The sequence below is a fragment of the Alkalibacterium sp. MB6 genome, from assembly GCF_009935905.1.
Taxonomy (GTDB): domain Bacteria; phylum Bacillota; class Bacilli; order Lactobacillales; family Carnobacteriaceae_A; genus Alkalibacterium.
Genome location: NZ_PREX01000022.1, coordinates 1 through 47,153 on the forward strand (window position 1 = coordinate 1; position 47,153 = coordinate 47,153).

A 47,153-nucleotide genomic window follows, 5' to 3' on the forward strand; every position below is an offset into this window, starting at 1 on the left:
ATGAGGGAGGCAAAAAAGAAAACGGTCTTGAACGATTATACACCTTATAAAATTTGTTTAAAAAAGTGTTGACAGACCAAGAAAGACACTGCAGAAAATACAAGAAGAATATACTCCAGTTCCCTTGTTTCACCCCATTGAATCTCCATAACCATACCGAGAAACAGATTAAGGGCAAACAATCCCAACAAAATATTAAAAGAATAAAAGCCATACTTATAGCGCAAGAATCTCTGGTACTCATCAAAGTGTGTCATGTTCATGCTCCTCCCAGAATAAATCATTAAGTGTGACATTCAATGCCTGACAAATCCGAATGCACAATTTTATGGATGGATTGTAATCTCCCCGCTCAATGGCACTTATCGTTTGGCGGGTGACATCCACCGCGTCAGCGAGTGCTTGCTGGGACATGTCCAATTGTGCTCTTGCGGCTTTAAGTCGTAGGTTTTTAGCCATTGCATTCCTCCGTTCATAAAGTATAACCGACTTTATGTAAACTATATCATACATAATGAGTAAAATAAAGGGCTATCATTAAGATAGCCTTTCAGTCCATGTTAATTAATAAAATATGTATGACGAACTTTCCAATCTTCAAGCTTTATATTTACCCAAAAGCCGTAAATCCCTAAAGTAATGATAGTCAATAACCACCATTTAATCCAATGCCCAAAAAGGCTTAAAGCGGAACCTGAAAAGTGAAGACGTCTGCCTTCAATAACGGTGTGATTAATTCTCCAACCATACACTTGGCAAAGGGCCCAAGGATAGAGTAGCCCCAAAGTAAAGATTGTAGCGATAGCTCCCAAAATCGTCCACCCAATTAACCCTAAAAGACCTCCGTCAAAGAAAGATTGTCTGCCTTTTCTATTTTCATCATGCATTGTTTCCATTTGATTCCTCCCAAAATGTGTTTTTTGATTTTATTTAAACTCATTAATCTTGTCTCTTTCTCGTCGCTTCCTTCTATTATACATACTTTGTTTGATAGAAAGGCTTATGAATCTATAAATCAACCCAAGAATACCGAAAGCCAAAGCAAAGTAACTGACAGTGATTAAGAACTGTCCTAAAGCGGTCGGAAAAACATAATGTAAAAGAAAGGTTATTAATGAATAAGAAATAGCTATTATCCAAAACGTTTTCTGCTTATTCTGATTGCTATCCCTCCTTTTCTATGTATAGGAGTTGTGTTATCTTTTAATTGCTTAATGTATAGAGGTTACCTTATTTTATCATAAGTACAATTAATAGTAAGGACTATTTTAAATATATGAAGTGGAACTAAAGCTTATCATTTGGTCTCTTCCAACAAAGGCTATATACTCAAAGTGTAGAAGTGAAAATTAAGGAGGATGGTTTTTATGTCAGATGGCAAATGGGATCAAGCTAAAGGTAAAGCGAGAGAAGGTCTTGGGAAGTTAACAAATGATAAGAAACAAGAATCCAAAGGTAAAGCAGAACAAGGATCAGGAAAAGTGAAAGAAAAAGTAAGCGACACAAGAGATTCAGTCGAAGGCGCAACAGAAGGCATTAGAGAATCTTTCAGCGAAGACAAAGATAAAAACAGAAGATAACTAAACCGAAACAGCTCCCTTTATATTAGCTACTCGTAAAAGGGTAACTGGATAAAGGGAGTTTTCATTATGAGCTCTTATTCGATTTATCTTAGGATATGTTGCGGAGTTGATTTTGTAAAAGATTTAGAGCTTGCAACCTCCCCTCGTTTGTATTACAATGTATGCACAAAAGGGAGAGGAGTTGGTTCTAATGGCTGTTATAACACTAAGAATTGATTCTCAAGAAGATAAATTAATTAGAGAATATGCTAAAGCAAACAACATGTCAGTCTCGGCTCTAATTAGAAGCTCTGTCTTGGAAAAAATTGAGGATGAAATTGATTTAGATCTGTATAACCAAGCTATGAAGGAACACAAAGAGCATCCACAAAGTATTACTTTTGAAGACATGCTAAAGGAGCTATCTGATTAAATGAGCTCAGGTTATCAAGTAGAGTTTGAAAAAGGAGCTCAAAAAGTGTTAAAAAAAATGGATAAAAATCAGGCTCTTTTAATTATGGCGTGGATTCAAAAGAATCTAGTGAATTGTACAAATCCTAGGCAGCATGGAAAAGGATTAACCGCCAACCGATCAGGTGAATGGCGATACAGGATCGGTGAGTATCGCTTAATAGCCGATATTAATGACGAGACGATAACCATTTTAGTACTAGAAATTGGCCATAGAAAAGATGTTTATAAATAAACCTTTAACATGGAGAGCCAACATATTTGAAAAAAAGATTCTACCGCTTAAAAAAGCAGTAGAATCTTTTTTTGATAGGATTTCATCAATACCCACACTAAGATCTGTCGAAAGTCTACTGCATACATAGTACAAATGAATTCAGCAATAAGATCCAATTCTTGACCTCCATCAATTTTTAAACGGCTAAAACTTTCTATACTGTAGTCAGCCATCAAGAGAAACCTAAACAGTTCAATAAACTAAATAAATTCCAAATTCTTGATGGCGGTCAATTTCAAAATGTTTTAACCGGGATATACTGTGTTTAAGATAAAAATAAAAACGGAGGAAAATGTCATGCAGAGAACACTATTAAGCAAGAAAAATCAAATCACAGTTGTCAGTGGGATATTAATTATTTTTGGATTCTTTAGTCGGTTTGCCCTAAATAATATAGTAGGATTCGAAATCGCCTTAATCATTGCTTCAATTATAGGGGTCACACCGATTGCCATTCAGGCATATCAGGCAATGAAAGTAAAAGTAATTAGTATTGATGTGTTGGTGACCATTGCAGTTATCGGCGCATTTCTGATTCAAAACTTTGAGGAATCAGCAATCGTTACCTTCTTATTTTTATTTGGAGCTTACCTGGAACAACGAACGCTAAACCAAACGCGTTCAGCGATTAAAGAGCTGACAGATATGGCCCCGGAAATTGCCTTAAGACAAAATGCAGAAGGTGGTTTTGAAGAAGTCGACGTGGATGATGTCGATGAAGACGATATCTTACTTGTTAAAACAGGAGCGAAAGTACCAGTTGATGGCACTGTATTAACGGGAGAAGGCTACATTAATGAATCGAGTATCACTGGTGAATCAGTGCCCGTTACCAAATCAATCGACTCACAAGTCTTCGCTGGAACAATATTAGATAATGGAACCATTCAGATTCGTGCGGACAGAGTAGGGGAAGACACCACATTCGGCCGCATTATCGAGTTAGTTGAAGAAGCCCAAGATTCCAAATCAGAAGCGGAACGTTTCATTGACCGTTTCTCCAAATATTACACACCAGCTGTTTTACTATTAGCTTTTATTGTCTGGCTAGTCAGCCAAAACATTGAATTGGCCATTACTATTTTAGTACTAGGTTGCCCAGGTGCACTAGTTATCGGCGTTCCTGTATCAAACGTTGCCGGCATTGGAAATGGTGCAAGAAATGGTGTCTTGCTAAAAGGGAGTGAAGTGATTCATGATTTCAGTAAAGTAGATACAATCTTCTTTGATAAAACAGGAACATTAACCGTTGGTAACCCTGAAGTAGGAGAAACCGTTTATTATGGACAGAATACGGATAAGGCATTGGCTTACTTGGCTAGTGTCGAGCGCGAGTCGGATCATCCCTTGGCTAAAGCAGTCCTTGCGGAAATTGGGAGTACCCCTTATTTCCCTGTTGAAGAAACAGAAGTTGTCAAAGGTGGCGGTGTTGTCGCTAACATTGACGGCCACAGAGTCGTAGTAGGGAACGTGGCTCTGATGGAAAAAGAACTGGTTGATTTAAGCCCGCAAGCTCAAGAGGATGCCAAACGCTTTGAAGAAAATGGAAATTCACTCGTCATGACTGCGGTTGACGGAGAGTTGATGATTCTAATGGGTATACGTGACCAAATTCGTCCAGGCGTGAAGCACAATCTTGAAGAACTTAAAAAGCTAGGCGTCAAAAATTTAGTCGTTCTTTCGGGAGACAACCAAGGAACCGTTGACTTAGTAGCCAGCGAACTGGGCTTGACTGAAGCACATGGTCACATGCTACCGGAAGACAAGTCTGCTCATATTGCAAAATTACAAAAGAAGGTCAGATCGTAGCCTTTGTTGGAGACGGTGTGAACGACAGCCCGTCATTAGCCTTGGCTGATATTGGGATTGCAATGGGTAGCGGAACAGATGTGGCTATTGAAACATCCGACGTCGTCTTAATGAACTCAAATTTCAGCCATTTGCCGCATGCTTTAGGATTAACTAAAGCGACTGCCAATAATATGAAACAAAACATTATTATCGCAGTGGGTGTCGTGTTGGTTCTTTTATTCAGCGTCTTTTACAGCGACTGGATGAACATGTCAATCGGTATGTTGGTGCACGAAGCCAGTATACTGGTCGTTATCTTTAACGGTATGAGATTACTCAAGTATCGATTAAAAGGTAACAGCTCCCCGGTGCAAAGAGTAGAAGAAAAACCAGCAGAAGTTATTTAAATGAGAAAAGTTGATCCACGTCAATTTTAAACCAACTAATCTGATCTATACTAACTATACAAGGAAGAAACTCAAAAGGAGAATGCGAAATGTCAAAAGCAGTTATATCATTAGAACCATTAGGATGCCCATCATGTATGCAAAAAATAGAGAATGCCGTGAAGGGATTAAACGGAGTAGAAAAAGAGACAGTAAAAGTCTTATTCAACTCAAGTAAAGTTAAAACAGAATTCGATGAAAACATGGTTAACATTACTGAGATTGAAAAAGCCATTGAAGATCTAGGCTACCCTGTTATTAAATCCAAAGTAAGAGCTTAAAAAATAGGAAAGAAGGCACAGAATATGACACCTTTATATAAGTATATGGAAGAAAACCGATCACAGCTGGAACTCTTTACTACAGCCATCACTCGAGCTCACGGAAAAAATCATCCAGAAACCTTTGATGTAAGGGAGCTTTACACGACAATCGATGACAAAGTAAAAGCATCCAGTTCTGATAAACCAGAATTAACAAAAGAGTTCGAGCAACTCCGTAACATAACCAACAATTATACGATTCCTGAAGACGTCTGCGAAACCTATGCAGCAACTTACAAGATGTTGGAGGAAGCAGACAATTTAAATTAAATTGAAAAACAAGGCGACTTTCAGCCTTGTTTTTTCCGTCATAGACAATTGACTAGATAAAGGATACTATACAGGTAAAAGAGGTGGAAATATGTTAATTTCTGGAACACTCTGGTTAATATTCTCATTAATTGCCACTTACACTTATAATTATCATTATATGCATCAATTTGCTGCATTCTGTGCTATTTTATCCATGATCTTAGGTCTTTCATTTTACTTCGTAGTATTTGATACCTATCTAAAACAACGAAAGTTAAACGAGAAAGACGATTGATAATAAGAGTTGTTTAAAAAAATCCCCTTTTTCCATTACCCTAAATAGAGTAATAGAAAAAGGGGACTCTCTTTAACCTAACAATAAAGCATCTTCGCTAACAACTTGCCCACTATTACGCTTGAACAGATCCAGCAAATCGGGAACGGTTAAGTCTCGTTTTTCGTCACCCGATACATCGACTACAATGTGACCATCACTCATCATAATGAGACGGTTACCATAAGTGATGGCTTGTTCCATGTTGTGGGTAATCATTAAGGTCGTCAGTTGTTTTTCAGAAATTAATTGGTCGGTTAAATTCAGCACCATTTGACTGGTTTTTGGATCCAGTGCAGCGGTGTGTTCATCTAAAAGCAAGAGTTTTGGTGTGACAAGGGCCGCCATCAGAAGGGTTAGTGCCTGCCTTTGTCCTCCAGAGAGTAAACCAGCTTCCATTTTTAACCGATCTTCCAATCCTAAGCCGAGTTGCTTCAACTCTTCTTTAAATAAATGCTGTTGCTTTTTAGTAAAGCCTCTAGCCAGCGTCCGCTTCTTTCCTCGGTTCCAAGCAATGGCCATGTTTTCTTCAATCGTTAAGCGGGTCGCCGTGCCCATCTTTGCATCTTGAAAGACACGACTGATATCTTTCGCTCGCTCATAAGCGGGAGCAGAAGTGATGTCCATTCCGTCAAGCATGATTTGACCACTGTCTACTGGGAAACTGCCAGCAATACTGTTTAGTAAGGTTGATTTCCCCGCTCCGTTTCCACCAATAACGGTTATAAAGTCACCTTTTTCAATCCTTAAATCAATCCCTTTAAGAACATGGTTTTCATTGACTGTACCCATTTCAAAGAATTTGTGTATGCCTCTTAATTCTAACGCTGCATCCATGACAATTTCCCTCCTTTTTGCTTAGCCGTACGGTCTTTCGGTCGTCTTTTTGGTAACTTCTCTTGAATGGCCGGCAAACGGAGAGCCAAAGCTAATAAGATAGCCGAGAATAACCTTAAGTCTTGAGGATCCACATTTAATTGCAAGACCACTAGAATGAGCATGCGGTAGATGACTGAACCAAGGACGATAGTTAATAGCCGTTTAGCCAGCGTTAAATGACGGAAGAACACTTCCCCAATGATAATGGATGCTAGACCGATAACAATGGTACCAATGCCCATACTAATATCTGCATAACCATTATTTTGAGCGAGAAGGGCACCAGATAAGGCAATCAGTCCGTTACTAATCATGTAACCAATGACTTTCATGGCATTGGTTCGGATGCCGTTCGCCTCACTCATGGCGTTGTTATCGCCCGTTGAACGAATGGCTAAGCCCATCTCTGTTTGGAAAAATAAGTAAAGCATTAAAATAACTAAACCAACAATACTGCCTCCAACTAATAAGACCGCATTGGTTTTGTTTAAGCCCCAACTTTCAACTGTTCGAATCAGTGTCCCTTGTCCGAGTAACGTTAAGTTTGCCTGACCCATGATTCTTAGATTAACGGAATACAGACCCGTCATGGTGATGATGCCTGAAAGAAGGGCGGGAATATTCCACTTTGTATGCATGAAACCGGAAATAAAACCAGCAGCCATCCCTCCAAAGAGAGTCAGTAGCGTTGCCAACCAAGGTTGCATGCCATTAACAATTAAGCTGGAGCAGATAGCAGCGCCCAATGGGAAGCTGCCTTCTGCAGTTAAATCGGCAACATTTAATATGCGAAAAGTGAGGTAAACCCCAATGGCCATCACGGCCCAAAGTAACCCTTGCGACAAACTGGATAATAATAAATTCACTGAAAGTCCTCCTTTAATCTGTAAGCGAAATGCTGTCCGGATCGATACCCAACTCTACAGCCATGTCTTCGTTAACCACTAATTCCAGAAATTCCGATGTTTCAACAGCCATACTGTCTGGTGATGCGTCGTTATTTAAAATGTCGATTGCCATTCTTGCTGTTTGTCGTCCGAGTTCGTTGTAGTTAATACCGTATGTTGCCAAACCGCCTTCTTCTATTTGTTCCATTGAACCGGCAACCACCGGTATTTGGTTCTCAATGGCTAACTCACCAACTGTAGCAGAGGTGCTTGCCATCGTGTTGTCAGTTGGAATATATAAAGCATCAATACGTTGCATCAAGCTCTCTGTGACTTGTTGAACGTCATTTGTGCTAGTGACTGTGGCGACTTCTGCCGTAACTCCTTCAGCTTCTAAGGCTTCAATGGCCAAGTTTGCTTGGATTTCTGAATTAGGCTCGCTTGAATTGTAAATAATACCAACAGTTTGAGCATCAGGAACGATGGACAATAATAAGCGGATTTGTTCGTCAATAGGAACCATGTCACTTGTTCCTGTTAGATTTCTACCCGGTTGGTCACTGTTGTCAACAAGGCCCGCATCGACAGGGTCCGTCACTGCAGTAAACAGAACAGGCTTTTCTTCTTCAGCTGTTGCCAGGGACTGGGCAGCAGGTGTAGCAATGGCTAGCATCAAATCGGTGTTACTCGACAACTGCTCGCTCATGCTTTGAAGGTTAGACTGATCGCCTTGAGCATTCATGATTTCCAAGGTCATCGTGTCCCCATCAATAAAGCCGCCTTCTTCTAACTCGCTAACGAAACCTTCACGTGCAGCGTTTAAGGAATTGTGTTCCATGAACTGTAATATACCGACTGACACATTATCTTGTTCTGTGTCTGCGGCTTCACCTGAATCATCTGCACAACCCATCAACGCTAATCCTGCTAAACCAATGACTGCTGCACTCATCATTTTTCTTAATCCTGTTTTCTTCATCTTTTTCTCCCCCTATTTATCTTTCCCTCTTTTTATAAAACAAAAACACCCATTTAGATAAACAAATCTAAATGGGTGCCCCAAAAATCGAGATATAAAAGCCACTTAGATTAATTTAATCTATGCGGCCATTTTAACAACTCAAAATGCTTTAGCCATCACAGATACAAACCAGACATTACGCTGAAGTTTGCATCCACAATGTGTTGTGACTACAAACTGTACCTAAAATAGCTAAAGTAGAAGTGATTCAATTGTGCGGTATGACGTTTATTCGTCGACATGTTGGTCACTCCTGTAAAAGTTGATGTTCTAAGAATAATAGACTAATGAGAAGAAGTCAAGCTTAAATTAAAATTTTTTAATATTAGCTGGTTTTAAAGGATAATCTCCACCATTTATTCCTTTTCTAACTTTTTAATGTACTCATCCAATTTCTCTTGTTCTTCTTTAGAAGGTTTCGGTTTTTGTGGATCCAAATCCTTAAGGTGTTCAATCATAATAAGAGAGACTAAATAGCGTGTCAACCATTCGTCGTCCGCTGGCAGAACATACCAAGGCGCAACATCCGTCGAGGTATTTACGAGTAAATCTTTGAATGCCTCCTGAAAATCATCCCATTTATCACGGTCTTCCACATCACTGAATGAGAAATCCCAATTTTTTTCAGGGTCTTTCATTCGTTCTAAGAGTCTTTCTTTTTGAACATCTTTACTGACATTCATGAAAAACTTAACCACTAAAAAGCCGTTTTCAGATAAATACTGTTCAAAGTCATTGATTTGACGGTAACGCACTTGCCAAATGTCTTCGTTTACCAATTCGTCAGGCATTTGTTCTTCATCTAGCTGACCTTGAACTCTTGTGCCAATGACTTCTTCATAATAAGAGCGATTAAAGATGGCAATCTCGCCCCTTTCAGGAAGCGCAGACTGAAACCGCCAGAGATAATCATGTTTAACATCTAAAGCTGTCGGTTTCTTAAAAGAGGTACTTCTTAAGCCTTGAGAGGGTAATTGTGAAAAGATAAAAGTAATGGCTTCATCTTTTCCTCCGGCATCCATTGCCTGTAAATCAACGAGAATGCCCCACTTTTCTTCTGCAAACAACTTTTCTTGTAGTTCTCTCAATTGTTCAATCGCTTTTGGAATCCATTCATCGCGAATCACATCTTCTGTAACGGATAAATCATTTATCATACTTGTCCGACTGAGATCGACTTCCTTAACGGAAGTCACTTTAAAGTCTTTAGTATTCAATCTCATGTTTCCCCAATCCTTTCTGGTCGTAAAAAAATGACTCATGTTCATCTGTATTCTCTACTATTTTGATTATTTTTGAAACTATTTTAACTCGGATAGTGGATTAATTTTCAAACAAAAAGAGCAGGCCGGTAAAGGCCTGCTCTTAAACGAGTTAATGGATTAATGTTGGTGTTTACAGGCACAACTGTTGTCTAACTTTTCCAATGGTTTAACCGCTGGGCCATCAATCACTTCACCGGCATAAGTGAAACGAGACCCGTGGCATGGGCAATCCCAAGACCGCTCAGCGTCATTCCAATTTAAACCGCATCCCATATGAGTACAGGTTGTTTTAACCAGATGGACATGGCCGCTCGCATCACGGTAACCACCGACTTTTTTGCCGTCGACAGAAACAAGTCCACCTTGATCGGGCTCTAAATCATCTGGTGTCATTGTTGGACGTTTGGCTTTTGTAACGACTAAATCTTTTCCGACTGATGTGTTTTTCCAAGTGAACTGCTGTACATCTTTTGCTTTCAGTTTATTTCGTAATGGATCAAACAAATCAGCATACGCATTTGATTTGTTTAGCACGTTATCCGTTAACACTTTCGCAGCCGTAGCGCCCATAGCCATGCCCCATTTGTTAAAGCCGGTCGCAAGCAATATGTTTGGTGTTGAGCGGATCATCTGTCCGACATAAGGCACTTTGTCCAAGGTTGTCATGTCTTGGGCTGACCAATGATAAGGAATGTCTTTAATAGCAAAATATCTCTTGCCAAAATCTTCTAAATTCTGATAGTGCTCTTGGTTCGGCTCGCTGCTCTTACCCGTTTGATGACTGTCGCCACCAATCAGAAGGAAGTCTTCGCCCTTATCATTTCTCACCGAACGCAAGGAACGAGAAGGGGATTCAGCGCTGATATACATGCCGTTAACAAGAGGAGCATCTGTTGTTGCGACGAGAGAATAAGACCGTTCAATGGATAATTTTGAGAAGTAAAGCCCTTGAAAGTCATTAAAAGGGTAATGAGTAGCAACGACTACTTTATCACAATCTAAAGAAAAGCCGTTTTCCAAATGGACTCGCATCTTGCCTTTACACACTTTAATTGCACGGGTTCGCTCATATATACTTCCACCGAGGCGCTCAATTTCGTTGAGTAGGGGAGCTAGAAATTTAACCGGATGGAATTGAGCTTGATCTGGCATGGTTAAAGCACCAGTTGTTTTAAAAGGTAATTCGTTAACTTGGCCATTGGTCAACACGCCATCGATTGCTAATGTCTCGTAGGCACGAGATTCTTTTTCAAGTTGCTTAAAGCCTTTAGCAGTAGATGCATAAATACTCGCATCTTTCGTTTCCCAATCACAATCAATACTCAACTCTTTAGCAATCTGTTCGATTGAATGCATACCTTCAGTGTTCGCCTCATAATACAACCGAGCTTTTTCTTCACCAAAGGTACTAATCAATTCATTGTAAATCATACTCGTTTGAGCAGTGACTTTCGCTGTCGTGTTACCAGTCACACCTGAAAGAAGTTCTCTCGCCTCAATCAACGTCACTTGTTTACCTGCTTTTGCTAATAAGTAAGCCGTCAGTATACCAATAATCCCACCACCGATAACGCCCACTTCCGTTTTCATATCTTCCGTCAACGTAGGATAACGCGGAACGTCATGTTCGAGCCAGTAAGAGTGCGGAAACTGAGGTAGCAGTGAATTTGTCTTGTAATCAGTCATATAAATCCTCCTTTTTCACATGAAAACCAATCCGATAATTCTTTTCTTGAGTATAGCACTCTTCTTTTTGAAAAGGAAAAGATAGCCTGTGGGAGCCAGCGTGGATACGTATGAGTTATTAGTTCTTACAAGAATATATAAATGGAAGCAAGTATAGGAATGGACTAATCATTATATAATAGCTACAGAGTATGAGTCGCTATTTCTATGAATGTTTGATAGGATACAAGTGAAATGAGCAGAGGGGATGTGATGGGTTTGTGTGGAAGATATGCGTTGACTGTTTCAAAGGAAGAACTAACAGGACGGTATAATATAAAAACATCTGATTTCGACTTTGAAGAGAAAGAAGAGATATTTCCTACAACAGAGAATACGGTGTTGCTTCCCAATCAAAAGCTTTACCGCTTAAAATGGGGATTTACGCCAGGCTTTGCCAAACGTCCGTTAATCAATGCCCGATCAGAAAGTATTTTAGAGAAGAAAACCTTTAAGGAACCATTTGAACAGAAACGCTGTATCGTTCCAGCCACTTATTTTTTCGAATGGCAGAAGGTAGAGGGGCAAGAGAAAAAGGCAAAGAAAAAAATCGAAGTGAACGGTTTACCCATTTTCTCCATGGCAGGAATTTGTGAACGGTATACAGATGACAAAGGGAGTAACTTTTTAACCTATGCTATCCTAACGACAGATGCAAATGATCAGATGGCTATTATTCACGACCGAATGCCTGTTATACTGGAACCAGAAGAAGAAAGTGACTATTTAAATTTAGAGAAAGACCCTAAAGTTATTCAGTCCACATTAATACCTACAAAACGCGAGCTGATTATAACGGATATACAATAGATAGTAGAAATAGCTTGTAAAAAAAGTCATTTATTATTACGATTGAAGTAAGAAATAGGAAGTATTTATTAAGTGGAGGCGGCCATGAATCAAGAAAAAACTGATAAACAGTTGAAGTTGTTTTCATTAAATTCCAATCGTCCTTTAGCTGAAGAAATTGCTGAAGAGTTGGGAATGGAATTAGGAAAGTCTGATATTACACGTTTTGAAGATGGTGAAATTCGCATTAATATTGAAGAAAGTGTCCGAGGGGATGATGTTTACCTCGTTCAATCAACAAATGATCCAGGGAATGACCATTTCATGGAAATTGTTATCATGGTCGATGCATTAAGACGAGCCAGTGCACGAAAAATTAACGTCGTGATTCCTTATTACGGCTATGCCCGTCAAGATCGGAAACCTCGCCCAAGAGAGGCTATTACAGCAAAAGTTATTGCAAATATGCTAACCGTTGCTGGAGCCGATCGAGTCGTCACAATGGAGCTACACTCACCACAAATACAAGGCTTTTTTGATATTCCGGTGGATCATTTATCTGCAACAGCTTTACTGGCAAATTATTTTATCGATAAAGGACTTGTTGGTAAGGACACCGTTGTAGTCTCGCCTGACCATCAAGGCGTGAGTCGTGCGCGTGAAATGGCTGAATTGTTGAATGCCCCACTAGCGATTATTGATAAACGGTCAGCTGAAGAGGCTGTTCAAGATAGCTATAACGTCGTTGGTGAAGTGAACGGCCGGACTTGTATTTTATTTGACGACCTCATCGACTCTGCCAAAACCGTCGTTAACGCAACGGAAACATTGAAACGAGCTGGCGCAATGGATGTGTATGCTTGTGCCACCCATGCGGTCTTTTCCAATCAAGCGATTGATCGCATTAAGGAATCCGCAATTAAAAAGGTCGTTATTACTAATACAATAAATAATGAGAATAAACCGTCTTGCGACCTCATTGAATATATAAGTGTCGCTCACATACTGGGCGATGCGATCAGACGTATTCATCAGCACAAGTCCATTAAAGCATTATTCGACAAACGATACGTTGATGAATTGGAACACCATGAGTTAGAGTTTAAATAACTATAGTGAAACCGTCCTTTGAGAATTATTCCTCACTTAAATAATGGGCACATTTTCAGAAGGACGGTTTTGTAGACTGATTAAATAAACGAAAAACCCATTATACAAACAGTCCTGTCTTGCTTTATCTCTTAAAAACCTATACACTTAAAGTAAGTAAATAGTCAAAAAAAGGAGAGTAAATTAATGAGAAAAGTAAATTCTGTTACTGAGTTAGTCGGCCAAACACCGATTCTTAAATTAAACAATGTGGTTCCTGAAGGCGCTGCCGACGTTTATGTCAAACTGGAATCTTTTAACGTAGGTGGAAGTGTAAAAGATCGTATCGCTTTAAACATGATTGAACAAGCTGAAAAAGAAGGGCTTATCAAACCTGGTGATACGATTGTTGAAGGAACCAGTGGGAACACAGGAGTTGGACTGGCAATGGTCGCAGCGGCTAAAGGCTATAAAGCAATCTTTGTGATGCCAGATACGATGAGTAAAGAAAGACGAGCATTAATGAAAGCGTATGGTGCTGAGTTGATTTTAACACCAGGCGCTGAAGGAATGCCCACTGCAAATAAACGTGCAGAAGAGTTAGCTTCAAAACCAGGCCATTTCATGCCTTCACAATTTACAAACCCGGCCAACCCAGCTGTTCATGAAAGAACAACTGGACCGGAAATTTTAGAAGCCTTTAACGGCACAGCTCCTGATGCATTTGTCGTTGGAGTAGGAACAGGCGGTACGATTACTGGTGCGGGTAAAGTTTTGAAAGAAAACCGTTCAGATGTCTTACTAGTAGCTGTTGAGCCAACGGAGTCAGCTGTATTAAGTGGGAAAGAAAAAGGCCCTCACAAAATTCAAGGGCTGGGCGCAGGATTCATCCCAGAAGTCTTGGATACAGATATGTACGATAAAGTAATGGCTGTTTCAAGCGAAGAATCAATGGACATGACTCGTAGACTTGCTAAAGAAGAAGGACTACTGGTTGGTGTCTCTTCAGGGGCCAACGTTTTAGCAGCGATTCGTATTGCTGAACGCTTAGGCAATGGAAAACAAGTATTAACCGTAGCACCTGACACAGGTGAACGTTACCTGACTGCACCAGTATTTGCAGAAGAATAAATGAGTGATAGAGGAAACGATCAAGCCTTCGCTTGATCGTTTTTATTATCCTTGATAACAGAGTTGAGTTGCTTAGATAGCTTCTCTCTAAGCAACTCAGAGGTCATAATTTATATGAACTGCTTAGATAAGCAGTCTCTGGGCAACTCAACATGAGAATTAAAGTCCAACTGCGTAGAGGAGCACTCTCTACGCAGTTCCGTCTATTCTCAAACATAAAAAGACCATCCCATTCTCTCAATCATTTGAGAAACAGGATGGCCTGTACTATTCGTTAAATTTATTCTGAATCAGACTACTCGTCATTAGCAGAGTCATCCGAAGAAGATAAGCCCATTTCTTGTTTCAAACGACTTAACTCATCTTCAACTGCAGCTGAGCCGGACTGTGAAGAGTATTTTTCTTCCAGTGTTTTCGCAGGGTCTTCTGGTTGGCGATTCAATTCTGCCATAGCATCGGCTTCGTCCAAGCGGCGTGACGCTTTTTCTTCCATACGTTGGAAGTTGCCCATCGCACCTTTGGATTTACCAATAGAGTCGCTAACTTCATTTAATTTGTCTTGAGTGTCTGCCACAGACATTTGAGCTTTAATCATGGCACGACGGGTACGTAATTTCTCGATATCCGTAGCCAATTTATCATGCATTTGACGCATTTTGCTAGCATTCTCATGTGCTTTGGCGTAAGAGTTAGCCAAACCAGTTCCTACATCTTCTAACTCTTGTTTTTTAGATAGGAATACACGAGCGTCATCCTCATTACCGGCTTCCAATGCACGTTTCGCAAAGTTTGTGTACTTGGAAACTTCTGCTTCGTTTTCATCGACTAATCGTTTGGCACGTGTTTCTTCAGCCATTACGCTTGCGGTATTTTTTTTCACTTCAGCTAAGTCATCCATCATATCACGCAAGTACTGGTCGATCATTTTTTCCGGATCTTCCATACGATCAATAATCGAGTTGACATTTGCACTAATGATATCTGAAAAGCGGTTTAAAATTGACATCTTGTTTCCTCCTAATTTTAATTTGTATCGTTTTTATGGTTTGATACCTTTAATAATCGTCCCAATCTTTATTTTCATACTTTTTAGATAATTCGTCTGCTTCAGAACTTCCAAACGTATCGATTGGTCGGCTTAGCATTTCTTCCGTTCGTTTCGCTTCGCGTTCTTTACTTTCCTGCTTAGATTTCCACCAGCGGTAAAGCAAGTAAAGAGCGATGACGATACCAAATATGATTAAAACAGGAATCCAAGGAGATGTGGTGACTTCCATAATTCGGTCAGCTGCATCTCTAAATGATTGGCTGAAATATTCCTCATCAGAAATATTTTGGTTGGTATAATTTCTATCCAAGTAGTCCATTAAAATATCTCCAGCCTCACTATCAATGACGCTTCTTGCCTGGGACCCTGTCACATAATAAGTGATGTAGTCATTTGGTCTAGGTTCGAAGAAGACCAGCAACAGGTGTGCTTCGTCTGTAAATAATTCATCGTACAAATTATTGGCATAAGCTGAAACGTCCTCCATTGACGGGTTTGTCGACCCATTGATGTCACCAGTGATATGGACATGTGGCTGGACGCCTGTTTCATTGTAGAAATACCTTAAGCCTTCAGTCATTTGAGTATCGTTTTGAATCCAACCTAATTCATCCGTGTAATAGGCTGTTTCGTTTACGGCGCCTGACGGTAAAGGCTCGCGTTCAACGGTAGAGGCTGTAATGGATCCACTTCCGCCACCACCACCGGTCCCTCCACCAAATAGTCCACCTACTCCGCTAAACAATGAAGATAATATAAAGAAGAATATAAGAATGGTGAAGATCCCACCACATCCTAATCCACCACAGCCGCCACCACCACCGGGGTAAAAGCCGCCGCGACGTCTTCCGTATCGTGGACCAAATAAGCCTCCACCAAAGCCTCCGTATACGCGTGGTCGACGGTTATAGCCGCCACCGCCTCCAAAACTTCCACCGCCACGGTTACCTCCACCGAAGCTTCCGCCACCGCGACCACCACCAAAGCTTCCGCCACTACGGCCACCGCCACCGCGACCTCCGCCAAAACCTCCGCCGCGGGAACCGCCTCCACCGAAGCCGCCACCGCCACGTCCGCCTCCTCGACCCATATGTATCCTCTCCTTTTCTCAAACGAATCTAGTATACAAAATTTAGCATAACAGGGATAGTAATGCAATTTATAGCTATTTTAACTAAACTGAAGGCAAGAGGTAATTCGTATACGATTTGAAAGAATAACCCTTCTAACTAATGGTTATCCAGTAAATTTGTTATACTTAAATTGTTAAAGTAGGGGTAGATAGTAACGGAGGGAGACCATGGAAACAAATCATAAGGGGACAATTATAAAAGTCGTTCTTGGCATCCTTCTGCTTTTAGGTGCCCTTTATTATGCCAGAATACTCTTCAGTCAAGAAACGACATTAGCCATATTCATTTTATCCGGGTTAGGACTGGGTTACATCGTCACCCGATCTGAAGTAGGGATGGCTACAGGCTTTATGGATTTTTTTATTAATGGCAACCGCAAACGTTTATATGGCTTACTCATGCTATTTGGAATAGGCGCCTGCGTAGTGGCAATCATTCATTTCCAAACAGCCCTTTCGGGAGCTGTACCCCAGTATGTATCCGATGGTTCACAACAAACCATACCCGGTACTAGTGCAGTTAGTCCAATAAATTTTGGATTAATTCTAGGGACCTTCCTATTCGGTGTTGGCTTATCTTTAAATAAGGGGTGCGGTTTGGGAACCCTTCGAAACATAGGTTATGGAAAAATGAGACATATGTGGACGCTTGTGTTTATTTTAATAGGGACCTTGCTAGGGCAACGTTTAACCTATCAACTCGATTACTCTGCTATTCATCAGTACGAGGTTCAGCTTTACTTGCCCCTTGAATTGGGTTATATCGGTACCGTTCTGCTTATTTTAGTAGTCTTGTCAGTTATCGCTTTTTTTGCTAGGCGATATGAAAAGAAACACGGTCCCAAAGATAAGATTAATGACATAACATTCCCTAAATTGACACCTACAAAAGACAATGTTTCACAACCTTTACTGTCATCTTCCCTGTTAACCACTTTATTTGTCCGACGCTGGTCAAGATTGGTAAGTGTGATTTTAATTACTATTTTACTCACTTTATTTCTCCTCTCGACAGGAGAACCGTTTGAAGTGACGAGTCCGTTAGTGTATCCAGCAGTCTGGTTAAGTGAGCTTATTGGAGTGAACCAAGTGCATCCGGCATTTGGAGACGTTCGAGAGGCTTTGTCCAGTGGCTTATTTAATCATCCAAACACCTTATTTAATCTCGGCATTATACTAGGTGCAGCTATTTACGGTTTAACCTCGGGACGCTTTAACTTTGTTTGGGAAATGAAATGGAAAGAATCGGGGTACTTTGCTTTAAGTGGCTTACTTATGGGAAGCGGAGCTGTACTGGCAAGTGGGTGTATTGTGGGAGCACTTTACTCAGGCATCGTTAATTTGTCATTATCCGGATGGGTTGTTTTCGCATCGATGAGCTTAGGTATGTATGTGACAGTCAAAATCATGAAAGGTCGAATCAGTACCATTACAAAAATGGCCGAAGAAGAGTAAACAAAAAAACGAACCAGATCAACTCTAATTAATAGTTGGTCTGGCTCAATTTAGTTTAGACGGTCTTATCCTTTAACGTGCTTGTAGAAACTGTTCGGTACTTTTGCAGTGTAACGAACTAATTTGCCAGTTGTTGGATGAGTAAAGGCTAGGGTGCTGGCGTGTAAACCAAGTCGCTTGATTGGGTTGGTTTCCGCACCATATTTTTTATCTCTTGCGATAGGGTGGCCAATATCTTGCATATGGACACGAATTTGATTTTTACGCCCGCTATCTAGCTCAACTTCAAGTAGAGAATAGTTCTTGTTTCCTGCAATTTTTTTATAGTGAGTTACGGCAAATTTCCCACCGTTGTCATAGGGACTGGAATACATCTTCATAGCCGCATTTTCAGTTAACCAAGAAGAGATCGAACCTTCATCTTTCTCCACTTCGCCTTCGACTAAAGCAGTATAGGTTCGTTCTTTCACCATTTTATGCCAATTCTTTTGTAAAGTGAGCTTGGCTTCTTCGGTTTTGGCATAGACCATCACACCAGACGTGTCACGGTCCAGACGGTGCACGATATAAATACGATTATTAGGATTATCTTTTTTCACGTAATCCATTAATTGCTGGTAAGCGGTGACTTCATTTGGTCCGTCAGCTGACATAGACAAGACACCGATGTCTTTATTGATCACGATAATGGCGTCATCTTCATGCAGGATGTTGATGCCAGAGAAGGCAGATAGTTTAAGTGATGTCTGGTTACTTATGATGCTCACGACTTGTCCCGGGTTTAGTGGGTGATTGTGTTGAGTAATGGTTTGTCCGTCAACCGCCACTTGTCCTCGTGTTAAAATAGATTTCACAGCGTTTCGACTTTTATTAGTTAGCGTCTGTAATAAAAAAGGCAACAATTGAGTCGCTTCTTCGATTGTATAGTTTGTAGTATCGTTATGTTTAATGGGTCTCACTCGCTTTCTAAAAAGGTTCTTTTAGCATTATAACACGAACGGGTAAGAGTCTCCTTGATAAATTAACTATCTTTTTTAAAAGACTAGCTAGGTAATAGACAGTTTTAAAAAATCATTGGAGCAATAGAGGAAATGATGACAACTCAAGGTTAATAAGTTTCATGAGTCGTCATCAAATGAGTGAATGGTTACAACTCAATACGGAAAACTCTTTTGAATTGTAACCAAGGACTGTAAACTCTATGACTCAATACTTGACAGGGTTATTAAAGATAGCTAATATATCTAGTGGGCACCCTTCACGAATGTGAGGGGTCAAAAGAACAGAATGTAACTAGTTGCTCCCTATTCTACCGGCTAAATAGAATAGGGAGCTTTTTCTATTTACAAGCTATCTTTATACCTCTGTCACATTAAACAGGAGGTAATACACATGACAAACTATATCTTTGTAACAGGCGGCGTGGTGTCATCTATTGGAAAAGGGATTGCAGCAGCTTCCTTAGGGCGTTTGCTAAAAAATAGAGGGTTAAAAGTAACGATTCAAAAGTTCGATCCTTACATCAATGTTGACCCTGGCACCATGAGTCCCTATCAGCACGGAGAGGTCTTTGTCACTGATGATGGAGCTGAAACTGATTTGGACTTAGGCCATTACGAGCGCTTTATCGATATTAATTTGAACACATACGCTAACGTTACCACGGGGAAAGTATACGCTGAGGTATTAAATAAAGAGCGTCGTGGAGATTATTTAGGGGCAACCGTTCAAGTCATTCCGCACATCACCAATGAAATCAAAGAAAAGATGATGCGAGTAGCGCAAACGACCGATGCGGATATTGTCATTACAGAAGTAGGTGGAACGGTTGGGGATATCGAATCGCTTCCTTTTTTAGAAGCCTTACGTCAAATGAAGCGAGACGTGGGTGCGGATCGTGTGATGTATATCCATACAACATTACTACCTTATTTAAAAGCGGCTGGCGAAATGAAAACGAAACCGACGCAGCACAGTGTGAAGGAGTTGCGCAGTCTAGGGATTCAGCCAAATATCTTAATCGTCCGAACAGAATACCCTTTGGAACAGGCGACTAAAGAGAAATTGGCATTGTTTACCGATGTCGAACCTGAGGCGGTTATAGAGTCACTAGACGTTAAAACCCTTTATACCATTCCGTTGGCTTTGCAGAAACAAGGATTAGATCAATTAGTCGTGGATCATTTTAAATTAGACGCTCCAAAAGCTGATATGACAGAATGGCAAGCATTAGAAGAAAAAGTGTTGAATCTAAAAGAACGGACACGTATTGCTATTGTTGGGAAATATGTTGCATTGCCGGATGCTTATTTGTCAGTGGTTGAATCACTGAAACATGCAGGCTATGCGGTCAATTCCGATATAACGATTAAATGGGTCAACGCTGAAAGCTTAACACTAGAGAGCATCGAAAAAGAGCTAGAGGATGTGGACGGTATTTTGGTTCCTGGAGGATTTGGCGAACGCGGTTTAGAAGGGAAAATGCTGGCTATTCGATACGCAAGAGAAAAAAAGATTCCCTTTTTAGGTATTTGCTTGGGCATGCAATTGGCCGCAATCGAGTTCGCAAGGAACGTGGTCAAGTTAGAAGGAGCCGGTTCAGCTGAAGTGAATCCTCATATTGAACACACTATTATCGACTTAATGCCGGATCAGAAAAGCATGGTGAATATGGGCGGAACCTTACGTCTAGGACTCTTCCCGTGCAAATTAAAACCGGGTACAGTCACAGCAAAAGCTTATGGGAATCAAGAAGTGGTTCAAGAAAGACACCGTCACCGCTATGAATTCAATAATGAATATAGAGAACTATTGGCGGAGCACGGAATGGTCTTTTCAGGCGTTTCTCCAGATAACCGTTTAGTTGAAATGATTGAACTAAGCGATCATCCTTTTTTCGTCGGTTGTCAATTCCACCCAGAGTTCATCTCTAGACCAAATCGGCCACATGCACTGATTGCCACGTTTGTAGAGAAATCATTAAAAAAAACAAGCCCTTATCATAAGTAGTTGGATGTAGCCCTAACTTCTACTGATAAAGTCTTGTACTTTTTATAAGTATCACTGAGAAAACAGTTGATTAAACCCTTTAATCAAATCAACTTCTGAATCGGTTACTTCATGACCGCCATCTAGCAATTTAAATGCAGTGGAAGAGTAATGTTCTTTAAGTTGATTGGCCAACTTTAATACGTCGCTCGGAGTGGACAGGGTGTCCGTTGAACCAGCAGTGATTAAGATGTGGGTGTCTGAACCAGAGGCAAAGGTATAGTTTAAATTTGAAGGATGCATAAGGATAACTGCTTCGGCTATGTTAGGCCGTTTTTCAAGCAGGCCTAGAATAAAATTAGCTCCGTTGGAATAGCCCATGAGAGTAACTGGTTTATCAGAATAAGGTAGGGTATCCCACAAATCTAAAAAGGCATCTGTTTTCTCATCAAAGTCATCTCTGTTGAGCATGCCGTTAATGAGTGGTTTAAAGTATCGTCTTTCTTGTCCACTTCCTTCATTGCCTAAAAAGCTGACAATGGATGCACGGGGATTCACTTCTCCAGTGATGGACAGCAGACTGTATTCATTTCCTCCTGTTCCGTGAAAAAGAGCAAAAGTCTCTTTCGATGAGCCAGGTATGGTAAGATAATCCATATACGTATCACTCCTAAAATTTTTAAAAGGATGTGCCAACTGACATGAATCACAGTCCACTCATTCACCACATTTCCGTTATAAACGATAATGTACAGAAAGCCTTCACCTTCTATAATAAGGTACTTGGATTGGATTTACTAATGAAAACGGTCAATCAAGATGATTTAAGTATGTATCATTTGTTTTTCAGCGATACAAAAGGACGGCCAGGGACAGAGTTTACAGTCTTCGCTATGGCAGATGGAGACAGAAAGGTCTTTGGGACGGATGATGTGGAGAGAACGATTTTCGCTGTACCAAGTAATGAGTCCTTATTTTTTTGGGAAGAGCGTCTGAATGAGTATGGACTATTTAACTGTGAAATTGAAGACTACAATGACTCATCTATTTTACGGTTCGAAGACTATGATGGGGTTCAGCTTGGACTTGTACCGGTTAAAAAGGATTCTGGGGAATATTTTGGAAGAGAAACAGACGACATTTCTTCAGAGCATATGATTTTAGGCATCGATTCTGTTCATTTAAGGGTTCGCTACCCTCAAGCCACAGCAAACATATTAGAGGAACTATACGGATTATCGATGATAAAAGAGATCGAGCAAAGCGGACTACCGACAATCATTCTGTCAAAGCCAAATACCTTGTTTAATCAGGAGATTCATATTATAGAAGACAAAGAGAACCCTGTTGCAAAGGAGGGAGTCGGAAGCGTGCATCATATTGCTTTTTCGGTGAAATCAAAAGCAGATTTAGAGAGACTGGAAGAACAGATTGCCGAGCGAAACTTCATCAATTCCGGTATCAAAAATAGAGAATTCTTTTATTCCTTCTATTTCAGAGAACCGAATAAATTGTTAATTGAAACGGCAACAGAAGAAACAGAGTTGATTAAAGAATCTTACGATGGACTCGCTTTTGACGAGGTGCCGCTTTATTTACCGTCTTTCTTGGAGCGTAAGCGCCGCATCATTGAACAACAGTTATAATAGAACTACTGAAAGGAGGTTTAGACATGTCACTAGCAGAAAATTTATCTGGAACGACTTGGGAATTGGTCTCTTTTCAATCAGAAGACAAAAAGGGGAACATGATTTATCCTATGGGAGAAGATGCTACAGGATTCATCTATATTCATCCTGGAAACAGGCTATCCGTTCATATAATGGTAGCGGATAGGGAAAAAAGCCGTAAAAGGGTTGGAGAAGTGGACTTTAATACGGAAGCAGAAAAAGAAATGGCTGAATTGGGCTACCACGCCTATACCGGACCGTTTACCTTAAATGAAGATGCTGTAACGCTAACAACCCATGTAGAAGTCAGTTTAATCACGTCTTATATCGGTGTTGATCAAACGCGTACAGTGAAATTAGAAGGGGACACAATGCAATTATCTAATGTGAAGCACCCTGAACGCAAATTAGTCTGGAAAAAAGTCGAGAACTAAATAAAAAACAGGCTTGTTTCATTTTGAAAATGAGACAAGCCTGTTTTTATGAAAGTTGGTATACATTACGTTGTTATTAAGCTTTTTCGTAGAGTGCTTTAATTTGATCTTGAGCTGTTTTGTTGTTTAAGAAATCCTCATAAGTGGTTTCAGCACGATCAACAACCCCGTTAGGTGTAATTTCGATGATACGGTTCGCAACTGTTTGGATAAACTCACGGTCATGTGAACTAAACAATACAGAGCCTTTGAATTCAATCATACCGTTATTCAACGATTGGATGGACTCCAAGTCTAAGTGGTTCGTTGGGTCGTCCATAACTAAAACGTTCGCTTTGCTTAGCATCATTTTAGATAACATACAACGCACTTTTTCTCCACCAGATAAAACAGACACTTCTTTTAATACATCTTCTCCGGAAAACAGCATACGTCCTAAGAAACTTCTCAAGAACGTGTTGTCATTCTCTTCTTTAGAAGCGTATTGTCTTAACCAGTCTAGAATCGTTTGAGAATTGTTTTCAAATTCATCAGACGTATCTTTTGGCAAGTAAGAACGTGATGTGGTAACACCCCACTGAACAGTACCTGTATCTGGTTCCATTTCACCCATAATAATTTTGAATAAAGTCGTTAAAGCAACGTCACTCAAGCTGGTGAAAGCAACTTTATCTTCTCTTGATAAAGTAAACGTAATGTTACCTAACACTTGTTTGCCGTCGATTGATTTAGAAACATTTTCTAAACGAAGCAAGTCATTTCCGATTTCACGTTCGGGTTGGAAACCAACGAACGGGTAACGGCGTGAAGAGGGCTGAATATCATCTAATGTAATTTTATCCAACATTTTCTTACGAGATGTCGCTTGTTTTGATTTAGACGCATTCGCACTAAAGCGAGCAATAAAGGCTTCTAATTCTTTAATTTTCTCTTCTTTTTTAGCGTTTTGGTTTGATTGAAGTCTTGAAGCCAATTGGCTGGACTCTAACCAGAAGTCGTAGTTTCCTACAAACAGTCTGATTTTACCAAAGTCAACGTCGACCATGTGCGTACACACTTTATTTAAAAAGTGTCTGTCATGGGAGACAACGATAACGGTGTTTTCAAAGTTAATTAAAAATTCTTCTAACCAAGCGATTGAATGAACGTCCAAGCCGTTTGTAGGCTCGTCTAGTAGTAAGACGTCTGGTTTACCAAACAAAGCTTGTGCTAACAAGACTTTAACGTGCTCGCCACCAGTTAATTCGCTCATTTTTTGGTGATGCAACTGGTCAGGAATACCCAAACCTTCTAATAAAGTCGCTGCTTCAGGCTCAGCTTCCCAACCGTCTAACTCAGCGAATTCGCCTTCTAATTCAGCAGCCTTAATGCCGTCAGCATCGGAAAAGTCAGCTTTAGAATAAATCGCATCTTTTTCCTGCATGATTTCAAACAGGCGTTTGTGGCCCATAATAACGGTATCGATAACCAATTGATCTTCATAATCGTAATGGTTCTGTTTTAAAACAGCCATACGCTTGTTTGATGGAATGGATACGTCACCGGATGTTGGAGAGATTTCTCCAGATAAAATCTTTAAAAAGGTAGATTTTCCGGCACCGTTCGCACCGATAACACCGTAGCAATTGTCGTTGGTAAATTTCATGTTTACTTCTTCAAATAATTTTTTGTCTGAAAAACGCAGACCTAAATCTGTTACTGTAATCATATATTATATTCCTCAATTCTATAGACTGTTCTTATTATTTATCAAAAGACTCACAAAAAAGAGGTGCTGAGTACCAGCCCTCTAAGTCCATTACTCCCATTATACGCAAGTTTTCATCATTTGCATGCCTTTTTTACTTTTTCTTCTAAATAAATGATAAAAAAGTCAAAAGTCAGTCAAAATTAAGTAGAAAAGCACGTTTAAAGTTGCTACACTGATTTAGAACGTCTTAAAACTACCAAAAAGAGGTGTATGTATGGAAACAACAGTAGCGCAACAATTAGTAGGGGAATTTTTTGGAACGGCTATTTTAATTTACATAGGAAGTGGAGTCGGAGCTAGTAACTCATTAAAGGACTCAAAAGCATATGATTCAGGATGGTTACACATTACCATAGGTTGGGGTTTAGCCGTGACGATGGCCATTTACTCTATCGGTTGGCTGTCACCTGCTCATTTAAATCCAGCCGTTACATTAGGTATGGCTGTTGCTAACCAAATAGAATGGCGCATGGTGCTACCTTATATTACGGTTCAAATAGTGGGAGCAATGCTGGGCTCGTTACTAGTATGGCTGCATTATTTCCCACATTTCAAAGAAACGAAAGATTCAGATGCAATATTGAGTGTGTTTTCAACGACACCAGCTATAAAAGCACCCCTTTGGAATGTCATCAGTGAAATCTTAGCCACAGGTGTCTTGGTTTATGCTTTATTAGCTTTTACTCAAGGTGATTTTACGGAAGGATTAAATCCCGTTGTAGTCGGCTTATTGATTCTCACCATCGGGTTATCGCTAGGCGGAACGACGGGTTATGCTATTAATCCAGCTAGAGACTTGGGTCCACGAATCGCCCATCAACTGTTGCCTATTGCTAATAAGGGTAGCTCCCAATGGGATTATGCTTGGATTCCTATCATTGGTCCCTTCGTCGGTGCAACAATCGGTGGGTTACTTTTCATAGCAGTCACCACATGGATATAATAAAAAAAGGATGATCAGCCCATGAGGGATTGGTCATCCTTTTTTCATGAAAATTACTCTCCGAATCGTAAATAAGCCTATTGGAGTAGACTTTTTATGAAAACCACCCGCTTTTTTTAAAAATGTATGATACACTAGAAAAGGATTGATTATAAAGAAAGAAGGAATGGAAATGGAATTGGTCATTATCGTCTTAAATAAGACGGATGTGCTTGACGAATTGCTGACGGCCTTTGTGGAATATAAAGTCACGGGCGCCACGGTTCTGGACAGTAGCGGGATGGGACACATTATTTCAAATCGCTTCCCCATGTTCTCCATGTTTGCTGAGCTTAAAGATGAGCGTAAAGCAAACAGTAAAACGATTTTTACCGTTGTGGAGAATGAATCAGAGCGGGAAGATGTTCTCCATGCAGTGGAAAGTGTATTAGGAGACATTACAGAACCGGATACGGCTATTTTCTTTAGCCTACCCGTAAACTTTACCAAAGGAATCGATGACGAAACTATATTAGAAGAAGGTTTTTAACATGTCGTACACGCTTTATGTTGCTATATTGATGCTTGCTGGAATGGCGGGAGGTAAATTAGCAAGCAAAGTAGGATTGCCGACAGTATCAGGTTATATATTAATTGGCCTTCTATTAGGACCGAGTGCCCTCAATTTAATCACAGGTGAAGTCTATACTAATCTGGGATTCATCAATGAGTTGGCCTTAGGCATGCTTGCCATTTCAGTCGGAACAGAATTACACTACACAATGTTTAAGAAATTCGGGAAAAACTTAATTACTATATCTGTCGGAAATGCAGTTCTGACAGTGATATTAGGAACGTTATTCACATGGTGGATGGGTACGGAACTCCAATATGCTCTCATTCTCGGGACACTCGCTTTAACGGTATCACCAGCTGGAGTAGTCGAAGTCGTGAAAGATACTCGAGCAAAAGGTGAAATGACACAAAACCTTTTGGGACTGGTTGCCTTTGACAATTTATTGGCTATTATCGTACTTGGTATGATGGTATCATTTGTCCAGTCCTTGGGTGATCAAGGGGCATCTGGCCTCATGTTAGTGGGGACCGTTTTATTGGATATTTTCCTTGGTGTTCTTTTAGGTGCACTGACTGGCTTATTTGTTTCGTTTTTCATTCGCAAAGACACCGCCAACGATAAATTGTTAGTCATTATGTTGGCTGCCATCTTACTCAATACCGGCGTATCGACCATGTTTGGCTTGTCGCCAGTACTGACAAATATTGTATCAGGTATTGCAATAACTAACTTAACCTATAAAAAAGCATTAATGGCATCCGTATTGTCACGTATTGAATTACCAATATTTGTGATTTTCCTGACACTTGCAGGTGCTCATATCGATATTGCGATTGTTGGTCGAGTGGGTCTTGCTGGACTGGGCTATATTTTAGCACGAGCAATTGGAAAATACGTTGGGACACTAGTCTTTTCACAATTTACAACCATTAGTAAACCGGTTAGACCGTACCTTGGATGGGGGCTCTTTCCTCAAGCAGGTATTGCTATCGGGTTAGCTACTATCGCCGAACGAAGTTTACCGAATGTTTCAGGTACCATTACCGGAGTCGTTTTGGCAGGCGCAGTCTTCTTTGAAATCTTTGGACCGATGATTGCAGGAAGAGCACTGAAAGCGGCCGGCGAAACACAAGAAAGATAAGAGGATACCAAAATAAGACGCAAGCGATGAGTCAGAAGAAACTGACTTGTTCGCAGCGTCTTTTTTGTTTGTATTTGTCTCTTTAAATTATGGAAAGTTAACAAGATTGTCATTGTATTTATAGGCTTTTTAGTATAAAGTGAAGAGAGGGATTCTGTGAAACAAATGATTGTTTCACGACTCGTTATAGAAAGGGTTTTGTCGAATGACTCCAGAAAAATTTCAACGTGAACTATTAAAAAGAGACATTCCCATAACAGACGACAAGATGAAGCAGTTTGAGCGCTACTTGGAGCTGTTGCAAGAATGGAATGAAAAGATTAATTTAACTGCTATTACTGAAAAAGAAGAAGTTTATTTAAAACATTTTTATGACTCGCTGACAGCCGGACTTTATGTAGATTTTAAACAAGGGGTCCACAGCCTATGCGACGTAGGCTCAGGTGCTGGTTTCCCCAGTATCCCCCTAAAAATTATTTACCCTAACTTAACGATTACCATAGTCGATTCGTTGAACAAACGAATTGGCTTTTTAGAGACAGTCGTTAATGAGTTGGGCTTAACCGGCGTGAACCTGTATCATGACCGAGCAGAAACATTTGGGCAAAACAAACAATTTAGAGCATCATTTGATTTTGTGACAGCTCGAGCGGTTGCTCGAATGAGTGTGTTGGCTGAATTGTGTCTCCCTCTTGTTAAGAAAGATGGGACCTTTATCGCTATGAAAGCAGCTCAAGGTCAAGAAGAGTTACAAGAAGGCAAGCGAGCGATCGGCATACTAGGTGGTAAAGTGAGAGAGGATATTTCCTTTGAACTGCCTGAAGGAGCCGGCGAACGCCATATTATTTTAATTGATAAGAAAAAAGAAACACCGAATAAGTACCCGAGAAAACCAGGGACGCCTAACAAGAGGCCATTGGTTTAAAGAGAAATAAGATAAAGAAAAGTTTGGAGGATGAGTATGGCACGAATTATAGCCGTCGCAAATCAAAAAGGCGGAGTGGGTAAAACCACGACGACCGTCAATCTTGGCGCATCACTGGCTTATGTAGGCAAACGTGTGCTTTTGATTGACATGGATGCCCAGGGAAATGCGACCAGCGGGTTGGGCGTGCGAAAAGGAGAAGTGGATAGAGACATTTATGATGTTTTAATCAACGAGGTTCCTTTGGAAGACGTGATCCAATCATCAAGTCGTGAAAATTTATATATCGCCCCTGCGACCATTCAATTGGCTGGTGCCGAAGTGGAACTGACCAGCTTAATGGCGAGAGAAACGCGCTTAAAACGAGCGGTTGAATCAGTTGAAGACCAGTATGATTTTATTTTAATTGACTGCCCGCCGTCCCTTGGGCATTTAACGATTAATGCCTTCACGGCCAGTCATTCTGTCTTAATTCCTGTTCAATGTGAGTATTATGCATTGGAAGGGCTGAGTCAGTTGTTAAACACCATTCGACTAGTACAAAAGCATTTCAATAAGGACTTACGTGTCGAAGGCGTTTTATTAACGATGCTTGATGCGCGAACAAACTTAGGTTTTGAAGTCGTCAATGAAGTGAAAAAATACTTCCGAGAAAAAGTATACGGCACTATTATTCCTAGAAATGTCCGCTTATCTGAAGCACCAAGTTACGGGCTGTCAATTATCGATTATGATTTGAGATCCAAAGGTGCAGAAGTGTACCAGGAGTTAGCAAAGGAAGTGATGGGTAATGGCAAATAAGAAAAAAGGCTTAGGCCGAGGCATTGATGCATTATTTGATGTGCCTGATTTTGAAAAAGAAGTCAATGAAAATGATGAGCAAGTTGAACAGCTTGCATTGGACGAGATTCGCCCGAACCCATACCAGCCGAGACGTTATTTTAATGAAGAAGCTTTAGAGGAACTGGCATCGTCTATCAAAGAATCAGGTGTGCTGCAACCAATTATCGTTCGCAAGTCCTCCGTTAAAGGGTACGAGATTGTAGCTGGAGAGAGACGGTTTAGAGCATCGAAGTTAGCTGAAAAAGAAACGATTCCAGCTATCGTTAGAGAATTGAACGAAGAAATCATGATGCAAGTCGCCATTTTAGAAAACTTGCAACGTGAAGACTTGACGTCACTTGAAGAAGCAGAAGCTTACAACATGATGATGGATAAGTTAGAGATGACACAAGAGATGGTTGCTGAAAAGTTAGGCAAGAGCCGTTCTTATATTGCCAACCATTTGCGCTTATTGGCATTGCCTGAAGAGGTTAAAATGATGGTACAAGAAGGCCGCTTATCAAATGGTCAGGCCCGTACCTTGTTAGGATTGAAAGATAAGGCTAAAATTGCTAAGTTAGCTAGACGAGCTGTTAAGGAAAAGTTAACGGTGAGACAGCTGGAACATTTGGTAGCAGAAGCAAATGCACAACCTAAAAAAGACCAGCCAGTTGACCCAACACCTAAAAAATCACTTTATATTCGCAAATCCGAAGAATTGTTGACTGATAAATTCGGCACAAGCGTTGTGATTCGTGAAAAAGGTGAAAAGGGCAAAATCGAAATCGAGTATGTGTCTCCAGATGATTTGAACCGCATTTTGGAAGAATTGGATGTCGACTTAAATTAAATGAAATAGAGTTTAGGGAGAGAGCCAAATGAATAAAACCTATGATTTGCATGATGTGATAGAGATGAAAAAACCTCATCCATGCGGAACCAACAGTTGGGAAATTATTCGTATGGGCGCAGATATACGACTCAAATGTACAGGATGCAACCATTTGGTCATGATGCCCCGAAGAGAATTCGAACGTAAAATGAAAAAAGTAATCCAATCTGCTGAGTAAACTCAGACAGAGATAGGGACACGGATTAGACCATCCTTGGGATCAAAAAGGATGGCGAAAGAGAAAGGGATTAATTAAATGGCTTTAACCGCAGGAATCGTTGGCTTGCCCAACGTAGGAAAATCAACTTTATTTAATGCAATAACAAAAGCTGGAGTAGAAGCAGCAAACTACCCATTTGCCACAATCGATCCGAACGTCGGCGTTGTTGAAGTGCCGGATAAACGTTTAGACCGACTAAAAGAATTAGTCAATCCCCAGCGTGTCGTTCCAACGACCTTTGAATTCACTGACATTGCCGGTATTGTGAAAGGTGCCAGCAAAGGGGAAGGCCTTGGGAATAAATTCTTGGCCAACATTCGCGAAGTGGATGCGATTTGTCACGTCGTTCGTTGTTTTGAAGATGACAATGTGACCCATGTCTCAGGCCAGGTGAATCCTGCAGAAGATATTGAAACGATCAATATGGAGTTGGCACTAGCTGACTTGGAGTCTGTAGACAAACGTATTGAACGCGTGCGCAAACAAGCGAAATCAAAAGACCAAGAAGCAGTCGCTATGCTGAGTGTTCTAGAGAAAATTAAGCCAGTTTTAGAAGAGGGTAAACCTGTTCGTGTACTGGAATTTTCAGACGACGAGTTACCTATTTTAAAGTCACTATTTCTATTGACTAGTAAACCCGTTTTATATGTGGCAAATGTTGCAGAAGACGACGTCGCTGATCCTGAAAGCAACCAACATTTGCAGACTGTTAAGCAAATTGCTGCAGAAGAAGGTGCTGAAGTCGTTGCTATTTCAGCTGCTATTGAAGAAGAGATAGCTGAACTGGATGATGAAGAAAAAGCAGAATTCTTAGAAGACTTAGGCATAGCTGAACCAGGAATGGATAAATTAATCCGTTCGTCTTATGATTTGCTTGGACTTGCTACCTTCTTTACAGCTGGAGAAAAAGAAGTGCGTGCATGGACATTCAAAAAAGGAATGAAAGCTCCTCAAACAGCAGGGGTCATTCATACTGACTTTGAACGAGGATTCATTCGTGCAGAAACCATTTCATATGCAGATTACGACGCACTTGGAAGCGAAAAAGCTGCTCGAGAAGCAGGTAAATTAAGAGCAGAAGGAAAAGAGTATATCGTTCAAGACGGCGATGTTATCTTATTCCGTTTCAACGTGTAAAGAGAGGATATTGAGTTATGCGAAAAAAGAACGAACCAGTTGAACAGGATATCACTCAAACCATTGAGCACAAACGCGAGGAAAACGAGAGATTGTTTGATCAACTGACCAGCAAAAATAAAGAGTATATGGTCAAGTTGAACCGTCAGCTTGACGAGGGTGGCATGACTGAAGAACGAAAAACGGCCATCTACAACGACATGTTGAAAACAATCGTTGAACAACAAGCGAATCATTTAACGGCTCGCAAAATATACGGCACAACCACCGACCAAGCCATTTATTTGTTGGAAGGAAAAGGCAAGGGAATCGGGCAAGAAGAACAAGTTGTTCAGTCTGAACCATGGAAAATTTACTTGGACGGCTCCCTCTTACTAGGCGGAATGTTCGCCTTGATTACGGGTGTGTCGTACCTATTTGGTAATGAAACTGCTGGATTAGGCTTAATTACCTTGATTCTAAACTTCTTATTAAGTGGATTAGCCATTATGGTGATTACGAAGTATGCACCTCAACCAGGTGTCAAAGGTGGCTTTTTGAAATATGTGTTAGCGACGACTTTGACGATGATTGCTTGGATTATCGTGATGTCCTTCGGTACAGCACTGTTCCCAGCGTCACTCAATATATTCATACCAGGACTCTATACGTTAATTATCGGTATAGCAGCCTTTGGTTTGAGATGGTACCTGAAGAAAAAACTAAATATTCAAGGCACGCTTCTGTAAGCAAACGTGTCAAGGAATCCCCAACGGAAAATGTTACACTATTCCGTTGGGGATTTTTTGACTCGATTTCCTAAACGAACTTCGGTAAAAATCGATAGCCGACGTGAACTCCGTAGAGAAGCCTTCTCTAAGCAAGTCGAGGAATAATTCAGCGTTGAGTTGCCTAGAGAACGGTTTTCTAAGCAACTCGAGAGAGTAGCCGGTGTCTGAGTTGCGAATAGAAGGCTTCTCTATGCAACTCGATTAAGATCTTGCAGATGTAGATTCTGGCCATCGCCAGAATCACCCTTTTATAAGCCCAAAGGCATTGGTTTTTTTCAATTCCACTAAGTGTGGAGTCGCATCGTTGCCTTTTTATATGATACAATAGTGAAGAGTATTTGAGAGAACTCTCATAATAAAGGATAAGACAATACACAGATGGAGGGGTTTAGATGACAGAGAATACAACAACACGCCTGATTCAATCGGTAGTGGATCATTTAGTTGAAACCGACACGGATGCGTTGAATGGGTGGGGTGAAAACCGCAATCAACTGATTCAAGTTGGAGGAGATATGCTTAAAGGAGTCGACAAAGTTATCTCAGGGGACTTGCGTATTATTAAAGATGATGGCACGGTAGGCACTTACCCGGCTTTTCGAGTGCAACACAATAACGCATGCGGCTATTATAAAGGTGGCATTCGCTTTAGTACCGGTGTGAACCAGGCTGAAGTCACAACTTTGTCAATGCTGATGACGTTAAAAAATGCCCTTCACCATTTACCATATGGTGGCGGAAAAGGTGGCGTACACATTGACGTCAGAAAACACTCCAAACGTGAACTCAGAGACGTGAGTCAAGCGTACGTTAGACTGTTGAAAAACGATATCGGTCCTTATTTAGATATTCCCGCTCCGGATGTCGGTTCTGGTGAAGAAGTGATGGACTGGATGACCAATGAATACAAAGCCCTTCATCCAAATGAACCCTTTATCAACACATTTACCGGTAAAAGTATTGCGAACGGAGGAGCTAAAGGCCGTTCAGAATCAACGGGTATAGGCACGTTTACCAGTTACCTTTACTTACTTGATATCTTAACCAATGATAAAATTGAAGTGAATGAGGCGCATCAATCGGTCAAAGAATCGGTTAAAGCGATTGGTAAAAAAGATGAACCGGTTAAATTAGCTATACAAGGATTCGGAAATTTAAGCCAAGCGTCAGCTCTAGCAGCCTACAACTGCGAGGTGCCACATAAGATTGTGGCTATTTCTGACAGTCGTTCAACTCTGTATTCAGAAAACGGTTTGGATCCAGAAGTGTTAGTCCCTTTTAAACAAAAACATGACCGTTTACCAAACGAAAGTGAACTAAAAGAGTTAGGGATAGAGGCAACCGTAGAGGATCCAAAAGCTGTTCTAACCGTCGACTGCGACGTGTTACTATTAGGAGCGATTGAGAATCAAATTACCAAAGACAATCAAGCAGACATTAAAGCCACTATTTTGGTAGAAGGTGCCAATGGTCCTATCGATCGCGATGCCGATGACTACTTAGAGTCTCAAGGGAAAGTCATTATCCCAGACGTTTTGGCAAATGCTGGCGGAGTCACTGTTTCTTACTTTGAGTGGAGACAAGGCAATACGAATGAAGATAAATCAAAAGAAGAAATTTTAAACGACATGAATCAACGAATGAAAGACGTGAGCCACGAAGTCTTCTCCGCTTACTTCACTTCTGAACATGGTGAGTCTATGCGATTCTTATGTTTCAAACTCGCTTTTATTAGAATCATTGACGTAATGAAGCGTACCGGTAAATTAATTTAAGTTAGGGTTCAAAATAAGTAACTAAGGAGACTTAGGATGAGAGACAAAGTATTGATAACAGGTGCAGCCGGACGAATCGGCTCACGATTAATTGCTTATCTCAAAGATGATTATGACTTGGTATTGACAGAAAAAGAGGTATCTTCATTATCTGATTGGCAGAGTGACAGCATAACGGTTCAAACATTGGATATTCTGAATAAAGAAGAATGTTTGAACTGTTGTTCGGGTGTAGACATGGTGGTTCACTTGGCGGGGAACCCCTCTCCGCTCGCTAGTTATGAAGAAGTTAAAACCATCAATATGGACGGCACATTTACTATCATGTCAGCTGCAAGTGAAAAAGGCTGCCGGCGATTAATTTACGCCAGCAGCATCCATGCAGTCAAAGGTTATGAAGAGGATGTTCAAGTTAAGACGGACAGCGTCGTTCGCCCACCAGATTTTTACGGTGTGACTAAAGTTTTTGGAGAAGCCCTTGGGAGTTATTTTGCCTACCAAGAAAGCCTGGAAGTCATTGCCATTCGCATAGGCGGTTACCGCTCGTTGGAAATGCTAGTTGAAAAGGGTGAGGAATTGACGATGGATCAGCGAGACTCTTATTTGAGCGAGCGCGACATGGGACATTTGATTGATCGTTGTTTGAAAGCCGACTTAGATGAGCCATTCTTAATTGTGCATGGCTTGTCAGATAATCATTTCAAGTTTCTCGACTTATCTGATACGAAACGAAAACTGGCTTATAACCCACAAGATGATGGGTTTGAATTTAAGGAAAGTTAAATCATAAAGACGTCTGTTCTAATTCGAGCAGGCGTCTTTTCATCTCTAAACCGCCTCTAAAGCCACGAGGGGCACCTGACTTTGGAATGACTCGGTGACACGGGAAGATAATCAGCAAAGGATTCTTTCCAATGGCGGTTCCAACAGATCGAGCGGCCATAGGCGAACGCCCCAACCGACTAGCCAACTCTCCGTAAGTCACTGTCTCACCATAAGGAATCATACGCAAAGCTTGCCAAACCTCCAGCTGAAAAGGAGTGCCTTTGATATCTGAAGGGAGATTTAACTCTCGGGATTTTCCAGACAAGTAATCGATGAAAGCTGTAAGGTAAGGCGCCATTTTTTCATCATCCAAAAGAAGGTCGGCTTGTGGCATGTGTTTGGCAGCCCATTCCGCCATTTCTTCAAAGGAAGCAGGGGAGGAGCCAACGAAACAAAGCCCTTTCGAAGTAGCAGCCAGATACATAGTCCACTCATCATAGTGGAGTAAGGTGTAATAAATGGGTGACATGGTGAATCCTCCTTTAAGCGTACTAAGTTGACGGTTTAGTAACAAGTTAAAACGAGAAACGAAAATTAAGTGGTACCGAAATGGGTTTAGTAACAAGTTAAAACGAGAATCGTAAACTAAGTGGTCACAATCCGCTAAATAGTCTCTCAACGGTTCTCAGATGACTAAAAACACGAGCTATCCTACAAAATTAAACGATTGTGTAGGGCAGCTCGTGTATTTAACTCATGACTCTTACAGACCAGCGTCTACAGTTTTTGACAACGCCTGTTTAATTTCTGACAAAACGAATAAACGATCTTCTGGGTTTTCCAAGTTAACCTTGTCAATATCGATAATTAAAGTATCGCTCTTATCATAAGAAGCAAACCAGTCATCATAGCGGCTGTGCAACTTCGTATAATAGTCCAGTAAGCCTGGGTTGTCTTCAATCTGCTCATAAGGGCGGCCACGTTTTTTAATGCGTTCTAAGTGAGTATCCAATGATCCTCTTAAATAAATTAATAAATCTGGACCTTTTTTCGGCATACCCTCTATTTCTTCCATCATGTTATCCAACAAATCAGTATACAAATCCATCTCGACAGAACTCATATTTCCTTGTTCATAGTTAATACGAGTGAAAAGCGCATCTTCATAAATAGAGCGGTCCAGCACATTGTGTCTATGTACTAAAGCTTGCTTGATGCTTCTAAAACGCGTATTTAAGAAGAAGATTTGAAGAGAAAATGCCCAACGTTGTGGGTCCTCATAAAATTTTTCTAAAAGAGCATTATCTTTTACATGCTCATAAAAGGCGGTACTATTTAATTCTTTTGATATTAGAGTGGTGTACGTACTTTTTCCAGCTCCAATCATCCCTGCTAAAACTATCACAGACATTGCGGCTCCTTCCATTTCTAAAAGTATTTTTATCTGTTCTATCATACCATAGAAGATACAGGGAGACACATGACATTTTTATTAGGTAACAGCTGAAAAGGGTCAAATCAGATTTAAAAAATGAAATCCATTATAATGAGAAGAGGCGTTTGCATTTGAAATAACGGCAGAATCAGCTTTTAAACACCACAAAAAGGAGAGAAATTATATGTTGTATCCTATCGCTACAGAGACACGTCATACGATTGATTTAAATGGGATATGGACATTCTTACTGGATGATGGGTCGGAATTGATTGACACATCAAAATCGATTCAGACGGAAGAGGTCATTGCCGTTCCTGGTTCCTTTAATGATCAAGCAATTGCTTCACGCGTCAGAAATCGCGACGGATCAGTCTGGTATGAACGGGAATTCGTTGTCCCAACAAGCCTGTTAAAGGATAGACTCGTTTTAAGGTTTGGTTCTGTGACGCACCGGGCAGTGGTTTACCTTAATGGAGAGAAAATAACCGAGCACAAAGGTGGCTTCACTCCTTTTGAAGTGGAGATTAATGATAGCATCAAGCCAGGAAAAAACCGTCTACTGGTAGAAGTGAGTACGCTCCTGGATTACACCTCTTTACCTGTTGGTAACTACAGTAAGGAGACCGATGAAAATGGTCAAGTCACTCACAAGGTTGACGAAAACTTTGACTTTTTCAATTACGGGGGCTTGCATCGTCCGGTCAAGATCTACTCTACTCCAAAAACCTACATTGAAGATATCACAGTGGTACCAGAAGTATCAGGAGATGATGCGACGGTTCACTTAGATGTAACTGTTAAAGGTGACTATGACCACGTTAGAACGATTATTATAGACGAAGATGGTCAATAAGTGGCTACTGCAGAGTCGAATTCAACATCAATCACTATTGAACAAGTGAATCTTTGGAAACCAATGAATGCTTACCTTTATACGGCACGAGTAGAAGTGAGTACCAATGGTGAGTTGATAGATGTGTATGAAGAACCCTTTGGCATCCGCACGGTTGAGGTAAAAGATGGTCAGTTTTATATTAACGGTCAACCATTTTATTTCAAAGGTTTCGGTAAACACGAGGATGCTTACTACAATGGACGTGGGCTCAATGAAAGTTTGAACGTTATGGACTTGAATCTGTTCAAATGGATTGGAGCGAACTCATTCCGGACGTCACATTACCCTTATTCAGAAGAAATGATGCGTTTGGCTGACCGAATGGGCATTGTCGTCATTGATGAAACACCGGCAGTTGGACTATTATCTGGTTTTTCAGCCATGTTATCTGGTGGGGCAGAGCAAGTCAATACGTGGGAAGAAATGGAAACAAAAGAAGCTCACGAGCAAGTCTTTCGCGAGCTAATCGCCCGAGATAAAAACCATGCTTGCGTTGTGATGTGGTCTATTGCAAATGAAGCGGCCACTTATCAAGAAGGGGCGAGGGAGTACTTTGAACCGCTTGTAAAGTTAACAAAAGAGTTGGACCCGCAAAACCGCCCGACAACGATTGTCTTAATTATGTATGCCACTCCAGATACAGATTTGATAACGGATTTGATTGATGTCGTTTCTCTTAACCGCTACTATGGTTGGTACGTTGACACAGGTGATTTCAAAGCAAGTGAAAAAGCTCTGCGTGACGAGCTTGCTGCTTGGGAAGAAGCGTATCCGGGCAAACCGATTCTCTTTACAGAATATGGAGCAGACACAATAGCAGGCTTCCACGCCTTTGATGATATCCCGTTTACTGAAGAATTCCAGGTCAATTATTATGACATGTACCATAAAGTGTTTGACGAGTTCCAACATGTGATTGGAGAGCAAGTGTGGAATTTTGCAGACTTTGAAACAAAAATTGGAATTAACAGAGTGAAAGGGAATAAAAAAGGAATCTTTACGAGAAGCCGAGAGCCCAAAATGATTGCTCATGAGTTGAAAAAACGGTGGACCAATATTCCTGATTTCAACTATAAGCCTAAATAAAAGCTGAAAAAGCCCGCTTGTTTTCTATCTAAATAGAAGATAAACGGGCTTTTTTAAAAAAATAATCACTTACTTTTTGACAGTGGACAGATTTTCTGATATAGTTCTGTAGTACAATTGCAAATTAAACGATGGTGAAAAGAAAAGTACAAGCGCTGTTGACAGTAAAGAGAGTCCGGTATAGTGGGAACGGATATGTCAGGTGTTTGGAAGTGCATCTTGGAATCGTATCACTGAGACTCTTAAATTCAGGTGATACCGGGTCTGCCCGTTACAGCAAGCTGATATGATTGGTAGTTAACTACTGACATGTCAGATTGAGTGTGCAATAAAAACTATTTTGCACAAATCAAGGTGGAACCGCGAAGATTTCCTTTGCCCTTAGATGATAGCATAAGCTACGTTCAAGGGCTTTTTGTATTGTATGGACCAATGAAAGGAGTAGAATAGCAAGAAAGGGTAAAATAAGGTAGGTATAATAATTATAATAAAAAAGATTTTAGAATGGAAAGGTGAAGATAAATGACTAATAAATGGATGAAATTCCTTCGAACGACTGGCTTATTAGCAGTGATCATGATTGTTTTAGCCGCATGTGCGTCTAACGACGAAGGCGAAAATGGAGATGCTGCAACAGGCGAAGACTCTCAAACGGTAAGAATTGCAACCGTTGGCACGGGACCTCCATACAGCATGGTAGACGAAGAAGGGAACTGGACAGGATCAGATGCAGATATCTGGGCTGAAATCAGTGAACGAACAGGCTGGGAAATTGAGGTTCAACGAATTGGTTCAAGTGCAACCTTTGGACAGTTGGATACCGGTCGTAGTGATGTAGCAGCAAATAACTATGCCTTAACAGAAGAAAGAGCTGAAAATTACATTCACACGATTCCTCTTTATGCAGATTCCAACACCATTGCCGTATCAACTGATAACGAAGAGATTTACACGTTAGCCGATCTTGAAGGGAAAACAGTGGGTGTACAAGCTGGTCAAGCAGCCGATATCCCATTAACTGAATTAGCTGAAGAAATGGGCTTTGAAGTGATTCGCTTCGAAACGACTGCAGATACATTCCAACAATTACAAATTGATCGCTTGGATGCTGTCGCTGGACCCCGTTCACTATTAAATGTATACAATGAAACAAGAGATGCTGGCTTTAGAATTATTGATGAAAACTTAACAGCGACTCCTGTTGTTTACTTTTTACCAGATACAGAAGAACATGCTCAATTAAGAGACGAATTAGACGTTGTGATTGAAGAAATGATTAACGACGGCACAATCGGTGCGATTACTGAAGAATGGTTATACAGCGACATGACACAAAATCTAGAAGACGTTGATTCAGATCTTGTAGATTAACGAGAGGATGAGTGCACTTGGGATTTGATTTTAATTACATGCTGGAAGTACTTCCAACCCTCTTTTACGCATCTCGGTTTACCTTTTATTTAACCTTGGTGTCGACCTTTTTTGGGCTGATTCTAGGCCTCATTTTAGCAGTAATTAATTACTATGAAATAAGAATTCTGAATCCACTGACAAAACTCTATTTATTTGTCATTAGAAGTGCCCCGCTGATTGCTTTGCTGTATTTCTTTTACTATGGTGTAGCGATGTATAGCGAGTTTGTCAGAAACATGAATCCACTTAATGCTGTTGCGATTGTCATCAGTTTAACGGCTGGTGGATTTATGGCTGAAAGTATTCGTGGGGCCTTGCTTTCAGTGGACGAAGGGCAAAAGGATGCGGCCTATTCTTTGGGGATGACAGATGGCCAGTTGATGAAACGAGTCATTATTCCTCAAGCGACACGAATTGCCGTACCAAGTTTGTTCAATAATGTGATCAGTATTACGAAAATGACTTCCCTCTCCTTTGTATTAGGTGTGGTTGATGTGATGGGAGCGGCAAGAGTACAGGGTTCGCGAACCTTTAGCTACTTTGAAATTTACGGCGCTGTTATCATTGTCTACTTGGTCATCATTGGTGTATTGAGTGTCATTCAACGATACGTTGCCAAAAAATCCTCTGAAGCTTATTAATAAAACCCCATCTAGCGAGTCGTTATTATGAAGAGAGGAGAAGAACATGACAAAAAATGTGATTGAAATAGAAAATTTGTCTAAAAACTTTGGTGATCAGAAAGTTCTGGAAGACATTAATTTAACCATAAAAGACAATGAAATCGTCGCGATTATTGGCCCTTCAGGTACCGGAAAATCAACATTTTTACGTACATTGAATCACCTTAATGAACCGACGACAGGAAAGATTACTGTTGGCGATGTCACCGTTGATGCGGCATCTTACACTAAAAAACAAGTTCAGCAGTTGCGCATGCAGTCCTCTATGGTGTTTCAAAACTATAACTTGTTCAAAAACATGACAGCTCTGGAAAACGTTATGGAATCTCTAGTGACTGTGAGAAACGTCAACAAAAAAGAAGCGCGAGAGATTGCTTTAGAGCAATTGGAAAGAGTAGGCTTATTAGATAAAAAAGACGCCTATCCGTCTCGATTATCTGGAGGTCAGCAGCAACGTGTGGGGATTGCCCGAGCGCTTGCAGTCGATCCGAAAGTTCTCTTGTTTGATGAACCGACCTCTGCACTGGACCCAATGCTCGTTTCCGAAGTGCTTCAGACGATTAAAAAGTTAGTTGAAACGGATCATACGACGATGCTATTAGTTACACACGAGATTTCCTTTGCGAGAGACGTGGCTTCTCGAGTGATTTTTATGAACGAAGGACGAATCGCTGCAGACGGTACACCTGATGAGATCCTCTCGAATCCAACGGACAAAAACTTGCAACAATTTTTGAACATTAATCAATACTAATCAAAAGAACCTATCATTATCGGGCCGCTAGGCGTTCCAAAATGATTAGGTTCTTTTTTGTTATGATTAAAAGAGTAGACATCGCTCCGTTCGCTAAACCATTCTTAATCGTATTGAAGTGTGTTAACCTTAAGATGTAATAAGTATGTGATTGGTATTAACGGACGGTTAAAAGAAATCAAACAAAGAAATAACTCCCAGTAAAAAAATCAAATAGAAGATCATAGTTTTAAATTTATCTACTTTTATTTTGCCATAAATCACATTGCCTAAATAAATAGCGAGTAACACACCCGGTATTGAAAAAATGAAATACACGCCAACCTCTTTAGTCCAAAAACCGCTTAAGAAGTGACTGACTAAAATAAAGCTACTGGATAAAATAAAGTGAGATTGCACATTTCCTTTAAATGACTTCGGATCCCAGTCTCTGATAGTTGCGTAAATAACGATCGGAGTGCCGTTCATGTTATAAGCACTGCCAAGCATACCTGAAACGAAGCCAAAAGGTAGGGCATAGCGGGTGTTTCTAAACCGATGCTTGAGCTGTTCGTGATGAGTTTTCGGACCATAAAGCGAGTACATAGCGTAGACCATCAATAATAATCCCAATATAAGACTAACCCATTCGGCACGTGCAAAACGGACGAGAAGTAAGCCAAATGGAATACCCACAACGGTCGCACCTGTTAGCTTTTTCAAGATAACCGGATCTTTATCCTTCCAACCGGAAACGGCAAAAAATAGAGCAACCGTAAAGCCGACCAATCCGACTAAGGCAGCAGCTGTGGAAAAAGGAATAGGCAATAAAGCCAACAAAGGCATGCTGACGACTGCGTCTCCAAAACCGAATGTCGACCGCATTAATGCACCGAGGAAGACGCAACCTGCTACGAGTAAAATAAGTGAATAATCCATGTGTTCCTCCTACATTCTTTCTAAAGACTAATTATCTATTAGATAGTGATGCAAAACAAGAGTGGCTCGCCCAAGATATGATATGATAATGATATGAAAAAAGACTCAACAGTTCAACGATAAGGAGACTCAAAATGGCACATCAAAGTGGTTTATCGCATAGAGGTTGCGTCCGTCTTGTTCCTATATTTAATCATTTAACGGATAATCAAATGGATGACATTATGAAAGTCGTTCAATCAGAAACCTTTGACAAAGGCGAACTGGTCTATAAAGCAGGAGACACGTCGGATGTGTTGACCATTGTAAATAAAGGGAGTCTGCGCATATATAGGCTCTCAGAATCAGGTAAGGAACAGCTTGTTCGTATGCTAAAGCCGGGTGAATTCACAGGTGAGTTGGCTTTATTTAACGAAACCGTTCATGAGCATTACGCAGAAGCGATGGTTAAGACAACTGTCTGCCAGATTAAACGATCTGATTTACAGGATTTACTCATGAGTTACCCCAGTATTTCGTTGAAAGTTTTGCAGGCTTTATCGTCTCGTATTGATGAGACAGAGCAGCAGGCTACGCGTTTTTCAACGGAATCAACGGAGCAGAGACTCGCGTCTTATCTGGTTGACCTACTCCCTCCAGGGAAAGAAACCGATGTAGTCGAACTGCCGATGAATCAGAAAAACCTGGCTTCTTACATTGGCACTACGCCGGAAACAGTCAGCCGTAAATTAAAAGAGTTAGAAGACATGAATTACATTAAACGATTGAGTTCAAAGAAGATTAGAATTTTAGACGAAATACGTTTGCTATTTTTAGATTAGTTAAGTAGAAGGAGCAAAGACGATGAAGACAGAAATCATATCAATAGGAACAGAATTGTTGATGGGTTATGTAGTGGATACCAATTCGGCTGATATTGCCAAGGCACTTTTAGGGATGGGTATCGGTACCTACTACAGGCAAATCGTTGGAGATAACCCGAAACGGCTGGAAGAAGCTATAGAGATTGCCGCTAATCGATCAGACTTGATTATCATGTCTGGTGGATTGGGACCTACAAAAGATGATATTACAAAAGAAGTCGTGGCTACATTCGTTGGTGATGAGGTCATTGAAGATGAGAAACAGCTGGAAAAAATTCTAGGCTACTCAAGCTACAAAGGTGAAGACATGCCCGCTAATATGCACCGACAAGCGTATACCTTAAAAAACGGGACAACCTTTTTTAACGAAGTAGGTCTCGCTTGTGGAACAGCCTACAAACGTCAACGTGAAGATGGCAGTATGCAATTTTTCCTTATGCTTCCTGGGCCTCCTTTTGAGATGAAACACATGTTGGCTAATAGTACCGTCCCTTATATACAAGAACATATTCAAACGGATGGAGTGATTGAGTCTTTATACCTAAACTTTCAAGGGGTGGGGGAGTCGAGGGTTGCGGATGTATTGGATGACTATATCGAAAACCAGACTAACCCAACTGTTGCCGTTTATGCGAAACCAAGACACGTCATTGTTCGGTTGACTGCCAATGCTAGTGATGTTGATTTGGCTAGAAAGTTGAATCAAGAATTGGCTGATAAAATGACTGCTGTATTGAAACCTTATTTCATCGGCTACGGGGAAGACCAGACGATGGAAGGGCTACTCGTTGATACTTTGAAAGAAAAAGGCTTGTCCATTAGTGTCGTTGAGGACTTTACGGGTGGGCACATTATGGATGCCTTGACGAGTATTCCAGGCGTTTCATCCATTTTTCCCGGTGGCCTTATATGTAAAACTGATACCAGTAAGCAGCGCTTACTAGGTGTCGCTCCTCAAACTACCGGTACCGATTTAGTTAAAGAATTAGCTGAGCGTAGTAGGGAAAGCTTTGAAACGGATGTAGCTTTAAGCGTAATAGGGAATATCAAATGGGATGAGTCCGGCCATAAAGGAACAGGTTTAATTTATATAGGTTTTGCCATACACGCTAAAGAACCGATTGTGAAAAAGTACCGTTTGGAAGACCGACCGGCTAGTATCATGCGAACCCTTGTCAAAAATGAAGCGTTAGCTTTTGCGAAAGACTGTATTGATAATAGATAACATACAGACCCCATCAATTGGTGCGGGTCTTTTTGCTTGGAAATATGTAAAATAATGCACAATTAATGAAAAAGGGTTCTCACACTCTTTCAAAAAAAGACAAGATAGATTAAACTAAGTCGGAAGACGTCTTAGGAGGAAAAATACATGAGACAACTAAAACAATTATTTTGGATCTTTTTATTTTCATTTTTAGGGGACTATTTATCTTTGATTAGTCCAGTTGCCGTTCCAGGCAGTGTAATCGGTATGGTTTTGATGTTTGCTGCCTTACGTTTTAAATGGTTAAAACTTAATCAAGTGGATGAAGTGGGCAATTGGCTGACAGATAATATGGCTATTTTCTTTGTACCAGCAGGAGTTGGTTTGATGACTAACTTTTCCATATTGGGTGACATTTGGTGGCAGCTATTAGTGACTATTGCAGTAACGACCATCTTGATGATTGCTTTTGTCGCTGTCATTGTGCAATATTTGAAAAGAAAGTCCGATAAGAAAAACAATCAGGCGTCTGTAAAGGAGTCTGTTTAATATGGTAGATATCCTAAGTACCAACCCATTTTTCGGTTTATTTTTAATCTTTTTCTTTTATTTATTAGGGACAATGCTTCATAAACGGTGGCCTAACCCTTTGTTTACGCCATTAGTTTTTTCAATTATATGTATTATTTTGCTTTTGCTACTACTTAACATTCCGTACGAGAACTTCAATGAAGGCGGACGATTCGTCAACATGTGGATCACGCCCGCTACTGTTGCTCTGGCTATCAAGTTGGAAAAGAACTTTGACTACTTGAAAAAATATTATGGAGCGATTTTGTCAGGTATTGCTTTAGGAGTCGTTTTCCATACCATTATATTGGTTATCATGAGTATCCTTTTCCGTTTCGATTCAGAATTAGTCGCAACCTTGTTTCCAAAATCTGTAACGACCGCCATTGCTTTAGGCGTGTCAGAATCATTGGGAGGCATTGTCTCTTTAACAGTCGCCATCGTTGTCTTTACCGGAGTCTTGGGTACGATTGTCGGACCACCGATTTTTGCCCTCTTTAACATTACCGACCCAGTCGCTCAAGGTGTGGCATTAGGTTCGGGTTCCCACGCTATGGGAACGGCTAAAGCGATTGAACTGGGAGATGTTCAAGCTGCCATGTCGGGCCTATCCATTATCATCACAGGTATCATCATCGTTATCTTAGCACCATTTTTGATGGGCTTCTTGTCGACCTTCTTTTAAATAGAAATAAGGAAAAGACCGCTAGAGAGTTAGTGGTCTTTTTTGTGAGCTCGAAATAATAAAGTCGCTGTAATTAAACTCAGACTGAGAAGCTCTTATTAGAATTTGATTTTCATACTACAAATAGTTATAATTGCAGTATAAAAATCAAGTTTAGGAGAGACGGTTATGACTACCTCAGATATACAAGACTACTTGGAAAAAAACAAGTACTTTGAAGCTAAAGAGGCCAACAAATATGGAATATCAAATGAGAGACTTCACTTACTTGAGGAGCAAGGGAAAATTGAACGGGTCGATCATGGAATATACGTAGGAAGCCATCAGGAAATAGATATGCTTTATGTTTATCAGCGACGACGTAATATTATTTACTCTCACGAGACAGCTTTGTACTTGCACGACTTGACAGACAGAGATCCTCTTAACTATAGTGTCTCCGTTTCTAGAGGCTATAATTCCCGAAAGTTGAAAGAGCTTGGATTTGATGTGTACTATGTAAAAAAAGAGTTGTATCAGCTGGGTGAAATAGAAATAGAAACAATATTCGGCAACAAAGTAAAAGTATATTCCATGGAACGCACATTATGTGACATCGTGAGAAGTCAAAGTCGAATGGATAAAAGTGTAATTATTGATGCATTTAAAACCTACAGTCATAGAAAAAATAAAGATCTTCACACACTAATGGACTTGGCAAAAAGGTTCAAAGTAACAAATCAAATTAAACAATACCTGGAGGTCTTATTATGAGAAATGCCGTTCAGCTTAATGCTAAAGTTAAGCATTTGGCAACAGAGAAGGGGTTAACCCATGAGGTGGTCCTAAGAAATTATATGCTTGAACGTTTCTTGGAGCGAATTTCTCAATCAAAGTATCGGTCACATGTCATTCTAAAAGGAGGAATGCTCATTTCCTCAATGGTAGGTATTGAAACACGAACTACAATGGATTTGGATGCAAGTTTAAAAGGCCTGACGTTAAGCGAATCAGAAATTATTCCGATTCACTAGTGTTGCATAAAACGGTTCTGTTGCAAAGTTTTAAATCTACTATCAGATAAGGTAGAATAATAGAAAAAGATAGCAGGAGGAATGACGATGAGTCATTTTAAAGGAAAGCAATTTCAGCAGGATGTGATTATTGTAGCCGTGGGCTACTATCTTCGTTATAACCTTAGCTATCGTGAAGTTCAAGAAATCTTATATGATCGTGGCATTAACGTTTCTCATACGACGATTTATCGTTGGGTGCAAGAATATGGCAAACTACTCTATCAAATTTGGAAAAAGAAAAATAAAAAATCCTTTTATTCATGGAAAATGGATGAAACGTACATCAAAATTAAAGGAAAATGGCATTATTTGTATCGAGCCATCGATGCAGATGGTTTAACCTTGGATATTTGGTTACGTAAAAAACGGGACACACAAGCAGCCTATGCTTTTCTTAAGCGGTTAGTGAAGCAGTTTGATGAACCGAAGGTTGTAGTCACAGATAAAGCCCCCTCTATTACAAGTGCCTTTAAGAAACTAAAAGAATACGGCTTTTATCAAGGGACAGAACATCGTACCATTAAATACCTGAATAATTTGATTGAACAAGACCATCGTCCAGTAAAGAGACGCAATAAATTCTATCGAAGTTTACGCACTGCCTCTACCACGATTAAAGGCATGGAAACCATTCGAGGATTATATAAGAAAACCCGAAAAGAAGGCACTCTCTTCGGGTTTTCGGTCTGTACTGAAATCAAGGTATTATTGGGAATCCCAGCTTAAATCATAGATACCGTAAGGGATTTTATTCTTTATTTCACTAGTGTTGCATAAAACTAGAAATCACTGTTGATTGCAGTTTGTTAATTAAATCACAATTAGTTTTCTTTAAAATTTTCAAAAAAGTCAAATGCTGGCGCAGCGGATGACTTTTTCCAGAATTTTTTTGACTTATTCAGTTGTGGATAAATCGATTTG

49 protein-coding genes, 2 pseudogenes and 1 other annotated feature are annotated in these 47,153 nt (G+C 40.4%); of the genes and pseudogenes, 35 read left to right on the forward strand and 16 right to left on the reverse strand.

The window, feature by feature from the left end:
• Positions 1-44: 44 nt before the first annotated feature.
• The 3 genes from C3945_RS08840 to C3945_RS08850 all read right to left on the reverse strand — a co-directional run bounded on the left by C3945_RS08840 (position 45) and on the right by C3945_RS08850 (position 887).
• Positions 45-257 carry a hypothetical protein gene (locus C3945_RS08840; protein ID WP_161879336.1) on the reverse strand — a complete coding sequence of 71 codons (213 nt, stop codon included), beginning with the start codon at positions 255-257 and terminating at the stop codon, positions 45-47.
• Complete coding sequence (locus tag C3945_RS08845; protein ID WP_161879337.1) at positions 244-459, reverse strand: helix-turn-helix transcriptional regulator; 216 nt, start codon at positions 457-459, stop codon at positions 244-246. The genes C3945_RS08840 and C3945_RS08845 overlap by 14 nt, the downstream gene beginning before the upstream one ends.
• Before the next feature lie 101 nt (positions 460-560).
• The gene (locus C3945_RS08850) at positions 561-887 is read right to left on the reverse strand and encodes a DUF898 family protein (protein WP_442862173.1); all 327 of its coding nucleotides are present in this window, start codon (positions 885-887) and stop codon (positions 561-563) included.
• Between the two features lie 480 nt (positions 888-1,367).
• Here C3945_RS08850 and C3945_RS08855 point away from each other — a divergent pair, with 480 nt between their 5' ends.
• The 6 genes and pseudogenes from C3945_RS08855 (at position 1,368) to C3945_RS08880 (ending at position 5,140) form a co-directional block, all read left to right on the forward strand.
• Positions 1,368-1,580: a CsbD family protein gene (locus C3945_RS08855; protein WP_161879339.1), complete on the forward strand. Its 213-nt coding sequence runs from the start codon at positions 1,368-1,370 to the stop codon at positions 1,578-1,580.
• A 193-nt stretch (positions 1,581-1,773) separates the two neighbouring features.
• A complete protein-coding gene (gene relB, locus C3945_RS08860; RefSeq protein WP_161879340.1) occupies positions 1,774-1,995 on the forward strand; it encodes a type II toxin-antitoxin system RelB family antitoxin in 222 nt (73 codons plus the stop codon).
• Complete coding sequence (locus C3945_RS08865) at positions 1,996-2,268, forward strand: type II toxin-antitoxin system RelE family toxin (protein ID WP_161879341.1); 273 nt, start codon at positions 1,996-1,998, stop codon at positions 2,266-2,268. It begins immediately after the preceding gene.
• A gap of 339 nt (positions 2,269-2,607) precedes the next feature.
• A pseudogene (locus tag C3945_RS08870) lies at positions 2,608-4,508 on the forward strand (heavy metal translocating P-type ATPase).
• Between the two features lie 89 nt (positions 4,509-4,597).
• Positions 4,598-4,828: a heavy-metal-associated domain-containing protein gene (locus C3945_RS08875; protein WP_161879342.1), complete on the forward strand. Its 231-nt coding sequence runs from the start codon at positions 4,598-4,600 to the stop codon at positions 4,826-4,828.
• Between the two features lie 24 nt (positions 4,829-4,852).
• Complete coding sequence (locus tag C3945_RS08880) at positions 4,853-5,140, forward strand: iron-sulfur cluster repair di-iron protein, ric (protein ID WP_161879343.1); 288 nt, start codon at positions 4,853-4,855, stop codon at positions 5,138-5,140.
• A gap of 349 nt (positions 5,141-5,489) precedes the next feature.
• Here the strand turns inward: C3945_RS08880 and C3945_RS08885 are convergent, their stop codons facing one another.
• From C3945_RS08885 to C3945_RS08905, 5 genes are all read right to left on the reverse strand, one after another.
• On the reverse strand, positions 5,490-6,293 hold the full coding sequence (locus tag C3945_RS08885; RefSeq protein WP_161879344.1) for an ABC transporter ATP-binding protein: 804 nt from the start codon (positions 6,291-6,293) through the stop codon (positions 5,490-5,492).
• The gene (locus C3945_RS08890) at positions 6,278-7,201 is read right to left on the reverse strand and encodes an ABC transporter permease (protein WP_161879345.1); all 924 of its coding nucleotides are present in this window, start codon (positions 7,199-7,201) and stop codon (positions 6,278-6,280) included. The genes C3945_RS08885 and C3945_RS08890 overlap by 16 nt, the downstream gene beginning before the upstream one ends.
• A 13-nt stretch (positions 7,202-7,214) precedes the next feature.
• Positions 7,215-8,201 carry an ABC transporter substrate-binding protein gene (locus C3945_RS08895; protein WP_161879346.1) on the reverse strand — a complete coding sequence of 329 codons (987 nt, stop codon included), beginning with the start codon at positions 8,199-8,201 and terminating at the stop codon, positions 7,215-7,217.
• 398 nt (positions 8,202-8,599) lie between these two features.
• A complete protein-coding gene (locus C3945_RS08900) occupies positions 8,600-9,466 on the reverse strand; it encodes a PPK2 family polyphosphate kinase (protein WP_161879347.1) in 867 nt (288 codons plus the stop codon).
• Positions 9,467-9,625: 159 nt separating this feature from the next.
• On the reverse strand, positions 9,626-11,194 hold the full coding sequence (locus C3945_RS08905; RefSeq protein ID WP_161879348.1) for an FAD-dependent oxidoreductase: 1,569 nt from the start codon (positions 11,192-11,194) through the stop codon (positions 9,626-9,628).
• A gap of 234 nt (positions 11,195-11,428) precedes the next feature.
• Here C3945_RS08905 and C3945_RS08910 point away from each other — a divergent pair, with 234 nt between their 5' ends.
• The 3 genes from C3945_RS08910 to cysK all read left to right on the forward strand — a co-directional run bounded on the left by C3945_RS08910 (position 11,429) and on the right by cysK (position 14,242).
• Positions 11,429-12,043: an SOS response-associated peptidase gene (locus C3945_RS08910; protein WP_161879349.1), complete on the forward strand. Its 615-nt coding sequence runs from the start codon at positions 11,429-11,431 to the stop codon at positions 12,041-12,043.
• An 84-nt stretch (positions 12,044-12,127) separates the two neighbouring features.
• Entirely contained in the window at positions 12,128-13,132 is a 1,005-nt protein-coding gene (locus tag C3945_RS08915; RefSeq protein ID WP_161879350.1) for a ribose-phosphate diphosphokinase, read from the forward strand.
• Positions 13,133-13,318: 186 nt separating this feature from the next.
• On the forward strand, positions 13,319-14,242 hold the full coding sequence (cysK, locus tag C3945_RS08920) for a cysteine synthase A (protein WP_161879351.1): 924 nt from the start codon (positions 13,319-13,321) through the stop codon (positions 14,240-14,242).
• Positions 14,243-14,537: 295 nt separating this feature from the next.
• Here the strand turns inward: cysK and C3945_RS08925 are convergent, their stop codons facing one another.
• Together C3945_RS08925 and C3945_RS12060 are read right to left on the reverse strand one after the other, a co-directional pair.
• Positions 14,538-15,248, reverse strand: coding sequence for a PspA/IM30 family protein (locus tag C3945_RS08925; protein WP_161879352.1), 711 nt, complete (start codon positions 15,246-15,248; stop codon positions 14,538-14,540).
• A 49-nt stretch (positions 15,249-15,297) separates the two neighbouring features.
• On the reverse strand, positions 15,298-16,380 hold the full coding sequence (locus C3945_RS12060) for a TPM domain-containing protein (RefSeq protein ID WP_202623332.1): 1,083 nt from the start codon (positions 16,378-16,380) through the stop codon (positions 15,298-15,300).
• Positions 16,381-16,590: 210 nt separating this feature from the next.
• On the opposite strand from C3945_RS12060, the gene C3945_RS08935 reads away from it, so the two are divergent.
• Positions 16,591-17,877, forward strand: a complete 1,287-nt coding sequence (locus C3945_RS08935; RefSeq protein WP_161879353.1) for a YeeE/YedE thiosulfate transporter family protein — start codon at positions 16,591-16,593, stop codon at positions 17,875-17,877.
• 65 nt (positions 17,878-17,942) lie between these two features.
• Here C3945_RS08935 and C3945_RS08940 read toward each other — a convergent pair whose 3' ends face one another.
• Positions 17,943-18,836 (reverse strand): RluA family pseudouridine synthase, encoded by an 894-nt coding sequence (locus C3945_RS08940; protein WP_161879354.1) that lies wholly within the window; start codon positions 18,834-18,836, stop codon positions 17,943-17,945.
• A gap of 433 nt (positions 18,837-19,269) precedes the next feature.
• Between C3945_RS08940 and C3945_RS08945 the strand changes: the two genes are divergently transcribed.
• Positions 19,270-20,886, forward strand: coding sequence for a CTP synthase (locus C3945_RS08945; protein ID WP_161879355.1), 1,617 nt, complete (start codon positions 19,270-19,272; stop codon positions 20,884-20,886).
• A gap of 51 nt (positions 20,887-20,937) precedes the next feature.
• Here C3945_RS08945 and C3945_RS08950 read toward each other — a convergent pair whose 3' ends face one another.
• Positions 20,938-21,522, reverse strand: coding sequence for an alpha/beta hydrolase (locus tag C3945_RS08950; RefSeq protein WP_161879356.1), 585 nt, complete (start codon positions 21,520-21,522; stop codon positions 20,938-20,940).
• Between the two features lie 44 nt (positions 21,523-21,566).
• Between C3945_RS08950 and C3945_RS08955 the strand changes: the two genes are divergently transcribed.
• Positions 21,567-22,511 (forward strand): VOC family protein, encoded by a 945-nt coding sequence (locus C3945_RS08955; RefSeq protein ID WP_161879357.1) that lies wholly within the window; start codon positions 21,567-21,569, stop codon positions 22,509-22,511.
• 26 nt (positions 22,512-22,537) lie between these two features.
• Complete coding sequence (locus tag C3945_RS08960) at positions 22,538-22,969, forward strand: lipocalin-like domain-containing protein (protein WP_161879358.1); 432 nt, start codon at positions 22,538-22,540, stop codon at positions 22,967-22,969.
• A gap of 76 nt (positions 22,970-23,045) precedes the next feature.
• Here C3945_RS08960 and C3945_RS08965 read toward each other — a convergent pair whose 3' ends face one another.
• Complete coding sequence (locus tag C3945_RS08965) at positions 23,046-24,677, reverse strand: ABC-F family ATP-binding cassette domain-containing protein (protein WP_161879359.1); 1,632 nt, start codon at positions 24,675-24,677, stop codon at positions 23,046-23,048.
• A gap of 256 nt (positions 24,678-24,933) precedes the next feature.
• Between C3945_RS08965 and C3945_RS08970 the strand changes: the two genes are divergently transcribed.
• The 11 genes from C3945_RS08970 (at position 24,934) to C3945_RS09020 (ending at position 34,683) form a co-directional block, all read left to right on the forward strand.
• Complete coding sequence (locus tag C3945_RS08970; protein ID WP_161879360.1) at positions 24,934-25,662, forward strand: MIP/aquaporin family protein; 729 nt, start codon at positions 24,934-24,936, stop codon at positions 25,660-25,662.
• A gap of 172 nt (positions 25,663-25,834) precedes the next feature.
• A complete protein-coding gene (locus C3945_RS08975) occupies positions 25,835-26,191 on the forward strand; it encodes a hypothetical protein (protein WP_161879361.1) in 357 nt (118 codons plus the stop codon).
• A gap of 1 nt (position 26,192) precedes the next feature.
• Complete coding sequence (locus C3945_RS08980; RefSeq protein ID WP_161879362.1) at positions 26,193-27,359, forward strand: cation:proton antiporter; 1,167 nt, start codon at positions 26,193-26,195, stop codon at positions 27,357-27,359.
• A gap of 205 nt (positions 27,360-27,564) precedes the next feature.
• A complete protein-coding gene (gene rsmG / locus C3945_RS08985; protein ID WP_161879363.1) occupies positions 27,565-28,284 on the forward strand; it encodes a 16S rRNA (guanine(527)-N(7))-methyltransferase RsmG in 720 nt (239 codons plus the stop codon).
• 36 nt (positions 28,285-28,320) lie between these two features.
• Positions 28,321-29,085 (forward strand): ParA family protein, encoded by a 765-nt coding sequence (locus C3945_RS08990; protein ID WP_161879364.1) that lies wholly within the window; start codon positions 28,321-28,323, stop codon positions 29,083-29,085.
• On the forward strand, positions 29,075-29,956 hold the full coding sequence (locus tag C3945_RS08995) for a ParB/RepB/Spo0J family partition protein (protein ID WP_161879365.1): 882 nt from the start codon (positions 29,075-29,077) through the stop codon (positions 29,954-29,956). The genes C3945_RS08990 and C3945_RS08995 overlap by 11 nt, the downstream gene beginning before the upstream one ends.
• A 28-nt stretch (positions 29,957-29,984) precedes the next feature.
• The gene (locus C3945_RS09000) at positions 29,985-30,176 is read left to right on the forward strand and encodes a DUF951 domain-containing protein (RefSeq protein ID WP_161879366.1); all 192 of its coding nucleotides are present in this window, start codon (positions 29,985-29,987) and stop codon (positions 30,174-30,176) included.
• 78 nt (positions 30,177-30,254) lie between these two features.
• Positions 30,255-31,355, forward strand: coding sequence for a redox-regulated ATPase YchF (gene ychF / locus C3945_RS09005; RefSeq protein ID WP_161879367.1), 1,101 nt, complete (start codon positions 30,255-30,257; stop codon positions 31,353-31,355).
• Positions 31,356-31,372: 17 nt separating this feature from the next.
• Positions 31,373-32,083, forward strand: a complete 711-nt coding sequence (locus tag C3945_RS09010; protein ID WP_161879368.1) for a DUF1129 domain-containing protein — start codon at positions 31,373-31,375, stop codon at positions 32,081-32,083.
• Between the two features lie 434 nt (positions 32,084-32,517).
• Entirely contained in the window at positions 32,518-33,900 is a 1,383-nt protein-coding gene (locus C3945_RS09015; protein WP_161879369.1) for a Glu/Leu/Phe/Val family dehydrogenase, read from the forward strand.
• A 36-nt stretch (positions 33,901-33,936) separates the two neighbouring features.
• Positions 33,937-34,683: an NAD-dependent epimerase/dehydratase family protein gene (locus C3945_RS09020; RefSeq protein ID WP_161879370.1), complete on the forward strand. Its 747-nt coding sequence runs from the start codon at positions 33,937-33,939 to the stop codon at positions 34,681-34,683.
• A gap of 1 nt (position 34,684) precedes the next feature.
• Here the strand turns inward: C3945_RS09020 and C3945_RS09025 are convergent, their stop codons facing one another.
• Positions 34,685-35,194 (reverse strand): methylated-DNA--[protein]-cysteine S-methyltransferase, encoded by a 510-nt coding sequence (locus C3945_RS09025; protein WP_161879371.1) that lies wholly within the window; start codon positions 35,192-35,194, stop codon positions 34,685-34,687.
• Positions 35,195-35,428: 234 nt separating this feature from the next.
• Positions 35,429-36,091, reverse strand: a complete 663-nt coding sequence (locus C3945_RS09030) for a deoxynucleoside kinase (protein ID WP_202623334.1) — start codon at positions 36,089-36,091, stop codon at positions 35,429-35,431.
• A gap of 193 nt (positions 36,092-36,284) precedes the next feature.
• Here C3945_RS09030 and uidA point away from each other — a divergent pair.
• From uidA to C3945_RS09050, 4 genes and pseudogenes are all read left to right on the forward strand, one after another.
• Positions 36,285-38,084, forward strand: a pseudogene (gene uidA, locus C3945_RS09035) (beta-glucuronidase).
• A 125-nt stretch (positions 38,085-38,209) separates the two neighbouring features.
• Positions 38,210-38,470, forward strand: a binding site (T-box leader).
• A 136-nt stretch (positions 38,471-38,606) separates the two neighbouring features.
• A complete protein-coding gene (locus C3945_RS09040; RefSeq protein ID WP_161879373.1) occupies positions 38,607-39,455 on the forward strand; it encodes a substrate-binding periplasmic protein in 849 nt (282 codons plus the stop codon).
• A gap of 11 nt (positions 39,456-39,466) precedes the next feature.
• Positions 39,467-40,138: an amino acid ABC transporter permease gene (locus tag C3945_RS09045; RefSeq protein WP_237585531.1), complete on the forward strand. Its 672-nt coding sequence runs from the start codon at positions 39,467-39,469 to the stop codon at positions 40,136-40,138.
• Positions 40,139-40,196: 58 nt separating this feature from the next.
• Complete coding sequence (locus C3945_RS09050) at positions 40,197-40,934, forward strand: amino acid ABC transporter ATP-binding protein (protein WP_161879384.1); 738 nt, start codon at positions 40,197-40,199, stop codon at positions 40,932-40,934.
• 168 nt (positions 40,935-41,102) lie between these two features.
• On the opposite strand, the gene C3945_RS09055 is transcribed toward C3945_RS09050, so the two are convergent.
• Positions 41,103-41,852, reverse strand: a complete 750-nt coding sequence (locus tag C3945_RS09055) for a sulfite exporter TauE/SafE family protein (RefSeq protein ID WP_161879375.1) — start codon at positions 41,850-41,852, stop codon at positions 41,103-41,105.
• 134 nt (positions 41,853-41,986) lie between these two features.
• On the opposite strand from C3945_RS09055, the gene C3945_RS09060 reads away from it, so the two are divergent.
• The 7 genes from C3945_RS09060 to C3945_RS09090 all read left to right on the forward strand — a co-directional run bounded on the left by C3945_RS09060 (position 41,987) and on the right by C3945_RS09090 (position 46,958).
• Positions 41,987-42,673 carry a Crp/Fnr family transcriptional regulator gene (locus C3945_RS09060; protein ID WP_161879376.1) on the forward strand — a complete coding sequence of 229 codons (687 nt, stop codon included), beginning with the start codon at positions 41,987-41,989 and terminating at the stop codon, positions 42,671-42,673.
• 22 nt (positions 42,674-42,695) lie between these two features.
• Positions 42,696-43,940 carry a CinA family nicotinamide mononucleotide deamidase-related protein gene (locus C3945_RS09065; RefSeq protein ID WP_161879377.1) on the forward strand — a complete coding sequence of 415 codons (1,245 nt, stop codon included), beginning with the start codon at positions 42,696-42,698 and terminating at the stop codon, positions 43,938-43,940.
• A 147-nt stretch (positions 43,941-44,087) separates the two neighbouring features.
• Entirely contained in the window at positions 44,088-44,471 is a 384-nt protein-coding gene (locus C3945_RS09070) for a CidA/LrgA family protein (RefSeq protein ID WP_161879378.1), read from the forward strand.
• Between the two features lies 1 nt (position 44,472).
• On the forward strand, positions 44,473-45,177 hold the full coding sequence (locus C3945_RS09075; RefSeq protein ID WP_161879379.1) for an LrgB family protein: 705 nt from the start codon (positions 44,473-44,475) through the stop codon (positions 45,175-45,177).
• 168 nt (positions 45,178-45,345) lie between these two features.
• Positions 45,346-45,930: a type IV toxin-antitoxin system AbiEi family antitoxin domain-containing protein gene (locus C3945_RS09080; protein ID WP_161879380.1), complete on the forward strand. Its 585-nt coding sequence runs from the start codon at positions 45,346-45,348 to the stop codon at positions 45,928-45,930.
• Entirely contained in the window at positions 45,927-46,190 is a 264-nt protein-coding gene (locus tag C3945_RS09085; protein ID WP_161879381.1) for a nucleotidyl transferase AbiEii/AbiGii toxin family protein, read from the forward strand. The genes C3945_RS09080 and C3945_RS09085 overlap by 4 nt, the downstream gene beginning before the upstream one ends.
• An 87-nt stretch (positions 46,191-46,277) precedes the next feature.
• Positions 46,278-46,958, forward strand: coding sequence for an IS6-like element IS1216 family transposase (locus C3945_RS09090; RefSeq protein ID WP_161879382.1), 681 nt, complete (start codon positions 46,278-46,280; stop codon positions 46,956-46,958).
• The last annotated feature ends 195 nt before the right edge of the window (positions 46,959-47,153 follow it).

Excerpts from the sequence above, each read along its gene's own strand:
- C3945_RS08840 (WP_161879336.1), bottom strand. The coding sequence starts at position 257 with ATGACACACTTTGATGAGTACCAGAGATTCTTGCGCTATAAGTATGGC.
- C3945_RS08845 (WP_161879337.1), bottom strand. The coding sequence starts at position 459 with ATGGCTAAAAACCTACGACTTAAAGCCGCAAGAGCACAATTGGACATG.
- C3945_RS08850 (WP_442862173.1), bottom strand. The coding sequence starts at position 887 with ATGCATGATGAAAATAGAAAAGGCAGACAATCTTTCTTTGACGGAGGT.
- C3945_RS08855 (WP_161879339.1), top strand. The coding sequence starts at position 1,368 with ATGTCAGATGGCAAATGGGATCAAGCTAAAGGTAAAGCGAGAGAAGGT.
- relB (WP_161879340.1), top strand. The coding sequence starts at position 1,774 with ATGGCTGTTATAACACTAAGAATTGATTCTCAAGAAGATAAATTAATT.
- C3945_RS08865 (WP_161879341.1), top strand. The coding sequence starts at position 1,996 with ATGAGCTCAGGTTATCAAGTAGAGTTTGAAAAAGGAGCTCAAAAAGTG.
- C3945_RS08875 (WP_161879342.1), top strand. The coding sequence starts at position 4,598 with ATGTCAAAAGCAGTTATATCATTAGAACCATTAGGATGCCCATCATGT.
- C3945_RS08880 (WP_161879343.1), top strand. The coding sequence starts at position 4,853 with ATGACACCTTTATATAAGTATATGGAAGAAAACCGATCACAGCTGGAA.
- C3945_RS08885 (WP_161879344.1), bottom strand. The coding sequence starts at position 6,293 with ATGGATGCAGCGTTAGAATTAAGAGGCATACACAAATTCTTTGAAATG.
- C3945_RS08895 (WP_161879346.1), bottom strand. The coding sequence starts at position 8,201 with ATGAAGAAAACAGGATTAAGAAAAATGATGAGTGCAGCAGTCATTGGT.
- C3945_RS08900 (WP_161879347.1), bottom strand. The coding sequence starts at position 9,466 with ATGAGATTGAATACTAAAGACTTTAAAGTGACTTCCGTTAAGGAAGTC.
- C3945_RS08905 (WP_161879348.1), bottom strand. The coding sequence starts at position 11,194 with ATGACTGATTACAAGACAAATTCACTGCTACCTCAGTTTCCGCACTCT.
- C3945_RS08910 (WP_161879349.1), top strand. The coding sequence starts at position 11,429 with ATGAGCAGAGGGGATGTGATGGGTTTGTGTGGAAGATATGCGTTGACT.
- C3945_RS08915 (WP_161879350.1), top strand. The coding sequence starts at position 12,128 with ATGAATCAAGAAAAAACTGATAAACAGTTGAAGTTGTTTTCATTAAAT.
- cysK (WP_161879351.1), top strand. The coding sequence starts at position 13,319 with ATGAGAAAAGTAAATTCTGTTACTGAGTTAGTCGGCCAAACACCGATT.
- C3945_RS08925 (WP_161879352.1), bottom strand. The coding sequence starts at position 15,248 with ATGTCAATTTTAAACCGCTTTTCAGATATCATTAGTGCAAATGTCAAC.
- C3945_RS12060 (WP_202623332.1), bottom strand. The coding sequence starts at position 16,380 with ATGGGTCGAGGAGGCGGACGTGGCGGTGGCGGCTTCGGTGGAGGCGGT.
- C3945_RS08935 (WP_161879353.1), top strand. The coding sequence starts at position 16,591 with ATGGAAACAAATCATAAGGGGACAATTATAAAAGTCGTTCTTGGCATC.
- C3945_RS08945 (WP_161879355.1), top strand. The coding sequence starts at position 19,270 with ATGACAAACTATATCTTTGTAACAGGCGGCGTGGTGTCATCTATTGGA.
- C3945_RS08950 (WP_161879356.1), bottom strand. The coding sequence starts at position 21,522 with ATGGATTATCTTACCATACCTGGCTCATCGAAAGAGACTTTTGCTCTT.
- C3945_RS08955 (WP_161879357.1), top strand. The coding sequence starts at position 21,567 with ATGAATCACAGTCCACTCATTCACCACATTTCCGTTATAAACGATAAT.
- C3945_RS08960 (WP_161879358.1), top strand. The coding sequence starts at position 22,538 with ATGTCACTAGCAGAAAATTTATCTGGAACGACTTGGGAATTGGTCTCT.
- C3945_RS08965 (WP_161879359.1), bottom strand. The coding sequence starts at position 24,677 with ATGATTACAGTAACAGATTTAGGTCTGCGTTTTTCAGACAAAAAATTA.
- C3945_RS08970 (WP_161879360.1), top strand. The coding sequence starts at position 24,934 with ATGGAAACAACAGTAGCGCAACAATTAGTAGGGGAATTTTTTGGAACG.
- C3945_RS08975 (WP_161879361.1), top strand. The coding sequence starts at position 25,835 with ATGGAATTGGTCATTATCGTCTTAAATAAGACGGATGTGCTTGACGAA.
- C3945_RS08980 (WP_161879362.1), top strand. The coding sequence starts at position 26,193 with ATGTCGTACACGCTTTATGTTGCTATATTGATGCTTGCTGGAATGGCG.
- rsmG (WP_161879363.1), top strand. The coding sequence starts at position 27,565 with ATGACTCCAGAAAAATTTCAACGTGAACTATTAAAAAGAGACATTCCC.
- C3945_RS08990 (WP_161879364.1), top strand. The coding sequence starts at position 28,321 with ATGGCACGAATTATAGCCGTCGCAAATCAAAAAGGCGGAGTGGGTAAA.
- C3945_RS08995 (WP_161879365.1), top strand. The coding sequence starts at position 29,075 with ATGGCAAATAAGAAAAAAGGCTTAGGCCGAGGCATTGATGCATTATTT.
- C3945_RS09000 (WP_161879366.1), top strand. The coding sequence starts at position 29,985 with ATGAATAAAACCTATGATTTGCATGATGTGATAGAGATGAAAAAACCT.
- ychF (WP_161879367.1), top strand. The coding sequence starts at position 30,255 with ATGGCTTTAACCGCAGGAATCGTTGGCTTGCCCAACGTAGGAAAATCA.
- C3945_RS09010 (WP_161879368.1), top strand. The coding sequence starts at position 31,373 with ATGCGAAAAAAGAACGAACCAGTTGAACAGGATATCACTCAAACCATT.
- C3945_RS09015 (WP_161879369.1), top strand. The coding sequence starts at position 32,518 with ATGACAGAGAATACAACAACACGCCTGATTCAATCGGTAGTGGATCAT.
- C3945_RS09020 (WP_161879370.1), top strand. The coding sequence starts at position 33,937 with ATGAGAGACAAAGTATTGATAACAGGTGCAGCCGGACGAATCGGCTCA.
- C3945_RS09025 (WP_161879371.1), bottom strand. The coding sequence starts at position 35,194 with ATGTCACCCATTTATTACACCTTACTCCACTATGATGAGTGGACTATG.
- C3945_RS09030 (WP_202623334.1), bottom strand. The coding sequence starts at position 36,091 with ATGGAAGGAGCCGCAATGTCTGTGATAGTTTTAGCAGGGATGATTGGA.
- C3945_RS09040 (WP_161879373.1), top strand. The coding sequence starts at position 38,607 with ATGACTAATAAATGGATGAAATTCCTTCGAACGACTGGCTTATTAGCA.
- C3945_RS09055 (WP_161879375.1), bottom strand. The coding sequence starts at position 41,852 with ATGGATTATTCACTTATTTTACTCGTAGCAGGTTGCGTCTTCCTCGGT.
- C3945_RS09060 (WP_161879376.1), top strand. The coding sequence starts at position 41,987 with ATGGCACATCAAAGTGGTTTATCGCATAGAGGTTGCGTCCGTCTTGTT.
- C3945_RS09065 (WP_161879377.1), top strand. The coding sequence starts at position 42,696 with ATGAAGACAGAAATCATATCAATAGGAACAGAATTGTTGATGGGTTAT.
- C3945_RS09070 (WP_161879378.1), top strand. The coding sequence starts at position 44,088 with ATGAGACAACTAAAACAATTATTTTGGATCTTTTTATTTTCATTTTTA.
- C3945_RS09075 (WP_161879379.1), top strand. The coding sequence starts at position 44,473 with ATGGTAGATATCCTAAGTACCAACCCATTTTTCGGTTTATTTTTAATC.
- C3945_RS09080 (WP_161879380.1), top strand. The coding sequence starts at position 45,346 with ATGACTACCTCAGATATACAAGACTACTTGGAAAAAAACAAGTACTTT.
- C3945_RS09085 (WP_161879381.1), top strand. The coding sequence starts at position 45,927 with ATGAGAAATGCCGTTCAGCTTAATGCTAAAGTTAAGCATTTGGCAACA.
- C3945_RS09090 (WP_161879382.1), top strand. The coding sequence starts at position 46,278 with ATGAGTCATTTTAAAGGAAAGCAATTTCAGCAGGATGTGATTATTGTA.